Consider the following 56,043-nt stretch of genomic DNA (forward strand, 5'->3'; position numbering starts at 1 on the left):
TCCCGAGGGGGCGGTGACTGAAGCGATATCGCCGAGCGCCCACACTCCCGGCCAGTGCGTCTCAAGCGTCGCGGGGTTGGCCGGAATCCACCCGCGGTGATCGCCGACCGCCAGCGCGGGTTCGTGTGGTGGGACGAATACCAGAAGATCGAATGGCTCGGTGACGCCGTCTGCGAAGAGAATCCGCCGTTCGTGCGGGTGTATGGCGGTAGGTGTCCGACTACCGTGAAACCCGATGCCCGCGGCTTCCAGCATGGTGATCATCTGCGCTCCCACGACCGGGCCGGCGGAGACCAAGGGATGGGGCTCGGGTGTGTAAAGGTCGATAGCAACGTGATCCCGAATACCGGCCTCCGAGAACAGGTCTGCGGCAAGCAAGGCGCCCTCGACGGGGGCCACCGGACATCGGTACGGGGTGCTCGTCACGAGGAAGATCACCCGGCCGTCGGTGAACGAGTCCAGCGCGTGGTGCGCCTGCCTTGCCGCGTCGGGCGCGTAGAAATGCACGGCGTTGCCCGACTCGTACGCTTCCGGCAGTCCAGGGAGAAGTCCGAGGTTGTTGCGTGCTCCGGCCGCGATCACCAGGGCGTGGTACTCGAGATCCTCGCCGGTATCCAGCATGACGACTCGACGTTCGGGATCCACCGCTGCGACCGCGGCGCGGATACGGTCGATGCCGTCCAGGGCCACGGCCGATGGCGTCACGGCGACCTCCTCTGGCCTCCGCCAACCGCGCATGACCCAGGGCAGGGACAGTCCCTGGGTATGGGAGCGGGCTTCGTCGACAAGGAGTACCTGATGGCCCAGGGCTTGCACATTGAGGGCATTCAGTTCTTCGATGACGCTCAGGCCGCCGATTCCGGCACCGATCACCACGATTGTCTTAGGCATGGATGATGTCGTCTCCTCGTCGATGTGTCCGCGTGCGCATCGATGACCTGGTAGGCCTATCGATGAGCGGGCGGCGGGTCGGGTAGGCCGAAGGCACATTTCATGCGAACCTCCGACGAGCCGCCCAACGCATTGATACCATATTCCAAGGATGATTGGAAGATACTTATGACCAGCCCACTTCGCCGTTCTCTGCATGACCAGGTAGCCAATGTGGGTAAGGGCTTGGCGAACGGAAAACGCCTGGAGATTCTGGAGCTACTGACCCAGGCGGAACGTTCCGTGGAGGCGATCGCGGGTTTGACCGGGTTGGGGATCACCTCCGTGTCGAGCCATCTGCAAATCCTCAAGCACGCTGGGCTGGTGGTCGCCCGGCGTGAAGGCGTGAAGGTCTTTTATCGGATCAGTGGTCCCGAGGTGGCCGCGCTGCTGGTGGCGACTCAGGCCGTCGCCCATCAGCACATCGCCGCGGCTACCGATGCGGCGCGCTCGCTGCTTGGTGATGACGTCGAGGCGATCAGCCCGGACGAGCTGATCGAACGCACGCAGAAGGCGGAGGTGATCCTGCTCGATGTGCGGCCTCGGGAGGAGTTCGAGGCAGGGCATTTGGACGGCGCCATCAACATTCCGTTGGGGGAGCTCAGCGAGAGTCTCCGGGACCTCCCGCCTGATGCGAACATCGTCGCGTACTGCCGCGGGAGGTACTGCGCCCTGGCTCCGGAGGCGGCGCGCATGTTGGCCATGCGTGAACGCAGTGCCGCCTACCTCACCGAAGGCATGCTCGAATGGAATGCCAGGCAACGCGGTCTGGATTCGTGACGGATGGGGGCCTCTGCATGGACCGTGCGGGGTGAGAAGCTCTACCGCTTGGTGATCTTCAGTCCCTCGGTGAGAATGGCGACATCCGGGGCCAGCGCCGCGGACTGCGCCTCTGTGGTGGTCACCGTGAGTTGCACGAGATAGTGCAGCGGGCCGTCGGGCACGATCACGTCCCGGTTCCACGCGTGCACGCGCACGTTCTGATTGTCGTAGGTACCTTCGATGGCCGCTGACGGATACCCCTGGAAGTCATCCAGGGATGAGTCGATCTTCTGAAAATTCGGGGTGTTCTGTGCGTCGGTGAAGCCGTGTTCGGTGATTACCTTGCGGGCGTCGAGAGTGCCGTCCAGCTTGATGAGATAGACCACCGCGCTCGGCGTTCTTCCCTGATCCACGCCGCCGGGCTTATCGGTGATCAGATACGCGGGATCGAGTGAGCCCAGATCTTCCCAGCCGTCAGGCAACGGCATCTCCACACGAAGACCCGCGGGGGCCTCGCGCGACAGCGGAGTGACCGTGACGCCTTGGCCCTGCAGGTATTCGTTCATCGATATCGGCGCGGCACTGGTGGGCGCCGTCGAGCTGTTCGATGAAATAGCTTGCGGTTCGGGTTGCTTCGATTCGCATCCGGCCGCCGCGAGTGCCATGAGGCATCCGGCGACTAGCGTGGCGCTACGCATTCCCGTCGAAAAGACCCGTCACCGAACCGTTTTCGAAGACTTCGCGGATGGTGCTGGCGAGCAGCGGCGCGATGGACAACACCGTCAGCTGCGGGAAGCGCTTCTCCTCGCCGATGGGCAGCGTGTTGGTCACCAGCACTTCGCGGGCACCGCAATTGGCCAGACGCTCGGCGGCGGGGTCGGACAGCACGCCGTGCGTGGCGGCGATCACCACATCCTTGGCGCCGGCCTCGTGCAGCAGGCCGACCGCCCCGGCGATGGTGCCGCCGGTATCGATCATGTCGTCGGTGATGACGCAGGTCTTGCCGGTCACGTCGCCAACCACGCGATTCGCCTTGACCTGGTTGGGCACTCGCGGGTCACGGGTTTTGTGGATGAAGGCCAGCGGCACGCCGCCCAGTGAGTCGGCCCACTTCTCGGCGACGCGCACGCGGCCGGAGTCGGGGGAGACGACAACAACATCTTCGCCGTTACTCACGTAGTGCTCGGCGATGTATCCGCACAGCAGCGACTGGGCGCGCATGTGGTCCACCGGGCCGTCGAAGAAACCCTGAATCTGATCGGTATGCAGATCGACCGTGACGATGCGGTCGGCGCCGGCCGTCTTATATAGGTCGGCCACCAGGCGGGCCGAGATCGGCTCGCGACCGCGGTGCTTCTTGTCTTGGCGCGCATATGGGTAGAACGGCAGGATCGCGGTGATTCGCTTGGCGCTGCCGCGCTTGAGCGCATCGATCATGATCAGCTGTTCCATCAGCCAGGTGTTCAGCGGTGCAGGATGCGATTGCAGGACGAACGCGTCGCAGCCGCGTACCGACTCCTCGAACCGCACGAAGATCTCGCCGTTGGCAAAATCTCGGGCGGTCTGGGCGGTCACTTCGACGTCGAGCTCCTTGGCGACCTGCTCGGCCAGCTCAGGGTGCGCGCGACCCGCGAATAGCATCAGATTCTTGCGGTTGTCCGTCCAGTCGGTGCTCACGGCGCAGCTAGTCCTCTTGGTAGGTCTGGTGTTGGGCTACTAACGGGTACCGCCCCGTCGGGGTAATGGTACGGACCTTTCTCGCGCGACTGGGAGCGGGTTGCCGGAATTTGAACACCAGATGTCTTTAACTCCCCGCCGAGTGTGAGCGCTAGCGCGCACACTCGACAGAAAACGCACCCTGAGACTCACACTCGGCGACTCAGGAATTCTTCTGTTGCGCTTCCTCCGCGGCCTTCGCCGCATCGCTACCCGGGCGTTTCTCCGCGACCCAGCCCTCAATATTGCGCTGGACACCGGCCGACACCGCCAGCGCGCCCGGCGGCACGTCCTCGCGGATGACGGTCCCGGCACCGGTGTACGCACCGTCGCCGACGGTCACCGGGGCCACAAACATGGTGTCCGAGCCGGTCTTCACGTGTGAGCCAATCACGGTGCGCCGCTTGGTTTCTCCGTCATAGTTGACGAACACGCTCGAGGCCCCGATGTTGCTGTGCTCGCCGATGTCGGCATCGCCCACGTATGTCAGGTGGGGCACCTTCGTGCCTCGGCCAATCGTGGAGTTCTTGACTTCGACAAACGCGCCGAGTTTGGCGCTCTCGCCGGTCACCGTGCCCGGTCGCAGGTAGGTATATGGCCCGATGACTGATCGCGCACCGATAGTGGCGCCCTGGCCGTGGGTGCGGATCACCGTCGCCGAGTCGCCCACGGCGACGTCGATCAGGGTGCTGTCCGGGCCAATGTGGCAGTGCTGGCCGATCACGGTCTGCGAGTGCAGCTGAGTGCCCGGCGCGATGGTGGCGTCCTGGCCGATCCGGACATCGACGTCAATCCAGGTGCTGGACGGGTCCACGATGGTGACCCCGGCACGCTGATGCCGGCGGATGATCCTCCGGTTGAGTTCGGCGCCCAGCTCGGAGAGCTGCACCCGATCGTTGACGCCGGCCACCAATGCGCTGTCGTTGACATGGTTGGCGTGCACCACTTTTCCGCTCTGGCGGATGATCGAGACGGCATCGGTCAGGTACAGCTCGTGTTGCGCGTTGTCCGAGCGCAGCTGCGACAACGCCGCATGCAGCGGCTCGATGTCGAAGGCGTACACCCCGGCGTTGACTTCGCCGATGGCTCGTTGGCTGTCGGTGGCGTCGGTCTGCTCGACGATCGCGATGACCTCGCGGTCCTGGGTGCGCAGGATGCGTCCGTAGCCGGTGGGGTCGGGCAGCGTGGTGGTCAGCAGGGTGGCGGCGGCGGGTTCGGCGGCGTGACGGGAGACCAGCTCGGAGAGGGTGTTTCCGTCGAGGAGGGGGATGTCGCCGGACGTGACGACGACGGTGCCCCGGAAGTCCGCCGGCAAGACCTGTAGGCCGCACGCCACGGCATGCCCGGTGCCGAGCTGCTGTTCCTGCACGGCGACGTGGATTGTGCGGTGGAGTGTTTCGGCAAGGATGTCGACCGCGGTGGCGATGCGTTCGCGGTCGTGCCCCAGCACGATCACCAGATGCGCGGGATTGACGCTGGCGGCCGCATGCACCGAGTGCGCCAGCATGGAGCGGCCCCCGAGGGTATGCAGCACCTTGGGGATGTCCGAACACATGCGGGTGCCGGCGCCCGCGGCCAGCACGATGACAGCGGTGCCAGCGGGGTCGCGGGGCATTTCCACTCCTTTAGGTGCTCCGTCGCCAGGACTCGAACCTGAACTATCTGAACCAAAATCAGAGGTGCTGCCGATTACACCACGACGGACTGTTACAGAATGAAGACTGTAGTCGACCACCTAGCTCGGCCACGCGGCCTGCTGAGGTCCGAGAAAGTGATGGGCACATGGCGGTACCTAACAAATCGGATGGTCCCATCCGGACCCCGCGCGTCCGGATGGCCGGATCGGAACGACGCCGCCAGCTGATCGACGTCGCGCGGTCGTTGTTCGCCGAACGCGGATACGAGGCCACCTCCATCGAGGAGATCGCCCAGCGTGCCGGGGTGTCCAAGCCCGTGGTGTACGAGCACTTTGGCGGCAAGGAGGGTCTCTACGCGGTGGTTGTCGACCGCGAGATGTCGGTGCTGCTCGACGGCATCACTTCGTCGTTGACGAGTTATCGCTCTCGGGTGCGGCTCGAGCAGGTGGCGCTGGCCCTGCTCAGTTACATCGAGGACCGCACCGATGGCTTCCGGATTTTGATTCGCGACTCGCCGCCCGGAGTCAGCTCGGGCACGTATTCAAGCCTGCTCAATGATGCGGTCAGTCAGGTATCGAGCATCCTGGCGGGCGACTTTCAGCGCCGTGGCCTTGATGCGGAGATGGCGCCTTTGTACGCGCAGGCGTTGGTGGGACAGGTGTCGATGACGGCGCAGTGGTGGCTGGATGCCCGGGAGCCCAAGAAAGAGGTGGTGGCGGCACATATCGTGAATCTCTGCTGGCATGGCCTGAAGCACTTGGAAGCCGATCCGCAGCTGCAGGAGGAGTAAGTCGGAACATCTGCGGACGCCAAGCCGTTGGACTGAGTGAAGCGAGGTGATCGACGATGACGGGATGGCGTCTGACTTTTGGTCTGGCGGGTGCGCTTGCGTTCGCAGTGATCACCGCACCGGCTGCGCTTGCGGAATGCACCGGTCCGCTGACCGCGCGGGTGTGCGTCAAGCCGGGCAATGCCGAGCTGCATTCGACACCGAACCGGGAGTCCATCCCCGATGTGCCGCAGGCTTCGCCGTGGCTGGTCGTCGGTGGCACGGGGTCGGGCGTCTGGATCCCCTAGTCCACATGAAGCATCGCGCGACGTGCACAGATCACCTAGAATTTATCTATCCGGGGTTGACCAAAAGGTGAGGGGTTTGTCATGACGTCAGTAGTAGTGCGATGGGTGGTGGCGGGAGCTGCCGCGGTCGCGTTGGGCGCGTTGCCCATGACGCTGGCTCCGGTGGCCGCGGCCGATCCGGAGTGCGCCGACCCGGCTATGTGCCAGGCCCAGCCGCCCAACCCCGAGAATTGCAACGGGGGGCCGGACGACACGGTGTGTACCCGCGACGGGGACGCGGAGCTGCGTTCGGCGCCGAACCCGGCAGACATTCCGCCGGTGCCGCAGGCCGAGGTTCCGCCCTGGATGGTCTTCGGTAATCCTGGAATGGGCCGCTAGCGGCAGACGGCGGGGCGACACCGCCTTGATGATTGCTTTGGGTTCCTAATGAGTCTAATGTTGATTATTAGGAAACCTAAGCATTAAAGGGGTGTTGTTCCATGCCTGGCCTTCGATATGCCATGGCCATGGCGGCGACGGGTCTGCTGATCGCAGCTCCCGTCGGTGCCGACCGATACGGATCTGAGAGCGTCGCGGCCGTTCCACAGCGACAATGCACGCAGCCGCGAACGGGCTCGGAGGTATGCGTCAGCCCGGGGGACGCGGAGCTTCGATCGTGGCCGGATCCGGCCGATCTACCCACGCCCCCCGACGTGCCCGAGCGCCCCGGCAACCTCTGAGCCGACGGTTTCGAAAAAGCTGTGATCTTGCTGTACAACACCTGCAAAAAGCCTAAAGTTAAACCCTGGGGTTGATCTATAGGCGAGGTGCTTGGCATGGCGTCAGTAGTAATGCGAGGGGTGGTAGCCGGCGTGGCGGTTGCCGCGTTGGTCGTCACGTTGGCCCCGATTGCGGGGGCAGAGCAGCCGTGTGCGGACCCGGCAATGTGCCAGGCGCCCGCACCTCCGGCGGTGCACGAGGATGCAGAGCTGCACTCCGCGCCGAATCCGAACGATCTTCCGCAGGCTCCGCACGCCGGTGTTCCGCCGTGGCAGCTGATCAACGCTCCGGGTGAGGCGCGCTACCACCCCTGAGCGCTGTCGTGCGCGGTTGGCTGTGAGTCTGCTGGGAAAATGCTGGTCGGATGGCTAAGGCGAGGCGGAGCGTTCTATCGTTTTCTCATGAAATTCGTGCTGATTCGGCGTGCGGCGCTGCTGGTGGCTGCGGCCGTCACCATCGGTGTGCCGCTGGCTGTTGGGGTGTCGAATGCCGAGCCACCGTGCACTCCGGGAGCGGCGCATTGCGCCTTGCCGACGGCGGTTGTTCCGCCGGCCGGTGCCCACGAAAAGTGCAGTGCGCCCACTGCGGGCGAAGAGGTCTGCCGTGAGCCCGGTGATGCCGAGCTGCACTCGACACCCACGGCCCATATCCCGGCACCGCCGTTGACGGTTGCCCCGACGAAGAGCGGTGCCGCGCTCTAGACGGACGCTCCTTCGGTGGAGTCGTGCGGTTGTCGCTTGCGCCCGCCGCTCGTTGGCCCTAACGCGCTCCGCAGTCCCGCGAGAGCAGATCGGCGATCGTTTCGCGGCGCACCAGCTCGCTCACCCGACCGTCGCGTACCGCGAGCACCGGGGGGCGTCCGACCAGGTTGTACGACGAGGCCATGCTGTGGTTGTACGCACCGGTGCAGGCCACCGCCAACACATCTCCGGGGTGTATGTCGGAGGGCAGGCTGACGTCGCGGGCAATCTCGTCGCCGGATTCGCAGTGCCGACCGGCAACTGTAACCAGCTGAGGCGGGGCAGAGGGATGCCGGTTCGCCAGCGCAACACTGTATTTCGCGTCGTATAGGGACACTCGGGGGTTATCACTCATGCCGCCGTCGACGGCAACGAAGGTGCGTCCGCCGGGTTGGGTCTTCACCGAGACCACCCGGTACAGCGTCACACCTGCGCGTGCGGCGAGGGCGCGTCCGGGTTCGACGACAACGCGGGGACGGGGGAAGCGCTCGGCCGCACATGCGGCGTCGAGGGCGTCGTCGATGAAGTCGCGCAGCTCGGCAAGATCGAGTTCGGGGTCGCCCGAGCGGTAGGGCACGCCGTGGCCGCCACCTATGTTGAGCTCACCCAGGATCACGCCGTGCTTGGCACGGATATCGGCCATCGCGGCGATCATGCGGCGGATGGTCTCGCCGTACAGAGCGCAATCGGTGACCTGTGAGCCGATGTGGCAGTGCAGGCCGACCAGGTTCAGCAGCGGTTGGTCCAGCACACGGCGCACGGCCTCGGTGGCATGCCCGCCGTGCAGCGGGAACCCGAACTTCTGGTCGGTGACCCCGGTCGTTACCGCGGCATGTCCGTGGATGTCGATATCGGGGGTCACCCGCACGAGGACGCGTTGACGCTTCTTCAGGCGGGTCGCCAGGAACATGATCTCGGTGTTGGAGTCCACCACGATCCGGCCGACGCCCACCGCGGCCGCGTCGCTGAGCTCGTCAGGGGTTTTCGCGTTGCCGTGCATGATGATTCGTTCCGGGTCGAAACCGCCTGCGAGCGCGGTGGCCAGCTCGCCCGAGGAGCAGACGTCCAGCGACAGACCCTCCTGCGCGACCCACCGCGCGACATCGGCGGTCAGCAGTGCCTTGCTGGCATAGGCGATCTCGACGTCGCGCAGGGTGCTGCGATAGCGGCGGGCGCGGTAGCGGAAGTCCTCCTCGTCGAGCACATAGGCGGGGGTGCGGAACTGGTCGGCGATTTCCGAGAGCGCTATCTCTCCGACGCACATCCGGCCCTGCTCGTCCAGGTGTGTGGTGACCGGCCAGACGGCCGGGTCGACGCGCGGTCGCGCCACGTTATGTAAGGACGGCAGGATGTCCAGAAGTGTCATGTCTCCACCGTGCGCTTGTGGCGACCGCATACGGAGTTTCTTGACGTGGCCTTGACGCCCAGGGGCCAAATCTTGGCGATTCCTTGCCTGCCCTATTGCGTACGCATGCCGACCTGCGATTCACACGCGAAGCTTCGTATGCGAACCGCAGTTCGGCATGCGCGGAGTGGTCGATAGAATGGAGCCATCATGACTGCGACACCCCCGCCTCTCGTCGGGGTGATCCGGACAGCCTTGCGGGATCCCGCATTCGATGTTCTGGCTCCAGCCCTCGCCGCCAAGACCGGCCTCGATCTGACCGCACCGTCGTGTGCCCGTGCATTCGTCGCGACGGGCATGGCCGACGCCAGCGCGGCACCCGTCCTGATTGTGACGGCCACCACCCGGGAAGCACAAGACCTCACCGGCGAACTGCGCGACGTGTACGGCGACGCGGTGACGCTGTTGCCGTCCTGGGAGACCCTTCCGCACGAACGGTTATCCCCGGGGGTCGACACCGTGGGCGCGCGGTTGCAGGTGTTGCACCGGTTGGCCCATCCGGAGGATTCCCGCATGGGGCCACCGCTGCGGGTTGTGGTGACCACCGTTCGCTCGCTGCTGCAGCCGATGGCCCCGGAGCTGTTCGAGGTGGAGCCGGTCGAGCTCACGGTCGGCGCGGAAACGGATTTCGACGGGCTCATTGCCCAGTTGGTGGAGCTTGCGTACACGCGGGTGGACATGGTGGCGGGCCGCGGTGAGTTCGCGGTGCGTGGCGGCATCTTGGATGTCTTCAGTCCCACCGCCGACCATCCGGTACGCGTCGAGTTCTGGGGCGACGAGGTCAGCGAGATGCGGTACTTCGCGGTCGCCGATCAGCGTTCGATACCCGAACTCGAGGTGACCTCCGTCCTCGCGATGCCGTGCCGCGAGTTGCTGCTCACCCAACAGGTCCGGGCCCGGGCCGCCGAATTGGCTGCTGCGGCAGGCGTTTCCGGGAGCGCCGACGGCGAGCATCGCCTCGGCGCCGGCGTGGGGGAGATGCTGGCCAAGCTGGCCGACGGTATCTGCGTTGACGGAATGGAATCGTTGCTACCGGTACTGCATTCGGGCGCGCTGACCATGCTGGTGGACCACCTGCCCGATGCCGCGCCCCTGCTGGTGTGCGACCCGGAGAAGGTGCGGACGCGGTCGGCCGACCTGGAACGTACCGGGCGCGAATTCCTGGAGGCATCGTGGTCGGTCGCCGCGATCGGTGCCGATGCCCCAATTGATGTTGCTGCACTGGCAGATTCGGGCTTCCGGGAGCTTGACGACGTCAAGCAAGCGGCCGGCGAAGCGGGGCACCCATGGTGGACGCTGAGCCCGCTGACTATGGGGGACGACCAGTCGGTTGCGCTTGCGGTACGTCCGTCGCCGTCCTCGCGTGGTCACAAGGAGGGCGCCGCCGAGATATTCGCGATGCTGCGTGCGCACGTGTTAACAGGTGGCCGGGCCGTGGTGGTGGCCGCCGGTGCGGGCACCACGCATCGGATCATCGAGCAGCTTGCCGAGACGGAAACGCCCGCAACGCTCCTGGAGCCCGGGGCAGAACCTGCCGAAGGCGTCGTCGGTGTGCTGCGCGGGCATCTGACCGACGGCGTGATCCTGCCGGGCGCCAATATCGTCATCGTCACCGAGACGGATCTGACCGGCAGCCGAGTGGCGGCCACCGACGGCAAGCGATTGCCTGCCAAGCGCCGCAACCAGGTTGACCCGCTCGCCCTCGCCGCTGGTGATCTTGTAGTGCACGATCAGCATGGCATCGGACGATTCGTGGAGATGGTGGAGCGCACCATCGGCGGAGCCCGCCGGGAGTACCTGGTGCTGGAGTACGCGTCGGGTAAACGCGGCGCAGCCGCCGGCGGGCAGAGCGACCGTCTGTATGTGCCGATGGACTCGCTGGACCAGTTGTCCCGGTACGTGGGCGGCGAGTCGCCCGGTCTGAGTCGGCTGGGCGGCAGCGACTGGGCGAACACAAAGACCAAGGCGCGCAAGGCTGTTCGTGAGATCGCCGGTGAGCTGGTGGCGTTGTACGCGGCGCGTCAGGCCGCCCCCGGGCATGCCTTTGCGCCGGACACCCCGTGGCAACGGGAGATGGAAGACGCGTTCGGATTCGTCGAGACCGTCGACCAGCTGACCGCCATCACCGAGGTGAAATCCGATATGGAGAAGCCGGTTCCGATGGACCGGGTGGTGTGTGGCGATGTGGGTTACGGCAAAACCGAGATCGCGGTGCGCGCGGCGTTCAAGGCCGTCCAGGACGGCAAGCAGGTCGCGGTGCTGGTCCCCACGACGCTTTTGGCCGACCAGCATCTGCAGACCTTCACCGATCGCACGGCGGGGTTCCCGATCAAGGTGGCGGGCTTGTCTCGCTTCACCGATCCGGCCACTTCCAAGCTGGTGATCGAGGGAATGGCCGATGGCTCAGTCGATATCGTCATCGGCACGCACCGTCTGCTGCAGACCGCGGTCCGGTGGAAGGACCTCGGTCTGGTCATCGTCGACGAGGAGCAGCGCTTCGGTGTCGAGCACAAGGAACACATCAAGGCGCTGCGTACCCACGTGGACGTGCTCACCATGAGTGCCACGCCGATCCCGCGCACCCTGGAGATGAGTCTGGCCGGCATCCGGGAGATGTCGACCATCCTGACCCCACCCGAGGAGCGCTACCCGGTGCTCACCTACGTGGGGCCCCATGATGACAAGCAGGTGGCAGCGGCCCTACGTCGCGAGCTGTTGCGTGATGGGCAGGCCTTCTATGTGCACAACCGGGTGAGCAGTATCGACAACGCCGCGGCCCGGCTGCGCGATATGGTTCCGGAAGCCAGAGTTGTTGTGGCGCACGGTCAAATGCCCGAGGAGATGCTGGAGCGCACCGTCCAGGGATTCTGGAACCGGGAGTACGACATCCTGGTGTGCACCACGATCATTGAGACCGGTCTGGACATCTCGAACGCCAACACGCTGATCGTGGAGCGCGCCGATATCTTCGGTCTGTCGCAGCTGCACCAGCTGCGTGGACGCGTCGGGCGCAGCCGGGAACGCGGATACGCCTACTTCCTGTATTCCCCCGAGGTGCCGCTCACCGAGACGGCGTACGACAGGTTGTCGACGATCGCGCAGAACAACGATCTGGGCGCCGGTATGGCGGTGGCCATGAAGGACCTGGAAATCCGCGGTGCGGGCAACGTACTAGGCGTCGAGCAGTCGGGTCACGTCGCCGGGGTGGGTTTCGATCTGTACGTTCGGCTGGTCGGCGAGGCGGTCGAGGCCTACCGGGCCGCCGCCGACGGCAAGACGGTGCAGACCGCCGAGGAGCCCAACGAGGTACGCATTGACCTGCCGGTCGACGCGCATCTGCCCACGGATTACATCGGCAGCGACCGCTTGCGGCTTGAGGCGTACCGCCGGCTGGCCGCGGCGACGGATGCCGAGCAGATCGGCGCGGTGGTGGAGGAGCTCACCGACCGTTACGGGCCGCTGCCGCTGCCGGTACAGCGACTGGTCTCTGTCGCCTCGTTGCGTTTGCTGTGCCGCGAGTTCAGCATCACCGACCTTTCCGTGGTCGGCACCAACATTCGGATACAGCCGCTACCACTTCTGGACTCGGCGCAGTTGCGGCTGAAACGTTTACACCCGGCCGCGCAGTATCGTGCGACGACTTCCGTTGTGCAGGTTCCCATCCCGCGTTCTGGCGACGGCGGCGTGGGCTCGGACCGAATCCGTGACCTGGAACTGGTGCACATGATTGTCGATCTGCTGGTGGCATTGTCGGGTCGCCCGGCGGGCAGTACTGGTACAACACCAGTGGAGGTGAGCAAATGACGGTCATACTCGTGGACTCGCGGCATCCATCGATGGTTCCGGTTGAGGCAGTCGGTTTGCTCGCCGGCGATCTTCAGTACACTGAGGAGCTTCCGGTTCGTCTCGCGTGGACGCTGTCCACCGCGCGCCCGGTCTACATCGGGGAGGACGCCCCCGCGCTGCTGTCCTCGGACCGCTCGCACCCGGAAGTGAAGGCGCGGATCGAGGCCGGGGCCAAGGTCATCGAGCCGCCCGCGCGGCAGGGCGAGAAGCTCATCGACGCTGTCGCCGTGATGGACCGGCTTCGCACCAAGGGCCCATGGGAGAGCGCCCAGACTCACGACTCGCTGCGGCGGTACCTCCTTGAGGAAACCTACGAGCTGTTCGACGCCGTTCGCACCGGCAACGCCGATGAGCTCCGCGAGGAGCTTGGAGATGTGCTGTTGCAGGTGCTGTTCCACGCCCGCATCGCCGAGGATGCCCCGGAGCATCCGTTCAATATCGACGACGTCGCCGATGCTCTGCTGACCAAGTTGGGCAACCGGATCCCGGTACTGCTCGGTGCCGGTGGGGATACCGCCTCGATCTCGTTGGAAGAGCAACTGGCGCAGTGGGAAGAGCGCAAGGCGCAGGAGAAGGACCGTGACTCCTGCCTGGACGGCGTCTCCAGCAGCCAGCCGGCGTTGGCGCTGACCCAAAAGGTGCTCGGCAGGGTGACGGCCGCGGGTCTGCCCGCAGAGCTGATCCCTGCGCAGCTGCTGTCGGTGACCATTGATCCTGATGGAGACGCCGAGAACCATTTGCGCGCAGATGTTTTGGAGTTCATGGATACCGTGCGACGTGCGGAGAGGGACATTCTGTCTGGTCGGCGCGGTGCGGATGTCGCGTCGGAGCTGGATGTCAGCGATCTGCGCGCGGTCGGTGCCGAAGAATGGCGCGCGCGCTGGCGGCAGGTGCCGGAAGAACGGGACGTCGAGGGGACCGCGGCTGAGGAGTCGATGCAGGTCACTGCAGCGGAATAGCTACGCCCGCGCCGACCGGGACTTTCGCCCGACACGAGAGAACTATTGCTTCGGTGGTATTTGCACAGCGTATTAGGCGTGCCATACCTTATCCGAGTGGTCTTATCAGATGCGGTCCCCAATCTGCTCATCGGCCTGAGGGAGGGGCTTGAGGCAGGCCTTGTCGTGAGCATTCTGCTCGCCGCCGTCCATCGATCTCCGCTGGTAGCTGAGGGGCGACGGGCCACTGCTCCCGTCTGGCTGGGTGTCCTCGGTGCCCTCACTGTGTCGGCGAGCTTCGCCGCGGTGCTCAATTCCACGACGAGCTCGTTGGGCACCATTGGCCAGGACCTGGTAGGTGGTTTGCTCAGCGTCTTTGCCGTCGGACTGGTTACCGTGATGATCTTCTGGATGTCGCGCACTGCCGCGAACCTCTCCGGTGAACTGTCCGGGAAAGTCGAGCATGCCCTCATCCTCGGGGCAGGGGCGCTGACGCTGACGGCATTTATGGCGGTTGCCCGTGAGGGCCTGGAGACCACACTGTTCTTTTGGACCGCGGCCAAGGCCGCGGGCGAGACCACCGGTCCGGTGATCGGCGGCGCTATCGGCTTGGCGATCGCGGTGGCGTTGTGCTGGTTGCTTTATCGCCGTGCGGTCCGCCTCAACCTTAAGGTGTTCTTCACGCGAACCGCCGTGATACTGATCGTGATAGCGGCGGGCATTCTGGCCTACGGGGTCGGGGACTTGCAGACCGCGGGCTGGCTACCCGGACATTCCTGGTATGCGTTTGACCTGAGTCGACAGATTTCTGCGGACTCCTGGTGGGCCACCATCATCACCGGCATCACGCAACTCACCCCACGGATGACCGTGCTGCAGGTACTCGCTTGGACTGGATACCTGGCGTTGGTGATCCCGGCGTTCCTGCGCGTGTCTCGTCAGAGCGCGCCATCGGCCGCACCCGAGGTCGAGGAGGAGCCTTCGGCATTCGCGCGCCTGATTGGCCAGCGTCCACTCGCGGTAGCCGCGGTCATCGTGGTGGTGCCCGCGCTCGTGGCCGCTGCCATCATCGCGATACTCCCGTCCGCCAACCCCGACGCGAGCACTCGGGTCACGGTCACGGCCAGCGGGTGCGCGGACGACTGGAAGTCCGCGCGCAGCGGGGTGCAGACCTTCTCTGTCGTGAACAAGTCGGGTAAGACCGGTGAGATCAACCTCGTCGACGCCAACAACGGCGTGGTGGCCGAAATCGAAACCTTGGGACCGTCCACCAGCGCCAATCTGATGGCGACGCTGTCCAACGGGACATACAAGTTTGTGTGCCTGATGGCTGGGGAAGCCGCCACATACTCTGCGTCTCAACAGGTCAGCGGGAACGTCATCCCTGGTGCTCCGCAACCGGTCGTCAGGGTCACCGAGGACGATCTCAAGCCGCCGATGGAGGCTTATCAGCGCTACGCGGACGGTCTCCTGAGTGTGTTGAGCACGCAGGCTCGGGCCGCGCGTGCCGATCTGGGGTCCGGCAACATCGATGCGGCCAAAAACGATTGGGTGTCAGCGGTTTTGACCTGGAACCGGATCGGCGCGTCTTACGGCAGCTTCAAGGAATACGGCGACGCTATCGCCGGGTTGCCGCACGGGTTGCCCGAGGGGGTCAACGATCCTGACTTCAAGGGTTTGCGGCGCCTGGAGTACGGGCTGTGGCGCGGTCAGCCTGCCGCCGTGCTGACACCCGTGGCGGATGAGCTGGTGGCAACCATCGACAAGCTGCGCGCGAACTTGTCGGATGTGATGACCGAACCCGCGGACCAAACCAAACGTCCGCACGAAATCCTCGAGGACACCCTGCGATTCCAGCTCATGGGCTACACGAATCAGGGTGCGGGAACCGAGTATGCGGAGGCGGCAGCGGCCGTGGAAGCAACTCGGGCGGTGCTCGGCCAGTTCGCCCCGCTGGTCAACTCGCGTGCGCCAAAACTGTTGGCAGAAAGCAACTCCAAGCTCGACGTTCTCGATGCTGCGCTCAGGGGCACGCAGCAGGGTGGACATTGGCGACCGCTCGCGCAGGTACCGCTGTCCGGACGTCAGGCGGTAGACGCCGCGCTGGGTCAGGTCCTCGAGACGCTCGCCGAGGTGCCGCTGCTCATCGAACTTCCGCCGAGCCGTTGACCAAGGAGTCACACAACATGGATGTCAACCGCAGGAATTTCCTTCGTGGTGCCGCCGTCGGTGCCGCGGGTACGGCCATAACGGGTGCGGCGCTCGTCAAGGGCGCTGAGGTCGATGCGAACGCGGGAACGGTCGCTGTGCCCCCGAGTCAATACCCGTTCCACGGAGCTCGGCAATCGGGAATCCTCACCCCGATCCCGGCTGAGAAGCAGAACTTCGCCTGTCATGTGGCTTTCGATGTGACCTCGCAGAACAAGGACGCGCTGGCCGGGGCCTTGAAGCAACTCACCGAGCGTGCCCACTTTTTGTCGACCGGCGGCACCCCGCCAGATCTGGGTATCGGTCGCCCCCCGGCGGATAGCGCGGTGGTTGGTCCAGTGGTCGAGGCCGACGGTCTGACGGTCACGGTCGCTGTGGGGTCGAGTCTGTTCGATACGAGGTTTGGGTTGGCCGATCGCAGGCCGGCCAAGCTCAAGCCGATGACGGTGTTCCCCAACGACTTTCCTGAGGCGGCATGGTCGCACGGCGACCTATTGGTCCAGCTGTGCGCGCATAACCCGGACACAGTGCATCACGCGCTGCGTGATATCACTCGCGCTGTCCGCGGTGACATGCAAATGCGTTGGCGGATAGACGGATACAACTCGCCTCCGCGCCCGTCCGGAACGGGCCGCAACCTGCTGGGGTTCAAGGACGGTACCGCCAACCCGGTATCCAACGACGCCGAGAGCTTGGTCTGGGTAGGCGACGGCGAGCCGGCGTGGACTGCGGGCGGCACCTACATGGTGGTGCGTCTGATCCGGATGCTCGTCGAATTCTGGGATCGCGTCTCCATCAACGAGCAGGAACGGATGTTCGGACGTCGCCGCGACAGCGGGGCACCGCTGGACGGAAACAACGAATTCGACACCCCCGACTACGCAGTTGACGACAAAGGTCAGACGATTCCGCTTGATGCGCATATCCGATTGGCCAATCCGCGTACGCACGACACCGACAATCAGCGGCTGGTGCGTCGTTCCTACAACTACGACCTCGGGGTGGACGCGAACGGGAACATGCAGTCGGGGCATGTGTTCGTCTGTTTCCAACAGGATCTCGAGCGTCAGTTTGAGGCTGTACAGAACCGTCTGAATGATGAACCGCTCGTCGATTACGTGCAGCCATTCGGGGGTGGGTACTTCTTCGCATTACCCGGCGTGGCCGATAAGAATGACTGGTATGGAAAGGCGCTGCTGAGCTAGCTCGTGCCCTCCGTGTTCAGCAGGACAAAGCTTCGGCTGCGTCGTTGTTCTGGCTGGCTCATGCAACGATGGAGTGGAATCAATCGCACCGTCTAGGAGTTCTGTCGTGTCGTCCCTCGCTGTGCGCTCCTTGTCGGCGCGCTTAGTGCGGATTGTGCTCATCGTCTCCATCTCGGTGTTTCTGCTGGCAGGGGGCTGTTCTTGGCAGTTGGGAGGGCGCATGCCGCTGCCGCAGGGGGTGCCGCCTCCCTCCGGAGATCCGGTGCCCGATATCGCGACACTGCCCGCGCACATCCAGGGCCGTCCCGCCGATCAGCTGCGCGAGTGGTCCACTCCCCGTGCGGAGAAGACGGGAATTCCGGTCATTGCGTTGGAGGCGTACGCCTATGCCGCCAAGGTTGCTGAGCAGGAGAATCCGCGCTGCAAGATCGCGTGGACGACGCTGGCCGGGATCGGCACGATCGAGAGCCACAACGGCACCTACCACGGTGCCGAACTGCAACCGAACGGCGACGCGTTGCCGCCCATACGTGGTGTGCGTCTTGACGGGTCAAACGGAAACCTGCGGCTGCCGGACACCGACCAGGGCACGTTAGACGGCGACGCGAACCAGGATCGGGCGATGGGGCCCATGCAGTTCATCCCGGAGACCTGGCGCATCTACGGTGTCCGAGCGGCCGGTGACGGCAACCCCAGCCCCGACAACATCGATGATGCGGCGCTGTCGGCGGCGGGTTATTTATGCGCCCGGGGTGGCGACCTGAGCACGACGGATGGCTGGATCAAGGCACTGTGGGCGTACAACATGTCCGATGTGTACGCCGAGCAGGTGCGGGACTGGGCCACGGCCTACGCCAAGGGCGGCTCCCTGTAGCACTAGTCTGTAGTTGAACTTCTAAGACACTCGACTTCTACAAAAACCCGCAGCACCCATAAGGAGAGACAGTGCCGATTCTTGAGCAGGTAGGCGCCCGCGAGATCCTCGATTCACGCGGCAACCCGACCGTCGAGGTCGAGGTCGTTCTGACCGACGGCACGTTCGCCCGGGCGGCGGTGCCCTCGGGTGCGTCCACCGGTGAGCATGAGGCCGTGGAGCTGCGTGACGGTGACGCACGGTACGGCGGCAAGGGCGTCACCAAGGCCGTGAACGCAGTACTCGACGAGATCGCCCCGGCCATCATCGGTGAGAGCGCCGATGATCAGCGCCTCATCGACCAGGCGCTGCTCGATCTGGACGGAACTCCGGACAAATCACGCCTGGGTGCCAACGCCATCCTGGGTGTCTCCCTGGCAGTCGCGAAGGCCGCCGCAGATTCGGCCGGGCTGGCGCTGTTCCGCTACCTGGGTGGCCCGAACGCGCACATCCTGCCGGTGCCGATGATGAACATCCTCAACGGCGGCGCCCACGCCGACACCGGGGTGGACGTGCAGGAGTTCATGGTCGCGCCGATCGGCGCGCCGAGCTTCAAGGAGTCGCTGCGCTGGGGCACCGAGGTCTACCACTCGCTCAAGTCGGTGCTCAAGAAGCAGGGCCTGTCGACCGGTCTGGGTGACGAGGGTGGATTCGCGCCCGACGTCGCCGGAACCCGCGCGGCGCTGGATCTGATCAGCATCGCCATCGAGGCGACGGGCCTCAAGCTGGGTTCGGATGTGGCGCTGGCCCTGGATGTGGCCGCCACCGAATTCTACAGCGACGCAGATGGTTACAGCTTTGAGAAGGAAAAGCGCACCGCCGAGCAGATGGGTGCGTTCTACGCCGAGCTGCTCGACGCCTACCCGCTGGTGTCCATCGAGGATCCGCTGTCGGAGGACGACTGGGACGGATGGGTTGCGCTGACCACGGCGATCGGTGACCGTGTGCAGCTGGTCGGCGACGACCTGTTCGTTACCAACCCCGAACGCCTGGAGGAAGGTATCGAGCGGGGTGCCGCGAATGCCTTGCTGGTCAAGGTGAATCAGATTGGCACCCTCACCGAGACCCTGGACGCGGTGACGCTGGCGCACAGCAGTGGTTACAAGACCATGATGAGCCACCGCAGCGGCGAGACCGAGGACACCACCATCGCCGACCTCGCGGTCGCTGTCGGCAGTGGCCAGATCAAGACCGGTGCCCCGGCCCGTAGCGAGCGAGTGGCCAAGTACAACCAGCTGCTGCGTATCGAGGAAACCCTGGGTGACGCTGCCCGCTTCGCGGGTGACCTTGCGTTCCCGCGTTTTTCGATCGAGACGTCTGACTAACGGACTGTGCTGAGGCCGAGCTATGGCTGAATCTAAGCGCCGCCCCGCGTCCGGTAGGTCGCGGGGTCCGGCCCCGGCCGCGCGCAAGCGCACCCCCGTCAAGCGCCCGGCGCAAAAGGTGGTGCGGGGCCCCGTGCGCACCCGCACCGCGACCCAGGTGAAAGCATCCAGCGCGGTCTCCGAGTCGATCGAACGCAGCGCCGAGCATCAGTCCGAGCTGCGCCTGGGGTCCACCGCGCGGCGGGCCGCCATCCTGGCCGCCGTGGTGTGCGCGTTGACGCTGACCGTGGCGGGCCCGGTTCGCACGTACTTTTCGCAGCAGGCTGAAAAGAATCAGCTCGCCTCGGCCGAATCGCAACTGCGGGAACAGATTGCCACACTCGAAGATAAGAAGCGCCGACTTGCCGATCCCGCCTATATCGCCGCTCAGGCGCGTGAGCGGTTGGGGTTCGTGATGCCGGGAGACGTGCCGTTTCAGGTGCAACTGCCCAATACGCCCGTCGATGCCAGGCCGGTGGGTCAGGGGCCGGTGGACAACGGCAATCCCTGGTACACCAACCTCTGGCACAACATCGCAGACTCGCCGACCGCGCTGCCCGTGGATGGCGCAGCGAACCCGCTGGCCCCGTCAGCGGGCCCCCGCTCGTGATCTCCGACGACGATATCGCGGCGGTCACAAGGCAATTGGGCCGCGCACCGCGTGGAATGCTGGAAGTCTCTTACCGTTGTCCCAACGGTGAGCCCGCCGTGGTGAAGACCGCTCCGCGGTTGCCCGACGGGACGCCGTTCCCCACGCTGTACTACCTGACACACCCCGCACTGACGGCAGCGGCGAGCCGGCTGGAGTCCGGTGGGCTGATGCGCGATATGACCGAACGCCTTGCCTCCGATGAAGATCTGGCTGCCGCATATCGGCGCGCACACGAAAGCTACCTCGCCGAGCGCGATGCCATCGAGTCTCTCGGAACTATGGTCACCGCGGGCGGAATGCCCGACAGGGTGAAGTGCCTCCACGTGCTGATCGGGCATTCGCTTGCGGCGGGTCCGGGTGTTAATCCCTTGGGGGATGAGGCTGTTCGGGAGCTCGCGGGCACGATGCCTGGGGTGCTTCCCGAGGTTTGGGTGTGACACGCGTTGGCGCCGTGGATTGCGGCACCAATTCGATCCGTCTGTTGATCTCGGATATCGACGACGCCGGACGGCTGACCGATGTGCACCGCGAGATGCGGATCGTGCGTCTGGGTCAGGGTGTAGACGCCACGGGAGAGTTCGCGCCGGAGGCCATCGCTCGCACCCGGGTGGCACTGCAGGCGTATGTCGAATTGATGAAATCCCTTGGAGTGCAGCGGGTCCGCATGGTAGCGACCTCGGCGGCGCGCGACGTCTCCAACCGGGAAGCATTTTTCACGATGACGGCCGAGCTGCTCGGCGTCGTTGTTCCTGGATCGATCGCGGAGGTCATCACGGGCACCGAGGAGGCCGCGCTGTCGTTCGGCGGCGCGGTGGGCGAGTTGGATCCGGCGGCAGGGCCTTTCGTGGTTGTCGACCTTGGTGGCGGGTCCACCGAGACGGTGATCGGCGATGCCGACGGTGTCAAGGCCAGCTTCTCGGCTGACATCGGCTGTGTGCGGCTGACCGAGCGATGCCTGCACTCGGACCCGCCTACCGCCGACGAGATCGAGGCGGCGCGCGCGGTGGTTCGCGCACAGCTGGCACGGACCTTCGACGTGGTTCCGGTCGCGGATGCGCGAACCTGGGTGGGCGTCGCGGGGACCTTCACGACGCTGGCGGCGCTGGCTCATCGGCTGGATGTGTACGACCCCGCCGTGATTCATCTGTCGCGGGTGCCGCTGGGGCGGTTGTCGGAGGTGACGTCCGCGTTGATCGCGATGCCGCGCTCGGAGCGGGCCGCGCTGGGGCCGATGCACGAGGGGCGCGTCGACGTCATCGGGGGCGGATCCATCGTGGTGGAGGAATTGGCGCGTGAGTTATCTGGCCGCGCTGGAATCGCCGAGCTGGTGGTTAGTGAGCACGACATCCTTGACGGCATCGCGATGTCCTTGCGCAGGTAACCGGGTGTTAACCCACGCTTGTGTGACCTGGGTAACAGTTGACAATCTACCCCTTCCTCCGGTTGACAAGATCGTCAAATCAACTGACAGTTGAGATATCAACACGAGCGGATAACGGGTAGTTGAAACCCGGTGAACGGTCAGTTGAGGAGGCGCAGCGCCGCGCACGGCCCGGATCAGCAGATGTTTGATTAGGTGCGGAAGGTTTGGATCCCTCATGTCCGGATTGATGTCCACGGCCCTCGACAAGGGCGGCGTACGCGAAATTGGGGTCTCTGAGACAGGTTTCGTGCGACGGCCCGACCCGGATGGTGCTGCGGTCGCGTACCGGACGTATGGACGGGCCCGCCCTGGTGTCGCTGATGTGGTGCTGGTGCACGGCAGCTTGCAGAACTCGGCCGTATGGTCCAAGCACGGCTACATCGCGCAGCTGTCCCAGCAGTACCGGGTGACCACCATCGACGTGCGTGGGCACGGTGCGAGCGAGAAACCCGACCACCCCGGCGGATACGCCATCGCCTCCTCGGCGCGAGATATCTGCGCCGTGTTGGATCACTTGGGCATCCACCGGACGCACTACATCGGGTACTCGCTCGGCGGGCGAATCGGTCTCACTCTTGCGGCCACAGCTCCGGAGCGACTTACCTCGTTGGTGGTCGCGGGCTCCTCGCACCGTCCGCAGCGCGGGGCGGTCGATGTGCTGATCTTTCCGAATGCTGTTCGTGTGGTTGAGGAATCCGGGCTCGAGGCCTTCGTCGACGGTTGGGAGGCGCATCGGGGCCAGCGGATGGGTTCGGGTTTCCGGGACACCATCGAGGCGCTGGGGCAAGGTGGGCTGGCAGCGCTGCTGCGACAGTGGGATGACGAGCCGGGTGTCGCAGAAGAGGCCCTGCTCCAGATCGAGACGCCCACACTGTTTTTCGCCGGTTCCGAGGATCCGATGCGGCTGGCTGAATCCCGGGAGGCCGCCGTGCGGATGCCGCGGGCCTACTTCGCCTTGCTGGATGGCTGCAACCACAGCCGGACGGTGACGATGCGCGAGCGCATTCTGGATCGTGCCGAGGCGTTCTTCCGGTTGTCCGAGTTCTCGGATATCGAGAAGCTCCGAGTGGCCGGATGACTGAGCGTCCGGGGCTGCGCCCACGGACGGCGACGCTGGCGCGGATCGGCGTGCTGGGCGGAATCTCGGGCGGTCTGCTGGGCGGAGGTACCGGTGTCATCACTGTGCCCGCGCTGGCCCGGGCAACCACGTTGCGCCGTGCGGTCATTCACGGCACCTCGACACTGCCGAACGTGTCTGCCGCGGTGGTGGGCAGCACCGTGTATGCATTGCACGGCGCCAAGGTGGACGTGGTGGCCGGCGCCGGGCTGATGGCCGGCGGAGTGATCGGCGCGGTGGTGGGAGCGAAGCTGGTGTCGCGGATCCCCGAGTGGATCCTTAAGGCGCTGTTCGTGTTCGTGCTGCTTGCGACGGCGCTCAAGCTGCTGCTTAGCGCCGCGGGTATCGACCCGTCAGCGGGGGAGGCATTGCTGCCGGAGGGTGTGTTGTCCAGTGTCCCCGCGGTGATCGGGATCGGATCGGTGGTCGGGTTCGTGGTGGGCGCGTGGTCTGCCGCGCTCGGTCTGGGCGGTGGGCTGCTCACCGTGCCGGCGATGCTGGTGTTGTTCGGCTCCGATTTGCACGTGGCGGAGGGCACCTCGCTGATGGTGATGCTGCCCAACGCCCTCGTCGCGTCGACCACGCATCTGAGGCAGGGCACCGCCGATGCCCCGATAGGCCTGCGTTTGGCTGCATTCGCCGTGCCGGGCACCGTAATTGGGGCGTTGTTGGCGCTCGCGCTGGACGCTCGCTGGCTGGCGCTGGTGTTCGGTTCCTATCTGGTGTTCATCGCCATCCGCGAGATCACGCGCGCCATCAGGAATTCTGACCGTAGGACGAAGAAACCAAGTCCGGGGCCGGTGCCTCAGGTGTGTGTTGGCGGTTGATCTGCTGAAGTTCGTGTGAGACGTCCAGGAGCCACCTCAGCTCCTCCTTGCGGTTGGCACCCGGAACCTCGCCGATGATCTTGGCGCCCGAAGATTTTTCGCTCTGTGGCATGGTGCGCTGTTGTTCTATGGCCGAATGGATTTGGCGGGCGGCGGACGTAGAGGTGCTCTCGGCGAGGTAGGGGCGAATGGCGCTCAGGCCATCACGAATCTCGACGATTCTGCGATAGAGCCGGTAGTTGTGATCGCCGATCGCGGCGCTGGGTGGTGCCAGCGCGATCTGGGTGTTGCCCTCATACAGTGCCGTCCACAGCGGTTCGAGCTGGCGGTGCCAAAGGTACGTTTGGGCGCGGTGGTGAATCGACGAGACCAGCTGTGAGAAGGATGGTCCGGCAAGGCCTACCACGATGAGGATCTGGCCGATCGTGGCGGCGAGTGGGGCCAAGCGCTGCCAGGAGAAGCTGTCGTTGGTAATCATGCCGTAGATCGCCGAGTGCGCTCGCATGATGCAGAACGCCAGGCACATGGTTGCCCCGGCCGCGGTCAGCAGCATGCTGCGCCGCAGCCACGCGACGTCGTGGTAACGGGCGTACTGCAGGCATTTGATGATGATCAGGATGGCGCCCAGGCCGTAGGTGATCAGATAAATCAGCATGTAGGCGACCCAGGCGGGCTTGGCGCCGTGCGAGGAGTAGAAATCTTGTGGCAGTTCAGAGGTGGGCGCCACAAACCAGCACAGAATCAGAGCGCCGCCGATGGCGACGGCCATCCCGATCCACAGTCGGACTCGCTGGATCGCGCGCGGACCGGATTCACCCCAGAAGGTGATGACGGTGAGAACGCATGCGGTCCATGCCATGCCGCCGGAAAGGTTCAAGACGAGCCGGCCCATGTTGTGCACGCCCACCAGGTTGTCGAACTTCTCATACAAGGGCGGGGTTGCCAAGGTGACGGCAATCCCCTTGAAGAGGAACGACAACAGCAGCGCCACCGAGGCGGGTGGGCGGACTCGGGACCGCAGCATCGCGACGGAAACAACCACCACGGCGCCAAAGCTGAAGACGGCCGCGACCGAATACGCCGCGGCGGAGTCTTCGAAAATTGACGTCACGGTGCCGCCAATGGACCTTCCAAGGTCAGCGATGCCAAGATGCGTCGCAGGTTGGCGTTCGTGACGGCGATGGGACGGTGGCTGTCGGGACTGACGCGCTGCCCCATCATGGAGGCGAGCATCTCGGCCTCGACCTCCTGGTCATCCAGATAGGTTTCACGACAGAGAACTTCGGCCAACTCACGCTTGCTTGAACTGGTGTGCCCGCACATCACATGGCTCAGCTCGTGCAGGATGATGTGCTCGCGATGCATGGTGGTGGTGTCGCTGTCGTACACGACATAGTCAGTCGCATCGGTGCGAACCAGAAGGCCGTGTACGCCGCTGCCCGAGAGGGAGTAGGGGACCAGCTGGATATCGCGCTTGCTGAGCTCACTGGCACGAGCGCGGACGTCCTCGACGGTGGTCAGCGACTCGAGCCCCAGATCCGAGAGCTTGCGGGCGCACTGCTGGTGGATCGCCTGAAGTTCGCGAGTGGACCGTAGATCGGTTGTGACACAACGCATCTTCGGCATGATTACTGTCCGTTGCTGACCGAGTTGTCTACGGTCGGCAGGCCCTGGAGTGCCCGCACGTGATCGAGCACGGCAGCCACGGTTTCCAGACTCTGCTTGTTCAGGCCGATCGCGCGCAATGCGATCAGCTCAACCTCGTCCCGGGTGGTCTCGTCCAGCGCGCCGAGTCGCTCATCGAGCGAATAGGTGCGCTCAGGATCGGTGAGCACCGAGAGTGGCACGCGGAAGAAGTCGGCCAAGGCGCCCAGTAGGTCGATCGCGGGGCGGGCCCGCTTGCCGGTGCGCAGCGCCGAGAGGTAGGCCCCGCCGACCTTGATGTCGGGATTGGCCTTCTTGATGCCGTTGGCTACCTCGTCGTTGGTCCACATCCGGCCGTCGGGGCGCCGATGCGACTGGAAGAGCGCATTGATGCGATCAGCGAGGTTCGCGTCGGCGGATTTGGCGTCCTGGGTGGGCGCCAGCGGCGGGCTCGAAGTGGCCATCTACCAAGTGAAACACCGATGGTGTGCGCCCTCAACGCGAGGGGGCAGACTGTGACTGTGATTCAACGCACAGTTGAGGCGTGCGGCGGGGCGAAATGGCTGCCGGTTCTGGCTGCGGATCAGCCGTAGATGCCCGCGAGGTACTCCGCGCGGCAGGCTCCGCGCGCGAGCTTGCCGCTGGTAGTGCGCGGAATCGCGCCCGCGGCAACCAGCCGAACGTCGGCCACCGACAACGTGTGCTGGCGGGAGATGGCGGCCCGGATCGCGTCCACGACCGGCGACTGCTCGGCGCGCCCCGATCCGGGGGCCCGTTCGGCGACAACCACCAGCCGCTCGCTGGTGTCGGCAATGGCGGCCTCGGCGAGCTGATTCGCCGCGACGGAGAATGCCGAGACATACCCGGAGCGGACGGCGGGCGAGGCCTCCGAGGCGGTCGCCTCGATGTCCTGGGGGTAGTGGTTGCGTCCGTCGATGATGACGAGGTCCTTGATGCGGCCGGTGACGTACAGATTGTCGTTCAGGTACACCCCGAGGTCTCCGGTGCGCAGCCACCGGCTGTCATCGTCGGTCCCGGTAGCGTGGCTGCGCTGTTCAAGCCGTGAGCGCAGCTTGTTGTGGAAGGTCTTCTCCGTCTCGCTGGGGCGGCCCCAGTAGCCGCGGCCGACGTTGGCGCCGTGCAGCCAGATTTCACCGATTTCTCCCTCGGGGAGCTCGGCTCCGGTTTGAGGGTCGACGATTACCAGCCACTGGCTGGGGATCACCTGGCCGCACGAGACATGCGGGACCGCCATTGGGGCGTCGGGGGCGACGGGGACGGCGCGGTCCTCCTCGAGCCGGACACGGTCCAGGAAGATCACGCTGGGGCGCTCGTCGATGGCGATGGTGGCGACGGAGAGCGTGGCCTCGGCCATGCCGTAGGACGGCTTGATGGCGGTGGCCGGGAATCCGTAGGGGGCGAAGGCCTCATTGAACTTCTCGATCGCCGAGATGGTCACCGGCTCGGACCCGTTCAGCAGACCCGCGACATTGCTCAGATCCCACGTCTCGCCTGCCGGTGGCAGGCCGCGCTGCGCGGCGAGTTCGAATGCGAAGTTCGGCGCGGCCGCGAACACCCTCCCGTATTCGGACTCGACGGCGAGTTGTTTGACCCACCGACGGGGGCGTCGTACGAAGGCCAGCGGCGACATCAGGGTGATGTGACCGCCGCACAGCGCGGGGAACAGGATCATGATCAGACCCATGTCGTGATACAGCGGCAGCCAGCTCACGCTGCGGGTAGTGGTATCGAGGCCACCGGCCAGGATCATCTGAAGCACGTTCGTACAGGCCGCGCGGTGGGTGATCTCCACGCCGGCCGGGGTGCGCGTCGACCCGGAGGTGTACTGCAGGTACGCAATGTCGTCGGTGTCGAGCTCGACGGGAGCAAAGGTGCCACTCACCGAATCCGGGACAGCGTCGATGGCGATGACGCGGGGGCGCCGCTCGCGAGGAAGCTTGCGCAGGAAGGCGTTTACCGATTCGGCCGCGCCGTCGGTGGTAAGGATGACGGAGGGGGCGGCGTCCGCGAGGACGGCGTCGAGCCGGTCGGCGTGGCCGGGCAGCTCGGGAGCGAAGAGGGGGACTGCGATGTTTCCGGCTTGGATGGCGGCGAAAAATCCGATGACGTATTCAATGCCCTGGGGGGCCAGGATCGCGACACGATCGCCCGGCTGGGTGACCTGTTGCAGGCGTGCGCCGATCGCACGCATCCTGGTGTCGAGCTCGACCCAGTTCAGTTCGGTGGCCACGCCGTCGTCGTCACGCGTGAAGTCCAGGTAGCGGTAGGAGACGGTGGCGCCGAACTCGGCGACGTTGCGTTCGAAGTTTGTTAGGAGCGTCGAGCCGGGTGGGAGGTCGATGTTTCCGTCTGCGTCGAGGTAATCCTCAATTCCGCTCTCCCGAACGGCAACTCCATCTGGCATACCCGACTCCCGACTCACGACGTAATACAATACCTGCGCTAACTAAGTAATCTCTTGAATCGCAGGTCGCTCGTCATTTCGGGGTCGAGTGGCAACTGCCTACATCGACGATCGCGAAATCTGGTGACGAACCACCCCTAGAACTCATCGAATTCTAGTGGTGTTCAACAGGTATCACTATCCACCCCATTATTTCAATGTGATCCACGGGTGAGTCGCGCAGTCGTGTGACGTTGGTCGTACAGGCTTGGTGCACGGATACGAAGTTGGCGGCAGGCGAAGCGCCGGGTAGAACTAGGGCTGATCTGCTTGGCCCCCATAGCCCAATTGGCAGAGGCAGCGGACTTAAAATCCGCCAAGTGTCGGTTCGAGTCCGACTGGGGGCACCGAGTTAGGGCAGGTAGATGCATTGCCGGCCCATCGGGTGACTCCTCTGGACCGGATTTACCGGCGTGCGTAGAGAGGCAAGTTTCCCTAGCTAACACACGAAGATTCATGACCGGATCGTGTCAGTACCTGGGAATATGCTGCGTGCTGTGAGCGCTGTATCCGACTTCTAACCCAGCCTGGCTTTTGGTGGGGCGTGCCGTTGGGCGCCGTAGTGGCCGGCACGATCGGTCCCTACATAACTGCTCGATCTGTCCGCGCGAGCGACAAGCGGAAGGCCGACCAAGAACGTGAGATGTTGACGTTGAAGGCCGCGCAAGACGAGAAGACCCAGGCCCGCAAGGAAGAGCGCGAGGACAAGCTGCGCGAACACGAAAGTCTTTACACGGCCGCGATGGATTTCGTAGAGGTCTCGACCGGCATCCTCATAACCGCCATCGACATGAAGGGTGTCTTCAACCTCATGCGCGACTTGGTAAATGGGCGCGCCGGTGTTGATGACCCGATGGCTGAAGCGAAGTTCGACCACTCCGAGAAGGTGATGGATGCCCAGATGCGGATCGCAGTGCCAATGAACAAGCTAAAACTGGTTGCCCCCAATGCCATTCTCGACGCTGCGACACGTACGTCGCTGGCCATTGTGACGACCGTGCGGCAGACAACAGAGCCATTCGCGGGACGTGTGGCGCACCAAGCCGCGGCGAAGGAACTCGATAGCTTCTACAACGTATTTCGCGAAGAAGTTGGGCGTGAACCCTATTCCGGCGAGCAGGCGCAAGAACAGGCGCTCTCCTTTATGGCGAGTCTGAAGCATCAGGTGGATGACTACATCGAAGAGGCCAAGGCAGATATGAAAGCTGCCGGATTCAAAACGACTCCGTGGGACAAGCCCAGCGACAATGATGAGTCGCCCGAGTCCGACGACGAGGCTCGCCGCTTCGGTTTAGTCGAGCCGGGGGCGGTTCCAATCACGACGGTCAAGGCTGGCGAACTCACAGAGGAGCACGTTGGCAAGTTGGTGGTGTGCAACGACCCGCAAACGGGGTTCAACCACGGCGCGAAAATTGTGGGCGTCACCCGAGTCGAGAACGGACCGAAGCCCGGCATCGTCCTGAGGTTGGCGCACCCGCCAAGGCCGGGCGGCAGGCCTGCCCAAGAGACTCAATCGCTAGTCCGATTCGACCAAGAGGTGCAGTTGGTTGAAATGCCTAGCCAGTGAGCGGCTTAGGCACATCGGGTTGGACGCCCAAGGCTTAGTTGTTGATCAACCCAGCGGTGTAGTCCTGGTAGCGCGGCCTCTATGTGGGTGAACGTGTTTTGAAGTCAGCGGCGGTGTAGGGGTTTCGCAGTTCGGTTGTGGCGCTCGCGGCGGGGCCGAAGGCGAGTTGTACGCAACCTGCGAGTGGAAGCAGACCGACCTCGTGTTCGGTGTTGGCATGATCGTGGTTCGCCGGTCGCTCGACTACTACGACGCCCACCTGAAGCCCAAGGAGCGCTGATATGGCGCATATTCGGAGCTACGACACTCAGCGGAAGCGCAAAGGCAAGACCGTTCGCGTGAATCGGGTTGTCTGGCGCGAGCCCGTCACCGATGAGTTCGGCGTACCCATTCCGGGCGAGACACGCGCCCGCCAGGAGAACTACACGACGCGCGAGGATGCCGAGGTGCGCCGCGACGAGCTCAACGCCGCGAAGCGCACAAGCGGCACTACCGCCTTGGCGAAGGCCAAAGAGGCCGGTGAACAACCGTTCGGTTTCTACGCGCGGTTGTGTCTTGCCGCGCAGCAGTTCGGGTAGCAGGCGGCAAGCTCAAGCAGTCCACCCTCGATGAGTACGAGCGGTTGTTGCGGTGCTATTTGCTGGACGCATTCGGCCCGCGAGCGGTTGCGTCGATCACGTCAACCGACTGCGAAGAGTTCCGGGCACGGCTAGTCACCCAGGCCTCGCGGCAAGGCGACAAGAAACCGCTCACGCCCGGTAGCCGTAAGCACGCATGGGACATGCTGTGCCGAGTGCTTGCCTACACGATGAAGCAGCATGGGGCGATCCCAGCCAATCCCGCCGACGCAACGTACAGCCCAAGCGCACGGGGCAGAGGCGACCATGAGAAGTTTGAGCACCGCCCGCTCACCGCCGGGCAAGTCGGGCAGCTCAGCGCTGCTATCGCGGGTGAAGTGGCGGACCTACCCGCCTACCCGGTGTACGCCCTCATGGTGCAGTTCTTGCCCTACAGCGGTTTACATGCTGCCGAGAACAGCGGCCTTGAGATTGGCGACCTCGTGTTCTCGCCGGGGCCGAAGTGTTCGGTGAACGTGCGCCGAACCAAGGAGCGTGACGATGGGCAATGGGTAGCGCGCACGCTCAAGTCCAAGAAGTCTCGGCGCACTGTTCCGCTGCAGGACTGGCTTGCGGAGCGTCTAGCCGCGTACCTCGCAGAGCACCGCATCGCGACGACCCGACTGCGCCGCTGTGGCCGTCACGGAAGAACGGAGGAGGCTATCGCGCAGCCGGGGAGAGCGGTACGCGGTGCCGCTGGATTGGTCCCAGCCGCTCGCGATGGGCGCGTTCTACGACACCATTTTCCGCCCAGCCTTGGAAGCGATCGGCTTGCCGGCCACAGACCTGCCACGGCAGATGAGCCAGCGGTTCGCGGGGTACGGCTGCACGATCTGCGGCACACGTTCGCGGCGATGCAGCTTTCGGCGGGCGTCCATTTCATGCTGGTATCAAAGTGGCTGGGGCACAGCACATTCACACTCACACTCGATACCTACGGCGACTACATCCTCGAAGAGGACGGCGGCGCACTAAACACCCTGCCGGAGCCACCGGTCCCGGCCCATGTCGCGGAGGGCACGAGCAACGTCGTGCCGCTACTCGGGCGACAGTTCAACTAATCGGTGGCGCTCTCAGGAATTAGGCCGAGCGACGGTTCCGCTTGCTCAACCAGGTTGGTCGCCACTTCCAAGGCCTTTGTGGCGCTAGCTAGCGTCTGTTGGACACCGCTGTGAGCAGCCCCATTTCTCGGCTCTTGCAGGTCGTTCCTAAAGTTTGTTGGGACTACACCTGCGCCAAGCTCTTTCATGAGCTTTGATCGACCCTCAAGGGTTCTGCTTCGGCCGATTAGCGCATCACGGAGCACGCTGTCGGTTGTTGCCAAATCCTGGTCGAGTATATCGGTCATTGCCAGTTCGGCGGCGGTCCCGGCGTCTATCACCGCCCGCCGGAAATCGCCCCTGGCGATGAGCGCACGCGCGTCTCGGATAAACATCCACATGTCGGGCGGGGGCTGCCCGTCAGCGGCGAGCCTCATGCAGGCTTCTAGGGTGGTGACGTCAACCGGTGCCCCAGCTGTCTGGTTGTAGGCCTGCCCTGATCGTGCCACCCCTGCGTTGCGCCGACTCACGAAATCGCTTGCATCCCATATCCAGATCGGTTCGGCGCGTATGCCTCCGCTCTTTCTCCTGGTCGATATGTTGTGGGAAGTGATGATTTCAAGCCAGGAGCTAAACAACTCCCACCAGTCGTCGATCTCTTCCATCGCGGACCAGGCTGTGGAGCTGAAAGACGCACCCGCCGGAAACTCAACAAGGAACTCGATGCGCCATCTGTCGACCCGAGCCGTAATCGGAAGTTGACTGCCATCGGGCGCATTTTCCCACGCCGTGATCACTCCCCACTTGAAGTCCCCCTCCTGCTCTTTCAGGTCTGCGGGACTCGTTGCGTTCGCCTGCCATTCGGGAGCAACGAGTTGAAGGTCGTAGTCGAAGCGCGGCAGCGTCACGACCAGATCTAATGACTTCGTCTTTGTGTTGAAAGATTGGCCGACGCAGTCTGCGACGACGGGAACACCAGCGCCGCAGGCGACGTGTCCTTCAACTAGACGTATATCGGCGTTGCCGGATGGCGTAACCGTCAACGGTGGCCATCGAAGCGAATAACGGCTTCAGGGAGGAACGTCATCGTGATCACCTTTTTCGGGTTCCACATGCTTTGTCCTCTCACCTCGATAACCTCTCGATTGAGTTCGTCGTCCTGAACGCGACGGTATGTCCCGAGCAGGTACTTCTCCGTAGACCCATGGGGGTCATTGAATTCGACCTGAAGCCACTTCCACATCTCGTCACCGCGAACCAAACGGAACTCGCTTCCCGGCAGCGGCTCATCGGGCTGTACAAGCCTGTCGATCGACTCCCACGGGTGAGCAGGCTTCTCGAAGAGTCCAGCCCCGCCTCGAACAAGTTCTCCATTGATCACGATCATCCCCGCCGGTGGTGGGTCGTCGCGGATATCGGTAATCCTGCCGTGCATTGCCGCCTGCTTCGACGGGTCGTCTGGGTCTGGTACCAGAATCTCGTCGCCTGGCCTCAAAGACCGAGCTGCGGTGCGGCGAATCGGCCAGAACTGGACCGGCTCGCCGTCCGGAGTCTCGCCGAACACTTCAATGCCCTCCCGATTGTTCGAACCTTGTCCAAATGCTCTCATCCCGGTGAGACATGAACATCCGATTTCGCCCGGCCCACGCCCTAGCTAACCCGCTCGTCCCGGCGTTTTTCCGGCGACCGAGGGCGATATGGGGCCGTACCGAAGGCGTACCGTTACCGTACCGGCAACGGCCTAATGCATTCTCTTGCAGCGGTTTTGCTACCTTCTGTGAACCCGTTTCACCTGGTCGCGCTACGCGGCCAGTACGTTCTCAAAATCCGCCAAGTGTCGGCTCGAGTCCGACTGGGCGCACACCGTATCGCCTGATCGGGGTGCTTAGGAGACAGTTGGGCAGTGTCGGCGGCCCCGAAACATTGGTTGTGAGAGAGGGCTGCCCCAGCTTGCGAACGCGCACACATGTACGAGTTCGGGGCAAGGCATGCACGCGCAGCACTGACCGGCGAGCGACTCGACCTGATGGGATGTCCGGCTAAATCGGCTCAGATGAACGCTATTGCGCCAGCGTTCCGCAGACGATCGCGGAAACCCTCGACGATGCTTGCGCGACGCTGTGTTTCCCGCGTTCGGCGGAGGCTCGCCGCCGATTCAGCCGCGGTCCTAGCTCACATACGAAGAGGCATAAAACCTGTACAGCGGGCCCGTCGCGGTCATACATTGAGCCGTGGAGCCAAGACGGCTCACGAGCCGACCCACGAAGCTGACGCCAGCAGCGAAGGCACCCTCGTTGCGGGTTCTGGTCGTCGGCGCCGGTGTCGGCGGAATCTCCATCGCTCGGGGGCTATTGCGGGACGGCCACGACGTCACCGTCTACGAGCGGCGTCCGGATATCCAGGCCGGTGGCGGTGCGGTGACCATCTGGTCGAACGGCGCCACGGTGCTGAGGCAGCTGGGCGTGGATATGGACGGGGCCGGCCAGCAGCTGTCGACCGTGCGGGTCATGACCTCGACAGGGCACCCGCTGGCCGCATTGGACGTGGCCACGATCGCAGACCGGCTGGGCGAGCCGGTTCGGATGGTCCCGCGCCAAGACCTGCTTGATCGGCTACTGAAAGGCTTTCCGGCGGAACGTATCCGGTGCAATGCCCGGGTCGTCGACGTGGCCGACAGGTGCGGCGGGGCGCGGGTCGAGTTCGCGGACGGCAGCGCGGCCGAAGGTGACCTGGTGATCGGCGCCGACGGTCGGCATTCGATGGTTCGCGATGCCGTCGGCGCAGACCACGCGGAGCCGACCGGCTGGTGCAGCTGGCAGGGGCTGGCAACCCTTCCGAATGGCGCCGATGAGCACGTCGCCTTCGTCGTTATCGGTGAGCGCGGAAATCTCGGGCTTTGGCCGGCCGGAGGCTCCGATGTGCAGTGGTGGTTCGACCTGCCCTGGTCGTCCGGCTTTGTCAGGCCGGAACACCCGATCGACATGATCCGGTCCACGTTCACCGGGTGGTCCGAGCCCGTCGATCGCGTGCTTGCGATGCTCACCGACGACGATCTGGCCCATTCGCCCTATCCCCATTTCCGACATCCCATTCCCGGGCCGGGCCACGGCGCGTTGACCCTGCTCGGCGATGCGGCCCACACCATGCCGCCGACCTTCGCGCAGGGGACCAACCAGGCACTGCTCGACACGATGGTGCTGTGCAAGGCGCTTTCGGAATTCCAGCGCGGTACCGATACTGACTTGCCCGACGCGCTGCGCTGGTATGAGAAGACCCGCCGACGCCGCGCTGCGGCCGTGTCCCGGGTTGCCTCGCTGCAGATTTCGCACGGTGAGGCCGTGCTGCGGACGGCGGCGATGGTCTCGGACCGGTTCATGACGTGGGCGCTAGCGACGTTCCTACAGTCGGTGAGTCACCGTCGGATGGCTGCCGACATCAACCGGGGCACTGCAGCCGATACGATCTGCCGGCCGTGATGACCCTGCCGGACAACGCCGTCCGTGTGCGCGGCGCGATCGACGCGCCCTCGCGCTGGCTCTTTATCGTCAAATGGTGCGTGCTGGCGGTTCCGCACTACCCGATATTGATCGTCCTGTACGTGGTGTATCCGGTACTGACCGTCATCGCCGGTATCGCAATCTTGTTCACCGGGCGATATCCGCGGACCATCTTCGATTTCAACGTCGGGGTGCTGCGCTGGTCCTGGCGGGTCATGAACTACCGGTTTCCGATGAACAGCACCGATCAGTACCCGCCCTTCACGCTCGCCGCGCGGCCCGACTATCCCGGCGAGCTCGAGGTCGACTATCCGGAACGACTCACCCAGTGGGTGGTGCTGGTGAAGCTGTTACTGGCACTGCCGCAGATCATCATCTGCTGGGCTATGGAGCCATTGCTGCAGGTGCTGGCCGTGATTTCCGCGGTGAGGTTGTTGGCCAGCGGCACGGTGTCGCCGGGCATGTTCGACCTCATCATGGGAATCGTGCGCTGGCGTTACCGGGTGGCCGTGTACGTCTCGTTGATGCGCGACGAATATCCACCGTTCCGAATGGACTTGGGCGGCGGCGACACATGAAGCATCGTAATCCATTGTTCCCGTATGTATATCGGCTCGGCATGCCGATTTTCGACCGACTGTTTTATCGCCGGTACCGGCGGGAGGCGATGAGCCTTGCCGTCGGCAGGCTGCTGATCGTGGGCGTTGGCCCGGGAACCGACCTCATGTTTCTTCCGCCCGCGGTGACATCGGTCGCGGCGATCGAGCCGGAGGCGGCGATGCGCCGGATGGCCGGCACCCTTGCGCGCCGCCGCGGCGTTGACGTCGACATCCTCGATGGGGTCGGGGAGTCGATACCGTTCCCGGACAACAGTTTCGACTCGGTGCATGTCGGGCTGGTGTTGTGCTCGGTCGACGATGTGGCGGCGACCCTCGGTGAGATCCGTCGGGTGCTCGCACCGGGAGGCAGGTTGGTGGTTCTTGAGCATGTCCGCGGGGACGGTGTGATGGGGTGGTTCCAGGATCTGATCGCCACGCCGTGGTCATGGTTGGCGTCCGGGTGCGAACCGAACCGCCGGACCGTCGAAGCGATTGCCGCAGCCGGATTCGATACCGGGGGATTGCGCAGCGTTCGACGAACTCTGGTGCCGCCGCCGTGCACACCTCACCTGCAAGGCGTCGCAACCGTCGCCGAATAGTGTTATTCGACGCTGACGGCCTCGATGATGTTGAGTCGCGCCGCGCGCCGTGCGGGCGGGATGGAGCCGAGCAGACTGATCGCCAGCGCGCCCGCGGTGAAGACCAGCGCCATGGGGCTTGGACGGAAGGTGACGTTGAAGTTCATGATGTTGCCGCTGACAAGGCTGAACAGCCACTGATCGACCACACCGACCAGCAGCCCCACGCTGCCGCCCACGATGCCGATGGCCGCGGCCTCGGCAAGAACCATGCCCAAGGTGTACCGGCGGCTGGATCCCATCGCCCGCAGTACACCGATTTCCCGCCGCCGTTCGAGTACCGAGAGCGTCAACGTGTTCAGCAGCGCAACCGCGGCGACGAACACCACGATGATCCATACGGCGTTGGCGATCAGCATGCTTTGGTGCAGTGGGGCTTCCAGGCCGGCCAACGCGGTGCGGCCGTCGTACACGTAGTTAGGTGCGGGCACCGCACCGCGGACGCCGGCCAGCAGCCGCCCCGGATCTGCGCCGTCGACGGCGTTGATTTGAAGTGTCGTCGTGCCCGGGCGGTCAAACCATGCCCGCAGGTGATCCAGGCTCATCCCGACGGTGCCGATGACCGTCGAGAAGTAGGGCACCAGGGCCAACACGGGCGTGCGCTGTGGGCCGTGGGGCGTTTGCAACTCCAGTTCGTCGCCCACTTGGACGCTGAGAGTCTTGCCCAGGTTCTGTGAGAGCACCACGCCCCGGCCGTCCAGCACTTCGTGACGTACGTGTTCGTCGAGCGCACGGAAAAGCGGATCGTGGGTGCCGGGGGAGAAGCCATTGAGCATCACGCGCGTGCCGCCGATGACGGCGAATCCGGACGCGCCTTCGACGACGTTCGCGACCCCCGGAACCGCTGCCACCTTCTCGGTAAGACCTTGCGGCAGCAGGTCAGTGGGGTAGCGATCGGGCAAGTTTGCGCTCACCCAGACGTCGACATCGGCGACCGGCGCGAAGATGTCACGCGCAGATCGGATCATGTCGTTGTTCGTCCCGGTGATTACCACGGTGGTGACCACGGCGATGAGCACGGTCATCACGGTGGCCCACACCCGCCGCGGCGCACGTCGGACCGTCGCCGCCGCGAGCGCCCCGGGTGAACCGAACATTCGAGCCACTGTGGCAGTCGCGTTCACGATGGGTCCGGTGAGCGCGAAGCCCAGCGCAATCTCGGCAGTGAACAGCGCCGCGATCGCGACAAAGGCGAGCGACCCCGGTTGGTAGAACACGGTCAGCATCGACGCGGCCAGCACCGCCACGGCCACGACCCCGCTGGCGATACGCAGCCAACGCGGCACATTGTCGGCCACGGAAACTCCAACGGGTGCAAGCGCTTCGATCGGCGATACCTTGTACACCTGCCGCGCAGCCATTGCCGATGCGGCCACACTGGTGAGTACCGTCGCAGCGACGGCAGCCGGGATCGCGTAGTCGGGCAGCCAGTACTCGATACGGGCTTCGAGCCCTTGAGTCACCGTCGGCGGCAAACGGCCAATCGCCAGGCGGCCCAGTACTATTCCGAGGGCTGACCCGATGGCGCCGCCGATCACACCGAGGATCGCGGCCTCGGCGAGCATATCGCGAACGATCGTGACGCGGCGACCGCCGATTGCGCGCAGCATCGAGATGACCGGGCGGCGTTGGGCTATCGCCATGGTCATCGTGGTGTAGATAAGGAACGCCCCGACCACCAACGCGACCGCCGCACCCATCAGGGCCATGTAGTTCATGAGCTTGACGCCGTCGCCGGCACGCGCGGCCCGCAGACTCGGGTCAGCGACGATCGCCCGGCTGTTCACCGCGGCGGTGACCTTGTCGCGAACCGCGGCGAGATCCGCCCCCGGTTTTGTGGTGATCAGAATCGAATCGAGCTGCCCTTGCCGTCCAGTGACATTCTGCGCCAACGGTAGCGGGGCAAGCACATAGTGCCCACCGTTGAGATCCGCGAGTTGCTTGCCCGTGAGCACTTCGTCGACGGTGACCGCACCCGAGCCGAGCCGGAACTTCTCGCCTTTCGTGTGGCCGACGGCCGGCCCGACCTGAACACCGCCGGCCGCCCGTGATGGCGCGTCAACCTTCACCCCGACAGCATCTTTCAGGGCGCCTTCCAACGCGGAACTGCGATCGTCGGCGCCGAACAGCAAAACTGGTTCCGAATCTGTGGGTGCGGACATCCGTATCATCGGTGCTGCAGTCGCCACGCCAGGGATCTTGGCGACATCGGCCAGTACCGCTTCAGGGAATCCCGCGTCGGTGATACCCGATACCTCGAGCGCGGCGACGCCGGCGACTCCGTCCGCCAACCGGTTGACCGATCCGGTGATCGACCCGAAGATGCCGAATATTGCCACGAGATACATTGCAGAAACAGCCATTACGGCGATCGAGGCGATGGTGCGTCGACGATGTACGGTCAGCTCGCGCAGACTGAACACACGTAGCCTGCTCGCTGCGGCGGCGATGGTGTGTCCGGGGCGTTTCACCCTGGAGCCACCGACATCTCGTCGGAACCGAGCCGACCGTCTTGCAGCGTGATGACCCGGTCGGTCGCTGCGGCGGCCTCCGCGTTGTGGGTCACCATCACTACCATGCGGCCGGCACCTTCCTCGTGGGCGACTTCGTTGAGGAGGGTCAGGATGGCGGTGCCCGTGGTGGAATCCAGGTTCCCGGTGGGTTCGTCGGCAAGGATCAGTGGTGGGTCCATCATCATGGCTCGCGCCACCGCGACTCGTTGCATCTCGCCGCCGGATAGTTCGGCCGGCCGGTGTTCGGTCCGCTTACCGAGGCCGACCCGCTCCAGTAGTCGAACCGCATCCGGTTTGACCTTGCCCAGCCGGATGCCGTCGAGCAGTTTGGGGACCGCCACGTTCTCCCACGCGGACAGCGTCGGCAGCAGGTTGAAGAACTGAAAAACGAACCCGACCCGATGATGGCGGAACTCGGACTGTTGCTCATCGCGGAGGCTGCCGATCTCCTCACCGTCGAAGGTGATCGATCCCGAGTCGGGGGAGTCCAACGCCCCAAGCAGATGCAGCAAGGTGCTTTTCCCTGCCCCCGATGGCCCGACGATCGACACGAACTGGCCGCCGGCCAGGCGGAGGCTAACCTCGTTGAGCGCACGCACCGTCTGCCCACCAACCCTGTACTCGCGCACTATGTTGCGGAGTTCGATGGTCAGTTCGCGCTGGGGCGTATCGGCAGTGTCCAGTTGTCTCATGGTGGCCTCCGCGAGACCGGGTTGCCCGGCGCGCGGCAGCGCTGTCGGGTATCCGGAGCTTACTCCCGTCGTCCTCTCAGAATATGGGCTTATGTGGGGGTTTTTGGCCAAACACGCGCCCGCTCGCAACGTCGACCGCCGAGCACCAGTTCATGCAAGATTGGTGCCATGCCACAGGAGCTCACCGCAGAACAAGCCGCTGCATTGTTGGAACCAGTCGATACGCTCGGTATCCCTCTGGGCCCCGGTCAGCCCCCGGCCTTGCTGCGCGCTCTCGGCGTGCGCCAGGATTGGACGGATCTGCGGGTGTATGGCGCGCTGCTTGCGGTTGGCACCGAACTATTCTCCCGACCTGGTGTGCACTATCTATCCGGCTTCTTCGGTCCGATCGAGCGTGCGCTGCGAGACATGGGCGCCGATATCGAGTTCGCGGCTGCGGACTTTCGTCGGTTTGGGCCGTTGCTTGAGCGCCAGTCGCCACGGGTGATGACGACCGTCGCGACGCCGCCGGATGCCGACGGCTGGTGCTCTCTCTCGCTACATGCGGGCGGGACGATCGGTGAATTACGCCGTGCGGGCGAAGATCCCGAGCGACTGCTCATCGTCGAAGTCTCGGACGGTTATCCGCGCACATCCGGTTTCGGGGAGCAGCATCGCCACGCGCTGCACGTCGACGAGATCGATATCTTGGTGTCTTCGACGGACGCACCGCTCGCGTTGCCCGGGGGCGATGCGGGGCCGTCGGATGTCGATCGGGCCATCGCGCAGCACGCCGTCGCATTCATCGGATCGGGGGCGACGTTGCAAACCGGAATCGGCGCCATTCCCAACCAGATTGCGACGTTGTTGGCCGAGGGGGACGGCGGCGGCTATGGGCTGCACAGCGAGATGTTCACCGACGGCTGCATGCAGCTGCACCGCGCCGGCAAGATCACCAACACCGGCAAGGGGCAGTACGACGGCGTGAGCGTGACGACCTTCGCGTTCGGGTCACCGGAGCTCTACAAGTGGCTGGACGGCAACACCGAAGTTGCGTTCCTGCCGGTCGAGATTGTCAACGCGCCGGAGGTGATCGCCGCCAACAACGACATGATCTCGATCAACGGTGCGCTCGCGGTCGACATCCAGGGGCAGGTGGTCGCCGACACCATCAACGGGGCACAGTTCAGTGGAATCGGCGGTGCCGAGGACTTCGTGGCGGGGGCCGGGCTGGAGCTGTCGGACCGTTCGCTGATCTGCCTGCCCTCGACGTTCGAAAAGGATGGCGTGCTGCAGTCGCGCATCGTGCCGTGGTTCGGTCCGGGTGCCGTGATCACCACTCCGCGGCACCAGGTCGATGTGGTTATCACCGAGTACGGCGCCGCCGAGTTGGAAGGCAGGACGGTCCGCGAGCGCGGCGAGGCACTGGCGGCCATCGCGCACCCGCAGTTCCGAGAGGCCCTCTTGGCGGCTGCCGAACGCGCGTCGAACGGCCGTTCACCGGTCAGCTGACGTCAGCCCTGCTCCACGGTGTTGTTGCTACCCGACTTGCTGACATCGGGTTCTCCGGACTGGAACGTGACCTTGTTGTCGAAGCCCGAGACGCCGATCTTCCCCGCGGTGCCCACGGTCACCACGTTCTCAACGCCGGATACCGTGAGGGTGTCGCAATTGCCTTCGATTTCAACGGTATTGGAGACCCCACTGACGTTGATCGAGCACTCGTCACACGTCACCATGACGTGCTTGTGCGTGCCGGAGACGCTGTACGTCGACCCGGGCGGCACGAATGTGGGGCCAGGAACCGAGGTGGATGACGGCGTCAGGCTTGTTCGCGTCGGAAGCCTCACGATCGTTGAACGCGTGGGGCGCGCCGTCGTCACGCTCGAGCTTGTCGAAACATCGTGGGGGATAGTCGGTTTGGCGGCGTAGAAGGCGATTCCCGCACCTCCTGCGGCGAGCGCCGCCGCGAAGACAGCGAACCGCCGGCCATTCTTGGGGACGGAAGGGCGCGGCATCTGCGTCGTGCCGTACACCGGCGGCGGATAGGGGCTCTGGCGGGGGACGCCCAGCTCCGACGTTCGGGTCCGCTCGCTCAGCGAGCGTTCCAGCTCCCGGATTCTGGCTTCGGGGTCACCATCCGGCTCCATCGACAGATGGTCGCACACTGGATCCCGCGCAAATAGTGTCTTCGGGCGCGACCGCTGCCCCAACTGTGGCCATCTGGAACTATTCGCGGGCAAGTGGTTATAGCCTCGAACTCATGACCTCGCCCGACGTTGTGGCGGCCGAACCACAACTGTTCGTGACCGACTTGGAGCGTGCCATCGGCTTCTTCGTCGACAAGCTTGGTTTCGAGGTGGCGTTCACCTACGGCGAGCCGCCCTTCTACGGCCAGGTGCGGCGCGGCGGCGCGAACTTGAATCTACGCAAGGTCGCCGGTCCCGTGTATGACAGCAATTTCCTTGCCACAGAACGTGATCCGCTGTCTGCGGTGGTCACGGTGTACAAGCTTGGGCCACTCCATGAGGAGTATCGGGTAGCGGGTGTGGACTTTCACCAGCCGATGCAGACCGAGGCGTGGGGGAGCGCCACCTTCATCGTGAAAGACCCCGACGGGAATCTCATCCTGTTCTCCGGCGCCGAAATCTGAAGCAACTCTCGCCTTCTAGGCCGTCGGCGGTGACAATGGGCGGCATGCAATTGCCAAACTCGTTCGACGGGCTCGCGACCGACAACGGTAAGTCCATCGTCTATGGCGAGCCGTATGCGACGGCAGACGGCACCATGGTCATCACCGTTGCCAAGGTGCGCAGCCGCGGTCGCGGCCCAGACGGTGAACCTTTGGAAACACTGGCCAGACCGTTGGGTGTGTTCGCCGTCAAAGACGGGAACGCCCAATGGTGTCCGGCGTTTAACGCTGACCGAGCCTCGACGTTGGGCATAGTCACCGGACTGCTGGCGGCAGTGTTGGGACTTGCGGCCGTCATCCGTCGGCCTCCGTGGCCAGATCTCACTCTGCCTGGTTGGTCGCCTGCGGAGAATCCGCATTGGGGCCGCGGCGGACGCTGACCGCTCAGCGCGCCCGCCGCCGCACCCAATCCGCTACTTCTGTGTGACGGTCTCCTTGAAGGTTCCGTCGCCCTGATTCAGCCAGGTGATGGAGCCCTTCTGGAATTCGCCGATCCAGCCGCCCTTGGCGACGTCGGGTCCGCCGGCCGTCTCGGCCTCGTCGGCGGTGGGGAAGCCGAGCTCACCACCCGCTGCGCCCTGGGCGGTGTACACCTTGAGGATTTCGCCCTGCACCAGGTGCGCACCGGTGGACGGTGAGCTGAAGATGGTGCCCTTGGCGAAGGCCTGCACCGTGCCGTCGCCCACCTTGTCGGGCTGTCCGGTCGGTAGGCCGAGCTTCGCCTCTCCGCCGGCCTTGGTGTACGCCTCGGCGACCGACGGCTCCAGCGTCACATCGCCGACACCGGGCACATTGACAGTGGACGGCGCGCCCGCGACGACGGACGACACCGCACTGCTGGCCGACGAGGCGGCACTCGATGCGGCGCTACCACCAGCACTGATAGCCGACGATGCGGCGCTTGTCGCACTCGACACCGACTCTTTAGCGGCGTTTCTGTCTTCTTGAGAACACGCGACGATGACCGCCGCTGATAAGGCCACGACGGAAACCGCGCCTGCTGCTCGTTTCATCAGATTGGTATCCATGATCTGAACGTAACAACCTAGACGCGGCCTCTAGGTGGGTTTTTCGATGTTCATCCAGTGGTCATCCATCGATTTCGGTGCAAAAGGGTGCGCTCACCGCACACAGACGCACCGAAATCGCAGAAACCTAGGAGGCGGGAATCAGCTCGCAGACGTAGTCACCGACGTCGATGTGCACGTCGGCCGCCTCCGGCACCACGGGAGTGGGCACGACATTGAGCTGAAACTGTTCGCGACCAAAGTCGTCGGAGGTTCCGGGCCACTGTTCCTGCAGGATGTCGCTGATCAGGCCCGCGACGGCGGGCTCGGTGACACGGTACGTCTCGGCCTGGCAGAACTTCGAGTACACCTCGGTGACCCGGATACGTGCCTTCTCGATGGGCAGCGTGCCCAGGTCATCGCCGGACTCGGGATCGCGCACGGCGGTCCCGGTCGCGCCGATCACAGAGAAGATCATCCCGACCTCGACGCCGGCGTCATCACCCTTGTTGACCAGCACCGAGTAGCGGTCGACGATATCGGCGACCTTCCCGATGATCGGGTCGATTGGTCCCTCCGTGGCGTCGGCCTCCACATCACCAGCCGATTGCTCTGCTGGCTTCGTCTCTTCAGGCATTGCCCACGCCGACGGTGTAGTTGTTCGGCCGCGAGGCGGTCTCGATCTTTTGCCGTTCGGGCTGCCCGGCGGTCTCCGCGGACGCGAAATCGGTCTTGGCCTTGGCCACCGCGGTGCTCGACACATTCCCCGACTCGCGCAGGGCCTGGAAGGCATGCCGCAAAGTCAGCCGGCTGATCGTCAGCGCAAGGTTCAGGGCGCTGGATGCGGACTGCTTGTTGCCCTCATTGAGGTCGTTGGACGCGGACGCGAGGTGCTTGTCCACGTCCATCATGCCCTGCAGCGTCACCATCGTCGCGTATGCCGACTGTCCGACATTGCGGTCAAGGTTGTTGCTCTGCTGAATGCGGTGATAGAGATCGGCAATCAAGATCCCCGCGACCAGGGCGAGCAGTGGAGTGACGATGCCCTGAACGAATCGTGCGAGTTCGGCGTCGCTAGCCGTGAAGCCGATAACCGCCGCGACGATGGTTGCGACAATTGCCGTCGCGACGATCGTCCAATGCACTAGCGAGGGCTTCGGTGGAAGCTTTTCTGAGTTTGCCAACGTCGTTACCGTCCGTTCGGTGAGTGGACACATTCCCTGCATCCGTGACCCCAAGAGCACTGACCGGAGCATGCTAGCACCGCGCTCAGGTTCATCCAAGGTGAGGTTACGGACAGTACTCGATATTTGCTGAGTGGCCCGATCGTGTCGGGTTTGCTGAATTCTGTTGAATCGCAAAGGATTTTCTGGTGCGGTCCTCAGCACTGCTGTTCGGCGGCGGCATTCGTCGCGACGATCACCGCAGCTTGCCGGTCTGCAGGCAGTTCATGCCAGGACTTGTGGAAGGTCCCGGGTCCGACACTCGCGGAGCCCTGAATAGACCCCAGGTATCCCTCCACGAGCTGTGCGGGGCCGTCCTGCTTCCCGGTCATCCAGTCGGCCGCTGCCCGACAGGCCTGGTAGTACTCCTCCTCCAGGGAGCTGGGCGCGGCATTTACGGACGTCGTGACGCCCGCCGGGGACAGTCCAGGGCCGGACGCCGGGGGTTGGGCGGCGGGCGTCTCAAGCGGGGTGGTGGTGCTGGCCGGGGGGTTCGGTGCCGTCTTGTCTGTGTTCTCGTCGGAGTTCGACGAACACGCCGCACCGATCAATGGGACGCAGAGGGCCATCAGAGTCGCGGCGATGCGAGTTGGAACGGTCACCACACCAAACTAGCAAGTGCCTACCAGCGGCAACATTTACTCACTCAGAGCTTTTGCTCGGAGGGGAAAACCGCTGGAAAACGCCGGTACGATGTGAGCTGTGATGGGACACAGAGGCTTTCAGGGGTGTTGTTGCGGCTAGCGCTGCTAGTCCTCGGCCACCACTGCCCCTTCCATCGATTGAGCTTTCATGACCTCTGCATCCGTCCTGGATCTGCGCCGGTTGGGCGCCGGATCCTCACCCACCCGACTGCGAGTACCGGACCTGCTGCGCATCACCGATGAGGGTGCCGACGACGCCCTGCGCGGACGTTTCGACCATCTACTGCCCAAGGGTGGCCTTCCGGTCGACGAGCGATGGGCCACCCGCATTCACGCCGACGACGAACTCGACGTCTGGCTGATCAGCTGGGTACCCGACAAGTCCACCGAGTTGCACGACCACAGCGGATCACTCGGCGCGCTCACCGTGCTCAGCGGCTCGCTACACGAATACCGCTGGGATGGAAGCCAACTGGTGCGTCGCGGGCTGGATGCGGGCGATCAGGCAGGGTTTCCGCTCGGGTGGGTGCACGATGTCATGCGCGCTCCCCTGAAGTCGCGCGGCGCACCGGTTCCTGCCGAAATCGGACCCACCCTGAGCGTGCACGCCTATTCGCCGCCGCTGACCGCGATGTCGTATTACGAAGTGACGCAGGCCAACACATTGCGGCGTAGCCGAACCATCCTCACCGACGAGCCCGAGGGGCCGGCGGCATGACGGTCCACGATCTGTTGGCCTCCGCGCGTGGGCGGCTGCGTCGCCTGCCCGCCGACGAGGTGCCCACTGCGCTGGGGCGCGGCGCGCGGCTGGTGGACATCCGGCCCGCGGCGCAACGGGCCATCGAGGGTGACGTGGTGAACGCGCTCGTCATAGAACGTAACGTCCTCGAGTGGCGCCTGGACCCCGAGAGTGATGCGCGCATCCCGGAGGCCGGCAATCACGATGTCGAATGGATCATCCTGTGCCAAGAGGGCTATACGTCCAGCCTGGCCGCGGCCTCCCTGCAGGACATCGGTCTCTATCGCGCCACCGACGTCATCGGCGGGTATCAGGCTCTCAAAGATAGGGGCATCTTCATCTAGCCCCGAGCTTTTCAGCCGAAGTCGCCCGCGTCACGCCGCAGATGCGTCAGCACGGACACCAGCGTGCGCGTGCGCGACGGTGACAGTCCGATCTGAGAGAAGACCTTGGCGTTGAGATCGCCGGATGCCACCGCGCCGAGTTGACGCCCGACATCGGTGATCTCCACCAGTGTGCCGCGACCGTCCGTCGGATTCGGCACGCGTCGCACCAGCCCAGCTTCCTCCAGCCGGTCCACGGTATTGGTCACCGACGTGGGATGAACCTGAAGGCGCGCACTGGCTTTCGCCATCGGCATGGATCCGGCGCTGCTGAAGGACAGCAGCATCAGCAGCTCGTACCGTGAGAACGTCAGGCCATGCGGGCGCAGTACGTCTTCGACCCGGGCCAACATGATCTGATGCGCCCGCATCACCGAGGTCACCGCGGCCATCCCGTCGGCGACCTCGCCCCAGCCGCTCTCAACCCAATTGCGATGGGCCTCGTCGACGGGATCGAACGGGAGATTCATGGCGCTACTTGTGTGTGAAGTTAGCCGGACGCTTTTCGGTAAACGCGGCCATGCCTTCGGACTGGTCGGCCGTCGCGAATGCCGAGTGGAAAATCCTGCGCTCGAACAACAATCCCTCGGCGAGGCTGGACTCGAAGGCGCGGTTGACGGCTTCCTTGGCCATCATCGAGGCCGAGAGCGACATCTCCGAGATGGTCTTGGCGACGGCCTTGGCCTCGTCGAGCAGGCTCTCGGTGGGCACCACGCGCGACACCAGCCCGCTGCGCTCGGCTTCGGCGGCGTCCATATTGCGGCCGGTGAGAATCATGTCCATGGCCTTCGCTTTGCCGATGGCCCGGGTGAGCCGCTGCGAGCCACCCATGCCGGGCAGCACCCCAAGCTTGATTTCGGGCTGACCGAACTTGGCGTTCTCGGCGGCGATCAGGAGATCGCACATCATGGCCAATTCGCATCCACCGCCGAGGGCGTATCCGCCCACCGCGGCGATCGTCGGGGTGCGCACGGCGGCCAACTTGGTCCAGGCGGCGAAGAAGTCGGAGCCGAACATGTCTCCGAACGACTGATCGGCCATCTCCTTGATATCCGCGCCCGCCGCGAATGCCTTCTCGCTACCAGTGATCACGATGGCGCCGATGCCGTGGTCGGCGTCGAATTCGGCTGCAGCGGCCGTAACCTCGTTCATTACCCGCGAATTCAGTGCGTTGAGCGCCTTGGGGCGGTTCAGCGTTATGAGACCGACGCGTTCGATGCGCTCGGTGAGGATGGTTTCGAAAGTCATGATGCTCCTTGGATTCGCGAGAAGATCGCCGAGAAGTCTAGGCCTGAGCCACCGGTGGAATTGAAGTCGTCGTAGATATGCGCCGCAGCAAGCCCCAACTGTGCATCAACTCCATTGGCGCGTACCGCATTCGCGGCCAGCCCCAGATCCTTGGACATCAACGCGACCGCGAATCCGGGGGTGTAGTCGCGGTTGGCCGGGCTGGTCGGGACCGGGCCGGGAACCGGACAGTTGGAGGTCAGTGCCCAACACTGGCCCGAGGCATTGGCGGCGACGTCGAATAGCGCCTGATGGGTCAGCCCGAGTTTCTCGCCGAGCACGAAGGCCTCACTGATAGCGATCATCGATACGCCGAGGATCATGTTGTTGCAGATCTTCGCCGCCTGCCCGACGCCGGGGCCGCCGCAGTGCACGACGCGTTTGCCCATCACCGCGAGAAGCGGTTCGGCATCTGCGAATACGGAGTCTTCGGCACCCACCATGAACGTCAGCGTGCCCGCGGTGGCTCCGGGAACTCCGCCGGATACCGGGGCGTCGGCGAATCGGTGTCCGGCGGTGGTCGCGGTCTCGTGAGCGGCGCGGGCATCGGCGACGTCGACGGTGGAGGAGTCGATGAACAACGTGCCGGGACGCGCTGCCGGCAACAGTTCCTGATAGGCGGCCAGTACGTGCTCACCCTTGGGCAGCATGGTGATCACCACGTCGGCCGTCGCGGCGGCCTCGGCGCCGGATTCCGCCAACGGCACCCCGGCCTCGGTGGCAGCGGCGCGTGCCTGCTCGGACAGGTCGAAGGCGGCCACGGCGTGCCCGGCCTTGGTGAGGTTGGCAGCCATCGGTAATCCCATGTGGCCCAAGCCGATAAACGCGACGTTCGTCATGACCACTCCAAATCGTCGCTGACCGGTTGGAAGAATGCGTCGATATCGGCCGTGGTGACCGCGGCGAGCGTCTTCGGATCCCACTGCGGGTTGCGGTCCTTGTCGACCAGCTGAGCCCTGATGCCCTCGACGAGATCATGTGACCGTACCGACTGGCTGGACACCCGATATTCCTGCGTGAGAACCGCCTCCAGCGACGGCAGTTCCCGAGCCCGCCGCACCGCCGTGAGCGTCACCGACAAGGCGATGGGTGAGCGGGTCAGGATCTGGTCGGCCGCTGCGCGCGCCCGCTCATCGCCATGCGCCTGCAGCGCCGCCACGATATCTGCGACGGTCTCCCCGGAGTAGCACTCGTCGATCCAACTACTTTGGGCTAGAAGGTCGCTCGCGGGAGCGGCAGTGGAATGCACGGCCAGCGCGGTGGCGATATCGCTGTCGACGATCGCCTTGGTGAACTTGTCGAGCCGATCATGCGGCACGTAGTGATCGGCGAATCCCAGCGCGATGGCGTCCGCACCGGAGAATGGGGCGCCGGTGAGCCCGGCGTGCAGCCCGAGCTGGCCGGGCGCGCGGGAGAGCAGGTAGGTCCCGCCCACATCCGGGATGAATCCGATGCCCACCTCCGGCATGCCGACCTTGGAGGTGTCCGTCACGACGCGGGTGTTGGCATGCCCGGCCACTCCCACCCCGCCGCCCATCACGATGCCATCCATCAGCGCCACATACGGTTTCGAGAACCGGCCAACTTGAGCGTTGAGTTGGTACTCCTCGCGGAAGAACCGGCGGGCCACCACGCCGTCGATCTTGGCGCTGTTGTGGATCTCCACCACGTCGCCACCTGCACAGAGGCCGCGTTCTCCGGCCCCGGACAGCACCACGGCGCGCACCGCGTCGTCGGCCTCCCACTCCGTCAAGGCCCTCGACATCGCGTTAATCATGTCGTTGGTCAACGAGTTGATGGCCTTGGGCCGGTTGAGCGTCAGCAGCCCGACGCCGTTCTCGACTCGGGTCTCGATTTGGTCCGTCACGCCGACAGCCCCTGTTCTATGAGCTTGCGGGACACGATGACTCGCATGATCTCGTTGGTTCCTTCCAGGATTTGGTGCACCCGTAGGTCACGCACGATCTTCTCGATGCCGTACTCGGCCAGGTAGCCGTAGCCGCCGTGCAACTGCAACGCCTCATTGGCCACCGTGAAACCTACGTCAGTGGCAATGCGTTTGGCCATGGCGCACAGCTCTGCCGCGCGAGGATCGGTCTCCTGTACGGCGGAGGCCGCTCGCCACACCATGGTGCGGGCCGCCTCCAGCTCGGTGGCCATATCCGCAAGCCGGAACTGCAACGCCTGGAACTTGATCAGCTCGTCGCCGAATGCCTTCCGGGTGCGCAGGTATTCGATGGCCTTCTCGAGCGCTGAGCGTGCACCACCAAGTGAGCATGATGCGATGTTCAGTCGGCCGCCGTTGAGGCCGCGCATCGCGATGGTGAATCCGATGCCTTCCTCGCCGATCCGGTTCGCCACCGGCACCCGCAGATCCTCGAAGACGACCTGCGCGGTGGGCTGAGCATGCCAGCCCATCTTGCGTTCGGGGGGTCCGAAGGACAGCCCGGGCGTGTCCTTGGGCACCACAATCGTGGAGATGCCCCGTGGACCGGGCCCGCCGGTGCGCGCCATCACCACGTATAGGTCCGCGGCTCCGGCGCCGGAGATGAACTGCTTGACGCCGTTGAGCACGTACTCCTCGCCGTCGCGCACCGCCGTGGTCCGTAAGGCCGATGCGTCGCTTCCGCATTCGGGCTCGGTGAGGCAGTAGGCCCCGAGCGTCTCCATGGTGCACATCGAGGGCAGCCATCGTTGACGCTGCTCGTCGTTGCCGAATTCGTCGATCATCCAGGCGGCCATGTTGTGGATGGAGATGAACGCCGAGATGGCGGAGCATCCGGTGGCCATTGCCTCGAAGATCAAGGAGGCGTCCAGCCGGGTGAGTCCGGAGCCGCCGACGTCGGGATTGATGTAGATGCCGCCCATGCCGAGCGCCGCAGCCTTCGGGAACACCTCGACCGGAAAGTACTTGTCGCGGTCCCAGTCCAGGGCGTGTGGCGCGATGTGAATATCGGCAAATTCCCGTGCTGTATTCCAGATTTCGCGCTGCTCTTCGGTCAGATTGAACATGGACAGTCAGCTCAGTCCATGGTCGGAATGACGAAGGAAGCGCCTTCTTTGATGCCAGAAGGCCAGCGCTGCGTCACCGTCTTGGTCTTGGTGTAGAACCGGATGGAATCGGGACCGTGCTGATTGAGGTCGCCGAATCCGGAACTCTTCCAGCCGCCAAAGGTGTGGTACGCCACCGGAACCGGAATGGGCACGTTCACGCCGACCATTCCGGTATTGACCTTGGCGCAGAAGTCGCGGGCGGTGTCGCCATCACGAGTGAAGATCGCGACGCCGTTGCCGAACTCGTGCTCCGACGGCAGCCGCACGGCCTCGTCGTAGTCCTTGGCGCGCACCACCGACACGACCGGGCCGAAGATCTCTTCCTTGTAGATACGCATGTCGGATGTCACGTGATCGAAAAGCGATGCACCGATGAAGAATCCGTCCTCGTGGCCATCGACCTTGAGGTCACGGCCATCCAGCACCAGTTCGGCGCCCTCGGCGACCCCGATGTCGATGTAGTCACGCACTCGCTTGAGGGCGTCCGCGCCGACTAGCGGGCCGAAGTCGGAGGTCGATTCCAGCGACGGGCCGACCACGAGCTCGCGGGCACGCTTGGCGAGACCGTCGACGAGCCGTTCGGCGGTCGCCTCACCGACGGGCACCGCCACCGAGATCGCCATACAGCGCTCGCCGGCCGAGCCGTACCCGGCCCCGATCAACGCGTCGATGGCCAGGTCGATATCGGCGTCCGGCATGATGATCATGTGGTTTTTGGCGCCACCAAAGCATTGGGCGCGTTTGCCATTGGCGGTTGCCGTCTCGTAGATGTACTGGGCGATCGGGGTGGATCCGACGAATCCGACCGCGGCGATACGCGGGTCGTGCAGCAGTGCGTCCACGGCGGTCTTGTCGCCGTTGACGACGTTGAAGATGCCGGGTGGTAGGCCCGCCTCGAGAAACAGCTCGGCAAGGCGCAGCGGCACCGACGGGTCACGCTCAGAAGGCTTGAGGACAAAGGCATTTCCGCACGCGAGCGCCGGGCCTGCCTTCCAGAGCGGAATCATGGCGGGGAAGTTGAACGGGGTGATGCCCGCGACCACGCCGAGGGGCTGGCGCAGCGAGTACACGTCGATACCGGTGCCGGCGCCGCTGGTGAACTCGCCCTTGATCAGGTGGGGGATCCCGGCGGCGAATTCGCAGACCTCAAGGCCGCGTTCGATATCGCCCTTGGCGTCGGGGAGGGTCTTGCCGTGCTCCTGGGACAGCATCGCGGCGAGATCATCGATCTCGGCGCGGACGAGGTCGATGAACTTCGCCAGCACCCGCCCGCGTTGTTGAGGGTTGCGGGCTGCCCATCCCGGCTGAGCTTCCGCCGCATTGGAGATAACCGATTGGACCTCGGAAACGTTCGCGAGCGGGACCTGCCGCACGGGCTTGCCCAACGTCGGGTCGTAGACGTCGGCGTAGCGGCCGGAGGTACCGGGAACACGCTGACCGGCGACGAAATGTGTCAATTGCGGTAACGAACTCATGGTGTAGCCCCTTGGGAAAGAGTTGGTCGGTGTGTCCAAATCTAGTTGGACATCCACGTAATGTCTAGTAGGACTTCCTGCTAAATCTCCGACTGTTCACAGGGATCTCACAGGGATTTGCCACTACGGCCGTTGCCTGGCGGTAAGGTGGCCTGACGATGTGGCCGGACAGTCTCGGGGACCTGGGCGAAAGCGCGGAACTCTTGCACTTGCCTGCTCGTTGAATCACCAGTTGACTCGTATAAGGACGTCATCCACGGACGCCGCATGTAGCGGTACCGCACTTCCAGGAGAGGATCACGACGGTGCGAACCACCAGCAATCCCATTCTAAAGTCGCTGCCCCAGCGTGAGGGTGGCGGTTACGCGCAGTTCGGTGCAGGTGCGGCCGGCGCCGGCGCCATGATGGGCCAGCAGATGAGGCAGGACCCGTACACCGCCTACCCGGAGGCGCAGGCCGGTGTCTCGCGGCCGTTGACGATCGACGATGTGGTGACCAAGACGGGTATCACCCTCGGCGTCATCATCGCGGTCGCCATCGCATCTTACTTCCTCGTTAATGCCAACAATGCGCTGGCGCTGCCGTTCCTGCTGGTCGGCGGGCTCGGCGGCCTGGTCATGGTGATGATCGCGAGCTTCGGGCGCAAGCAGGACAGCCCGGCGATCGTGCTGAGTTACGCGGCGCTCGAGGGTCTGTTCGTCGGTGCGATTTCCTTCGCTATTGCAGTCCCGGTGGCCGGGGCCAACGCCGGCGCTTTGATCGGTCAGGCGGTGCTCGGCACCGTCGGCGTGTTCATCGGCATGCTGTTCGTGTACCGCTCGGGTGCCATCCGCGTCACGCCCAAGTTCCAGCGGATGCTGTTCGCGGGATTGGTCGGCGTCGTGGTGCTGGCGCTGGGCAACGTCGTGCTCGGATTCTTCGGCGTCAACATGGGCCTGCGTGATGGTGGCCCGATCGCGATCATCTTCTCGCTGGTCTGCATCGGCCTGGCGGCATTCAGCTTCCTGGTCGACTTCGATGCGGCCGACCAGATGGTGCGAGCCGGTGCGCCGGAGAAGGCAGCCTGGGGCATTGCCCTCGGCCTGGCCGTCACCCTGGTCTGGCTCTACGTCGAGATCCTGCGACTGCTGAGCTACTTCCAGAACGACTAGTTGTAGACATCAGAAAAGGGGCGCCCCGCGAAGGGGCGCCCCTTTTTTCAACCCGAAACGCGGACCCGGCGTGCGGCCTCGGCGGCATTACGACGCGCGGTGTCCACGTTTTCGTCGCGTGCCAGGGCCACACCCATGCGGCGTGTGACAAAACTTTCCGGCTTGCCGAACAAGCGCAGATCGGTGCGCGGCACGCGCAGGGCCTCATCAACACCGTCGAACACCACGCCCTGCGCGTCGACCCCGCCGTAGATCACGGCACTGGCGCCGGGGGACTTCAACGCCGTGTCTACGGGAAGCCCGAGGATGGCGCGGGCGTGCAGCTCGAATTCGTTCTGCCATTGCGTGACCATGGTGACCATGCCCGTGTCGTGCGGGCGCGGACTCACTTCGCTGAAGTACACCTGATCGCCCTTGACGAACAGTTCGACACCGAAAATGCCCTGTCCTCCCAGGTTTTCGGTGACGGCTCGGGCGATGTGCTGTGCGCTGCGCAAGGCGGTGTCCGACATCGGATGCGGCTGCCAGCTCTCGACATAGTCGCCGCTGGCCTGTAGGTGCCCGATCGGCGCACAGAAACTCGTCTCAATCTTCCCGTCTGTACCCAGCGCCCGGACCGTCAAAAGCGTGATCTCGTAGTCGAAGTCGACGAATCCCTCGACGATCACGCGGTTGTTACTCACCCGGCTGCCTACCATGGCGTAGTCCCAGGCGTGCTGGACATCGGCGGGCCCATCGAGCTTGCTCTGCCCCTTGCCGGAGCTGCTCATCAGCGGCTTCACCACGCACGGGTAGCCAACAGTGTCGTCAATCGCGGCCTGGAGCTCTTCGCGCGAATCGCAGAATTTGTAAGGGCTGGTGGGCAATTCGAGTGTCTCCGCCGCCAGGCGTCGGATGCCCTCGCGGTCCATCGTGAGCCTCGCCGCGCGGGCTGTCGGAATCACGCGCACTACGCCCTCGGCCTCCAACGTCTCTAACGTGGCGGTGGCGATCGCCTCGATCTCGGGCACTACAAGATCGGGCTTCTCGGCTTCGATAAGCGCGCGCAACTGTTCGGGGTCGGTCATCGAGATGACGCGCGCATGGTGGGCGACTTGGTGTCCGGGGGCGTCTGGGTAGCGGTCGACGGCGATGGTTTCGATGCCCAGCCGCTGCAGGGCGATCAGCACCTCGCGACCGAGCTCGCCCGCACCGAGCAGCATGACTCGGGTAGCGCGCGGTGACAGGGGAGTTCCGATAGTAGTCATTGCGACGGAATTCTAGTGTCGCCGAGGCCGAGGCCGAGGTTATGGCGGGAATGTGCGAGACGAACTCGCCACAACCTCGGTCTCGGCGCTGACAAGCGAACTAGGCGAGGCGCTCCAACACCATCGCCATGCCCTGGCCGCCGCCGACGCACATCGTCTCGACACCGAAGGTCTTGTCGTAGGTGGTCAGGTTGTTCAGCAGGGTGGCGGTGATGCGGGCGCCGGTCATGCCGAACGGGTGGCCCAGGGCGATCGCACCGCCGGAGACGTTGAGCTTGTCCTCGTCGATGCTCAGCGCGCGAGCCGAACCCAGCACCTGCACCGCGAACGCCTCGTTGATCTCGAACAGGTCGATATCGCCAATGGTCTTGCCCGCGTTCGCCAATGCGCGCTTGACGGCCTCGATCGGGCCCAGGCCCATGATCTCCGGAGACAGCCCGGAGACGCCGGTCGAGACGATGCGCGCCAGCGGGGTCAGGCCCAGCTCCTTGGCTCGCACGTCGCTCATGATGACCAACGCGGCGGCGCCGTCGTTGAGGGGGCAGGCGTTACCGGCGGTGATGGTGCCGTTGGGACGGAACACCGGCTTCAGCTGGCTGATCGCCTCGTAGGTGGTGCCGGCGCGCGGGCCGTCATCCTTGGACACGACGGTACCGTCGGCCAGGGTCACCGGGGTGATCTCACGCTCGAAAAAGCCGTCGGCGATGGCCTTTTCGGCACGGTTCTGGCTGCGCACGCCCCAGTGATCCTGGTCTTCGCGGCTGATGCCGGTGTGCAGCGCGACGTTCTCGCCGGTCTGCCCCATGGCGATGTACACATCGGGGATCAGGTCGTCATTGCGCGGGTCGTGCCATTCGGTGGCGCCCTGCGCGGCCTCGGCACCGCGCGCCTGGGCTGCGTCGTACAGCGGGTTCTTGGAGTCCGGGTAGCCGTCGGGAGTGCCCTTGGCGAAACGCGAAACCGTCTCCACGCCAGCGGAAATGAAGGCGTGACCTTCTCCGGCCTTGATGGCGTGGAATGCCATGCGGGTGGTCTGCAGCGACGACGAGCAGTAGCGGTTGACGGTGGTGCCGGGCAGGAAATCGTAGCCAAGCTGCACCGCGACGGTGCGACCGATGTTGAAGCCGGCTTCTCCGCCGGGCTGACCGCAGCCCATCATCAGGTCGTCAATGTCTTTGGGATCCAGCGCGGGCACCTTGTCGAGGGCGGCCTGCACCATCTGGGCGGCCAGATCATCCGGCCGCATGCTTACCAGCGAGCCCTTGCCGGCGCGCCCGATCGGGGAGCGGGCAAGGGAAACGATCACGGCTTCGGGCATGAAAACTCCTGATATAGGGGATTTAGTACTGGTTCTACTCCCCAGGAATCTAATGCAGCGGCGCGACGGCCCTATTGTCGGGCTGGGCAGCGGGCTCGCCAACCGCGAAGGCCATCTCCGTTGCGTTGCGCCGCCAGATCTGCCCCAAGACCCGTAGCCGCGCGCCTATGGTCTGGGACTCCGCCGCTGCGGACACCCATGGCAAATCTGGGATGGGCCCACCCGTCCACTCGCCCAGGGCATGCGCGACTGCTGGGAGCAGTAGCCGCGCTGCCAGGGCATATCCGGCGGCGGACGGGTGGTAGTGGTCGTCGGCGAACATCTGCTCGGGCGCCTGCAGAAACTCCGGTGACAACAGGTCGGCAAGCGGGACGGGCACACCACCAGAGGCTCGCACCGCCGCCGCCTGGAAATGGGCCAGACGCAGTCCGCGGGAGCGCACCACCGCGCGCAACGGCTGGGGGATAGCGGTGATCACGCCGAAATCGGGGCAAGTGCCCACCACCACAGCCGATCCGGCCGCGCGCAGTCGTCGCACCGCATCGCCCAGGCGCTGCGCGGAGGCGCGCACCGCGTTGAGCGAGGTCACGTCGTTTGCGCCGATCATGATCACCGCGGCGTCCGGTGGCGGGCCAATGATCGACATGGCGTCGATCTGTGCGGCCAGCCCCTTGGACGTCGCACCCGATATTGCCTTGGTAGACAAGCGGATTGGCTTACCCGACTCCTCGGCCAACCCACGCGCCAGCAGCACCCCGGGTACCTCATCGGGTACGTGGCAGCCATAACCGGTGGCGGTGGAGTCCCCAAAAATCGCCAGGTGCAGGTCAAACTCCACCCCGCGGCTGTACTTGGTCACCGGACCTCCGCCGCGTACGTACACGCCGTCGGCGACCGGGGGAGCGTCATGAGTCTTCGGGACCACCCGGCGAACCTGCCTGGCCTGCGCATTTAGGAAGCTGTATGCGCCCCATCCGGCGGTTCCCATCGCCGCGCCTGCGGCCCCGGTACTCAGGGCCGCCCAGATCGTGCGCCGCCGTTCGGCGAGGATGCT

Annotated in this window: 57 protein-coding genes and 2 tRNA genes (2 of these 59 only partly in view); 31 read left to right on the plus strand and 28 right to left on the minus strand. The window is 64.6% G+C overall.

Annotation, left to right across the window (positions count from 1 at the left end; all coding sequences use genetic code 11):
• Positions 1-891 carry the 5' portion of an NAD(P)/FAD-dependent oxidoreductase gene (locus FZI91_RS09200; RefSeq protein ID WP_155938730.1) on the minus strand. It extends 279 nt beyond the left edge of the window, so 891 of the gene's 1,170 nt are visible here — the first part of the coding sequence; the start codon lies at positions 889-891; its stop codon lies beyond the left edge, outside the window.
• A 168-nt stretch (positions 892-1,059) separates the two neighbouring features.
• On the opposite strand from FZI91_RS09200, the gene FZI91_RS09205 reads away from it, so the two are divergent.
• On the plus strand, positions 1,060-1,710 hold the full coding sequence (locus FZI91_RS09205; protein ID WP_155938731.1) for a metalloregulator ArsR/SmtB family transcription factor: 651 nt from the start codon (positions 1,060-1,062) through the stop codon (positions 1,708-1,710).
• Positions 1,711-1,751: 41 nt separating this feature from the next.
• Here FZI91_RS09205 and FZI91_RS09210 read toward each other — a convergent pair whose 3' ends face one another.
• The 4 genes from FZI91_RS09210 to FZI91_RS09225 form a co-directional block, all read right to left on the minus strand.
• Positions 1,752-2,390 carry an LpqN/LpqT family lipoprotein gene (locus FZI91_RS09210; RefSeq protein WP_155938732.1) on the minus strand — a complete coding sequence of 213 codons (639 nt, stop codon included), beginning with the start codon at positions 2,388-2,390 and terminating at the stop codon, positions 1,752-1,754.
• The gene (locus tag FZI91_RS09215; RefSeq protein WP_162525453.1) at positions 2,383-3,369 is read right to left on the minus strand and encodes a ribose-phosphate diphosphokinase; all 987 of its coding nucleotides are present in this window, start codon (positions 3,367-3,369) and stop codon (positions 2,383-2,385) included. Before FZI91_RS09215 ends, FZI91_RS09210 begins: the two co-directional genes overlap by 8 nt.
• A 202-nt stretch (positions 3,370-3,571) precedes the next feature.
• On the minus strand, positions 3,572-5,023 hold the full coding sequence (gene glmU / locus FZI91_RS09220; RefSeq protein WP_155938733.1) for a bifunctional UDP-N-acetylglucosamine diphosphorylase/glucosamine-1-phosphate N-acetyltransferase GlmU: 1,452 nt from the start codon (positions 5,021-5,023) through the stop codon (positions 3,572-3,574).
• A 17-nt stretch (positions 5,024-5,040) separates the two neighbouring features.
• Positions 5,041-5,112, minus strand: a tRNA-Gln gene (locus tag FZI91_RS09225).
• Between the two features lie 129 nt (positions 5,113-5,241).
• Between FZI91_RS09225 and FZI91_RS09230 the strand changes: the two genes are divergently transcribed.
• From FZI91_RS09230 to FZI91_RS09255, 6 genes are all read left to right on the plus strand, one after another.
• Positions 5,242-5,835, plus strand: coding sequence for a TetR/AcrR family transcriptional regulator (locus tag FZI91_RS09230; protein WP_162525487.1), 594 nt, complete (start codon positions 5,242-5,244; stop codon positions 5,833-5,835).
• A 56-nt stretch (positions 5,836-5,891) separates the two neighbouring features.
• Positions 5,892-6,122: a hypothetical protein gene (locus tag FZI91_RS09235; protein ID WP_155938735.1), complete on the plus strand. Its 231-nt coding sequence runs from the start codon at positions 5,892-5,894 to the stop codon at positions 6,120-6,122.
• Positions 6,123-6,203: 81 nt separating this feature from the next.
• Entirely contained in the window at positions 6,204-6,500 is a 297-nt protein-coding gene (locus FZI91_RS09240; RefSeq protein WP_155938736.1) for a hypothetical protein, read from the plus strand.
• A 101-nt stretch (positions 6,501-6,601) separates the two neighbouring features.
• On the plus strand, positions 6,602-6,841 hold the full coding sequence (locus tag FZI91_RS09245; protein ID WP_155938737.1) for a hypothetical protein: 240 nt from the start codon (positions 6,602-6,604) through the stop codon (positions 6,839-6,841).
• A 96-nt stretch (positions 6,842-6,937) separates the two neighbouring features.
• The gene (locus tag FZI91_RS09250; RefSeq protein ID WP_155938738.1) at positions 6,938-7,195 is read left to right on the plus strand and encodes a hypothetical protein; all 258 of its coding nucleotides are present in this window, start codon (positions 6,938-6,940) and stop codon (positions 7,193-7,195) included.
• Positions 7,196-7,282: 87 nt separating this feature from the next.
• Positions 7,283-7,582 (plus strand): hypothetical protein, encoded by a 300-nt coding sequence (locus FZI91_RS09255; protein ID WP_155938739.1) that lies wholly within the window; start codon positions 7,283-7,285, stop codon positions 7,580-7,582.
• Positions 7,583-7,640: 58 nt separating this feature from the next.
• Here the strand turns inward: FZI91_RS09255 and lysA are convergent, their stop codons facing one another.
• Positions 7,641-8,987 (minus strand): diaminopimelate decarboxylase, encoded by a 1,347-nt coding sequence (gene lysA / locus FZI91_RS09260; RefSeq protein ID WP_155938740.1) that lies wholly within the window; start codon positions 8,985-8,987, stop codon positions 7,641-7,643.
• Between the two features lie 189 nt (positions 8,988-9,176).
• Here lysA and mfd point away from each other — a divergent pair, with 189 nt between their 5' ends.
• The 11 genes from mfd (at position 9,177) to FZI91_RS09315 (ending at position 23,519) form a co-directional block, all read left to right on the plus strand.
• Entirely contained in the window at positions 9,177-12,830 is a 3,654-nt protein-coding gene (gene mfd, locus FZI91_RS09265) for a transcription-repair coupling factor (RefSeq protein ID WP_155938741.1), read from the plus strand.
• On the plus strand, positions 12,827-13,831 hold the full coding sequence (locus FZI91_RS09270; protein ID WP_155938742.1) for a nucleoside triphosphate pyrophosphohydrolase: 1,005 nt from the start codon (positions 12,827-12,829) through the stop codon (positions 13,829-13,831). The genes mfd and FZI91_RS09270 overlap by 4 nt, the downstream gene beginning before the upstream one ends.
• 96 nt (positions 13,832-13,927) lie before the next feature.
• Positions 13,928-15,979 carry an iron uptake transporter permease EfeU gene (efeU, locus tag FZI91_RS09275; RefSeq protein WP_162525454.1) on the plus strand — a complete coding sequence of 684 codons (2,052 nt, stop codon included), beginning with the start codon at positions 13,928-13,930 and terminating at the stop codon, positions 15,977-15,979.
• 17 nt (positions 15,980-15,996) lie between these two features.
• A complete protein-coding gene (gene efeB, locus FZI91_RS09280) occupies positions 15,997-17,223 on the plus strand; it encodes an iron uptake transporter deferrochelatase/peroxidase subunit (RefSeq protein WP_162525455.1) in 1,227 nt (408 codons plus the stop codon).
• A 154-nt stretch (positions 17,224-17,377) separates the two neighbouring features.
• Positions 17,378-18,097: a lytic murein transglycosylase gene (locus FZI91_RS09285; protein ID WP_162525488.1), complete on the plus strand. Its 720-nt coding sequence runs from the start codon at positions 17,378-17,380 to the stop codon at positions 18,095-18,097.
• A 71-nt stretch (positions 18,098-18,168) separates the two neighbouring features.
• Positions 18,169-19,461 carry a phosphopyruvate hydratase gene (eno, locus tag FZI91_RS09290; protein WP_162525456.1) on the plus strand — a complete coding sequence of 431 codons (1,293 nt, stop codon included), beginning with the start codon at positions 18,169-18,171 and terminating at the stop codon, positions 19,459-19,461.
• Positions 19,462-19,483: 22 nt separating this feature from the next.
• Positions 19,484-20,110, plus strand: coding sequence for a septum formation initiator family protein (locus FZI91_RS09295; RefSeq protein WP_155938745.1), 627 nt, complete (start codon positions 19,484-19,486; stop codon positions 20,108-20,110).
• Complete coding sequence (locus tag FZI91_RS09300; RefSeq protein ID WP_162525457.1) at positions 20,107-20,589, plus strand: DUF501 domain-containing protein; 483 nt, start codon at positions 20,107-20,109, stop codon at positions 20,587-20,589. The genes FZI91_RS09295 and FZI91_RS09300 overlap by 4 nt, the downstream gene beginning before the upstream one ends.
• Entirely contained in the window at positions 20,586-21,533 is a 948-nt protein-coding gene (locus tag FZI91_RS09305; RefSeq protein WP_162525458.1) for a Ppx/GppA phosphatase family protein, read from the plus strand. The genes FZI91_RS09300 and FZI91_RS09305 overlap by 4 nt, the downstream gene beginning before the upstream one ends.
• A 229-nt stretch (positions 21,534-21,762) precedes the next feature.
• Positions 21,763-22,653, plus strand: coding sequence for an alpha/beta fold hydrolase (locus tag FZI91_RS09310; protein ID WP_155939046.1), 891 nt, complete (start codon positions 21,763-21,765; stop codon positions 22,651-22,653).
• Complete coding sequence (locus FZI91_RS09315) at positions 22,650-23,519, plus strand: sulfite exporter TauE/SafE family protein (protein WP_155938747.1); 870 nt, start codon at positions 22,650-22,652, stop codon at positions 23,517-23,519. The genes FZI91_RS09310 and FZI91_RS09315 overlap by 4 nt, the downstream gene beginning before the upstream one ends.
• Here FZI91_RS09315 and FZI91_RS09320 read toward each other — a convergent pair.
• The 4 genes from FZI91_RS09320 to FZI91_RS09335 form a co-directional block, all read right to left on the minus strand.
• Positions 23,449-24,630 carry an MAB_1171c family putative transporter gene (locus FZI91_RS09320; RefSeq protein WP_162525459.1) on the minus strand — a complete coding sequence of 394 codons (1,182 nt, stop codon included), beginning with the start codon at positions 24,628-24,630 and terminating at the stop codon, positions 23,449-23,451. The two genes, FZI91_RS09315 and FZI91_RS09320, sit on opposite strands and share 71 nt — an antisense overlap.
• The gene (locus tag FZI91_RS09325; RefSeq protein WP_155938748.1) at positions 24,627-25,145 is read right to left on the minus strand and encodes an ImmA/IrrE family metallo-endopeptidase; all 519 of its coding nucleotides are present in this window, start codon (positions 25,143-25,145) and stop codon (positions 24,627-24,629) included. The genes FZI91_RS09320 and FZI91_RS09325 overlap by 4 nt, the downstream gene beginning before the upstream one ends.
• A 2-nt stretch (positions 25,146-25,147) precedes the next feature.
• The gene (locus FZI91_RS09330) at positions 25,148-25,627 is read right to left on the minus strand and encodes an XRE family transcriptional regulator (RefSeq protein WP_155938749.1); all 480 of its coding nucleotides are present in this window, start codon (positions 25,625-25,627) and stop codon (positions 25,148-25,150) included.
• A 119-nt stretch (positions 25,628-25,746) separates the two neighbouring features.
• Positions 25,747-27,588 (minus strand): fatty acyl-AMP ligase, encoded by a 1,842-nt coding sequence (locus FZI91_RS09335; protein WP_155938750.1) that lies wholly within the window; start codon positions 27,586-27,588, stop codon positions 25,747-25,749.
• Between the two features lie 312 nt (positions 27,589-27,900).
• Here FZI91_RS09335 and FZI91_RS09340 point away from each other — a divergent pair.
• From FZI91_RS09340 to FZI91_RS09355, 4 genes are all read left to right on the plus strand, one after another.
• Positions 27,901-27,974: transfer RNA gene (locus FZI91_RS09340), tRNA-Leu, on the plus strand.
• A gap of 296 nt (positions 27,975-28,270) precedes the next feature.
• Positions 28,271-29,194 carry a hypothetical protein gene (locus FZI91_RS09345; RefSeq protein ID WP_162525460.1) on the plus strand — a complete coding sequence of 308 codons (924 nt, stop codon included), beginning with the start codon at positions 28,271-28,273 and terminating at the stop codon, positions 29,192-29,194.
• A 281-nt stretch (positions 29,195-29,475) separates the two neighbouring features.
• Positions 29,476-29,772: a hypothetical protein gene (locus tag FZI91_RS09350; RefSeq protein WP_155938752.1), complete on the plus strand. Its 297-nt coding sequence runs from the start codon at positions 29,476-29,478 to the stop codon at positions 29,770-29,772.
• Complete coding sequence (locus tag FZI91_RS09355; RefSeq protein ID WP_155938753.1) at positions 29,745-30,872, plus strand: site-specific integrase; 1,128 nt, start codon at positions 29,745-29,747, stop codon at positions 30,870-30,872. Before FZI91_RS09350 ends, FZI91_RS09355 begins: the two co-directional genes overlap by 28 nt.
• Here FZI91_RS09355 and FZI91_RS09360 read toward each other — a convergent pair.
• Together FZI91_RS09360 and FZI91_RS09365 are read right to left on the minus strand one after the other, a co-directional pair.
• Positions 30,869-31,759, minus strand: a complete 891-nt coding sequence (locus tag FZI91_RS09360) for a hypothetical protein (protein ID WP_155938754.1) — start codon at positions 31,757-31,759, stop codon at positions 30,869-30,871. The genes FZI91_RS09355 and FZI91_RS09360 overlap by 4 nt on opposite strands.
• A gap of 131 nt (positions 31,760-31,890) precedes the next feature.
• Positions 31,891-32,460, minus strand: a complete 570-nt coding sequence (locus tag FZI91_RS09365; RefSeq protein WP_155938755.1) for a hypothetical protein — start codon at positions 32,458-32,460, stop codon at positions 31,891-31,893.
• 685 nt (positions 32,461-33,145) lie between these two features.
• Here FZI91_RS09365 and FZI91_RS09370 point away from each other — a divergent pair.
• Genes FZI91_RS09370 through FZI91_RS09380 form a run of 3 tightly spaced genes read left to right on the plus strand, consistent with a single transcriptional unit; the run spans position 33,146 to position 35,546 of the window.
• Entirely contained in the window at positions 33,146-34,327 is a 1,182-nt protein-coding gene (locus FZI91_RS09370; protein ID WP_155938756.1) for an NAD(P)/FAD-dependent oxidoreductase, read from the plus strand.
• A 26-nt stretch (positions 34,328-34,353) separates the two neighbouring features.
• Positions 34,354-34,926, plus strand: a complete 573-nt coding sequence (locus FZI91_RS09375; protein ID WP_162525489.1) for a DUF4389 domain-containing protein — start codon at positions 34,354-34,356, stop codon at positions 34,924-34,926.
• The gene (locus FZI91_RS09380; RefSeq protein WP_155938758.1) at positions 34,923-35,546 is read left to right on the plus strand and encodes a class I SAM-dependent methyltransferase; all 624 of its coding nucleotides are present in this window, start codon (positions 34,923-34,925) and stop codon (positions 35,544-35,546) included. The genes FZI91_RS09375 and FZI91_RS09380 overlap by 4 nt, the downstream gene beginning before the upstream one ends.
• Before the next feature lie 2 nt (positions 35,547-35,548).
• Here the strand turns inward: FZI91_RS09380 and FZI91_RS09385 are convergent, their stop codons facing one another.
• Both FZI91_RS09385 and FZI91_RS09390 read right to left on the minus strand, forming a co-directional pair.
• A complete protein-coding gene (locus tag FZI91_RS09385; protein ID WP_239001608.1) occupies positions 35,549-37,948 on the minus strand; it encodes an FtsX-like permease family protein in 2,400 nt (799 codons plus the stop codon).
• A 104-nt stretch (positions 37,949-38,052) separates the two neighbouring features.
• The gene (locus FZI91_RS09390; protein ID WP_155939048.1) at positions 38,053-38,751 is read right to left on the minus strand and encodes an ABC transporter ATP-binding protein; all 699 of its coding nucleotides are present in this window, start codon (positions 38,749-38,751) and stop codon (positions 38,053-38,055) included.
• 207 nt (positions 38,752-38,958) lie between these two features.
• On the opposite strand from FZI91_RS09390, the gene FZI91_RS09395 reads away from it, so the two are divergent.
• The gene (locus FZI91_RS09395; RefSeq protein ID WP_155938759.1) at positions 38,959-40,281 is read left to right on the plus strand and encodes an acetyl-CoA hydrolase/transferase family protein; all 1,323 of its coding nucleotides are present in this window, start codon (positions 38,959-38,961) and stop codon (positions 40,279-40,281) included.
• Positions 40,282-40,283: 2 nt separating this feature from the next.
• Here the strand turns inward: FZI91_RS09395 and FZI91_RS09400 are convergent, their stop codons facing one another.
• Entirely contained in the window at positions 40,284-40,919 is a 636-nt protein-coding gene (locus FZI91_RS09400) for a DUF3060 domain-containing protein (protein ID WP_155938760.1), read from the minus strand.
• Positions 40,920-41,032: 113 nt separating this feature from the next.
• Between FZI91_RS09400 and FZI91_RS09405 the strand changes: the two genes are divergently transcribed.
• Both FZI91_RS09405 and FZI91_RS09410 read left to right on the plus strand, forming a co-directional pair.
• Positions 41,033-41,422: a VOC family protein gene (locus FZI91_RS09405; protein ID WP_155938761.1), complete on the plus strand. Its 390-nt coding sequence runs from the start codon at positions 41,033-41,035 to the stop codon at positions 41,420-41,422.
• Positions 41,423-41,457: 35 nt separating this feature from the next.
• The gene (locus tag FZI91_RS09410; RefSeq protein WP_162525462.1) at positions 41,458-41,841 is read left to right on the plus strand and encodes a hypothetical protein; all 384 of its coding nucleotides are present in this window, start codon (positions 41,458-41,460) and stop codon (positions 41,839-41,841) included.
• 33 nt (positions 41,842-41,874) lie between these two features.
• On the opposite strand, the gene FZI91_RS24205 is transcribed toward FZI91_RS09410, so the two are convergent.
• From FZI91_RS24205 to FZI91_RS23675, 4 genes are all read right to left on the minus strand, one after another.
• Positions 41,875-42,489, minus strand: coding sequence for an LGFP repeat-containing protein (locus FZI91_RS24205; RefSeq protein ID WP_155938763.1), 615 nt, complete (start codon positions 42,487-42,489; stop codon positions 41,875-41,877).
• A 127-nt stretch (positions 42,490-42,616) separates the two neighbouring features.
• Complete coding sequence (locus FZI91_RS09420; protein WP_155938764.1) at positions 42,617-43,105, minus strand: hypothetical protein; 489 nt, start codon at positions 43,103-43,105, stop codon at positions 42,617-42,619.
• Complete coding sequence (locus FZI91_RS09425) at positions 43,098-43,685, minus strand: hypothetical protein (protein WP_162525491.1); 588 nt, start codon at positions 43,683-43,685, stop codon at positions 43,098-43,100. Before FZI91_RS09425 ends, FZI91_RS09420 begins: the two co-directional genes overlap by 8 nt.
• A 164-nt stretch (positions 43,686-43,849) precedes the next feature.
• Positions 43,850-44,293, minus strand: coding sequence for a lipoprotein LpqV (locus FZI91_RS23675; protein WP_309224041.1), 444 nt, complete (start codon positions 44,291-44,293; stop codon positions 43,850-43,852).
• Between the two features lie 190 nt (positions 44,294-44,483).
• Here FZI91_RS23675 and FZI91_RS09435 point away from each other — a divergent pair, with 190 nt between their 5' ends.
• Entirely contained in the window at positions 44,484-45,053 is a 570-nt protein-coding gene (locus tag FZI91_RS09435) for a cysteine dioxygenase family protein (protein WP_155938766.1), read from the plus strand.
• Entirely contained in the window at positions 45,050-45,418 is a 369-nt protein-coding gene (locus tag FZI91_RS09440) for a rhodanese-like domain-containing protein (RefSeq protein WP_155938767.1), read from the plus strand. The genes FZI91_RS09435 and FZI91_RS09440 overlap by 4 nt, the downstream gene beginning before the upstream one ends.
• Before the next feature lie 11 nt (positions 45,419-45,429).
• Here the strand turns inward: FZI91_RS09440 and FZI91_RS09445 are convergent, their stop codons facing one another.
• The 6 genes from FZI91_RS09445 to FZI91_RS09470 are packed head-to-tail and all read right to left on the minus strand — an operon-like array spanning position 45,430 to position 51,273.
• Entirely contained in the window at positions 45,430-45,927 is a 498-nt protein-coding gene (locus FZI91_RS09445) for a MarR family winged helix-turn-helix transcriptional regulator (protein WP_155938768.1), read from the minus strand.
• A gap of 4 nt (positions 45,928-45,931) precedes the next feature.
• On the minus strand, positions 45,932-46,705 hold the full coding sequence (locus FZI91_RS09450; protein WP_155938769.1) for an enoyl-CoA hydratase: 774 nt from the start codon (positions 46,703-46,705) through the stop codon (positions 45,932-45,934).
• On the minus strand, positions 46,702-47,583 hold the full coding sequence (gene mmsB / locus FZI91_RS09455; protein ID WP_155938770.1) for a 3-hydroxyisobutyrate dehydrogenase: 882 nt from the start codon (positions 47,581-47,583) through the stop codon (positions 46,702-46,704). Before mmsB ends, FZI91_RS09450 begins: the two co-directional genes overlap by 4 nt.
• Positions 47,580-48,611, minus strand: a complete 1,032-nt coding sequence (locus FZI91_RS09460) for an enoyl-CoA hydratase/isomerase family protein (RefSeq protein ID WP_162525463.1) — start codon at positions 48,609-48,611, stop codon at positions 47,580-47,582. The genes mmsB and FZI91_RS09460 overlap by 4 nt, the downstream gene beginning before the upstream one ends.
• Positions 48,608-49,756, minus strand: a complete 1,149-nt coding sequence (locus FZI91_RS09465; protein ID WP_155938771.1) for an isobutyryl-CoA dehydrogenase — start codon at positions 49,754-49,756, stop codon at positions 48,608-48,610. The genes FZI91_RS09460 and FZI91_RS09465 overlap by 4 nt, the downstream gene beginning before the upstream one ends.
• Before the next feature lie 11 nt (positions 49,757-49,767).
• Positions 49,768-51,273: a CoA-acylating methylmalonate-semialdehyde dehydrogenase gene (locus FZI91_RS09470; RefSeq protein ID WP_155938772.1), complete on the minus strand. Its 1,506-nt coding sequence runs from the start codon at positions 51,271-51,273 to the stop codon at positions 49,768-49,770.
• A 305-nt stretch (positions 51,274-51,578) separates the two neighbouring features.
• Between FZI91_RS09470 and FZI91_RS09475 the strand changes: the two genes are divergently transcribed.
• Positions 51,579-52,424, plus strand: a complete 846-nt coding sequence (locus tag FZI91_RS09475) for a Bax inhibitor-1/YccA family protein (RefSeq protein ID WP_162525464.1) — start codon at positions 51,579-51,581, stop codon at positions 52,422-52,424.
• A gap of 47 nt (positions 52,425-52,471) precedes the next feature.
• On the opposite strand, the gene purT is transcribed toward FZI91_RS09475, so the two are convergent.
• The 3 genes from purT to FZI91_RS09490 form a co-directional block, all read right to left on the minus strand.
• Positions 52,472-53,671, minus strand: coding sequence for a formate-dependent phosphoribosylglycinamide formyltransferase (purT, locus tag FZI91_RS09480; RefSeq protein ID WP_155938773.1), 1,200 nt, complete (start codon positions 53,669-53,671; stop codon positions 52,472-52,474).
• Positions 53,672-53,771: 100 nt separating this feature from the next.
• Positions 53,772-54,989, minus strand: a complete 1,218-nt coding sequence (locus tag FZI91_RS09485; protein ID WP_155938774.1) for an acetyl-CoA C-acetyltransferase — start codon at positions 54,987-54,989, stop codon at positions 53,772-53,774.
• A 49-nt stretch (positions 54,990-55,038) separates the two neighbouring features.
• Positions 55,039-56,043, minus strand: the 3' portion of a protein-coding gene (locus FZI91_RS09490) for an SGNH/GDSL hydrolase family protein (protein WP_162525465.1). 3 nt of this gene lie beyond the right edge of the window; 1,005 of the gene's 1,008 nt are visible here — the last part of the coding sequence; the start codon falls outside the window, past its right edge; its stop codon occupies positions 55,039-55,041.

Origin of the sequence: Mycobacteroides sp. CBMA 271, assembly GCF_009729205.1 — a bacterium.
In the GTDB taxonomy this organism is placed as follows: domain Bacteria; phylum Actinomycetota; class Actinomycetes; order Mycobacteriales; family Mycobacteriaceae; genus Mycobacterium.

Excerpts from the sequence above, each read along its gene's own strand:
- lysA (WP_155938740.1), bottom strand. The coding sequence starts at position 8,987 with ATGACACTTCTGGACATCCTGCCGTCCTTACATAACGTGGCGCGACCG.
- FZI91_RS09315 (WP_155938747.1), top strand. The coding sequence starts at position 22,650 with ATGACTGAGCGTCCGGGGCTGCGCCCACGGACGGCGACGCTGGCGCGG.
- FZI91_RS09325 (WP_155938748.1), bottom strand. The coding sequence starts at position 25,145 with ATGCCGAAGATGCGTTGTGTCACAACCGATCTACGGTCCACTCGCGAA.
- FZI91_RS09350 (WP_155938752.1), top strand. The coding sequence starts at position 29,476 with ATGGCGCATATTCGGAGCTACGACACTCAGCGGAAGCGCAAAGGCAAG.
- efeB (WP_162525455.1), top strand. The coding sequence starts at position 15,997 with ATGGATGTCAACCGCAGGAATTTCCTTCGTGGTGCCGCCGTCGGTGCC.
- FZI91_RS09465 (WP_155938771.1), bottom strand. The coding sequence starts at position 49,756 with ATGTTCAATCTGACCGAAGAGCAGCGCGAAATCTGGAATACAGCACGG.
- FZI91_RS09380 (WP_155938758.1), top strand. The coding sequence starts at position 34,923 with ATGAAGCATCGTAATCCATTGTTCCCGTATGTATATCGGCTCGGCATG.
- FZI91_RS09385 (WP_239001608.1), bottom strand. The coding sequence starts at position 37,948 with ATGGCTGTTTCTGCAATGTATCTCGTGGCAATATTCGGCATCTTCGGG.
- FZI91_RS09335 (WP_155938750.1), bottom strand. The coding sequence starts at position 27,588 with ATGCCAGATGGAGTTGCCGTTCGGGAGAGCGGAATTGAGGATTACCTC.
- FZI91_RS09245 (WP_155938737.1), top strand. The coding sequence starts at position 6,602 with ATGCCTGGCCTTCGATATGCCATGGCCATGGCGGCGACGGGTCTGCTG.
- FZI91_RS09440 (WP_155938767.1), top strand. The coding sequence starts at position 45,050 with ATGACGGTCCACGATCTGTTGGCCTCCGCGCGTGGGCGGCTGCGTCGC.
- FZI91_RS09330 (WP_155938749.1), bottom strand. The coding sequence starts at position 25,627 with ATGGCCACTTCGAGCCCGCCGCTGGCGCCCACCCAGGACGCCAAATCC.
- FZI91_RS09205 (WP_155938731.1), top strand. The coding sequence starts at position 1,060 with ATGACCAGCCCACTTCGCCGTTCTCTGCATGACCAGGTAGCCAATGTG.
- FZI91_RS09240 (WP_155938736.1), top strand. The coding sequence starts at position 6,204 with ATGACGTCAGTAGTAGTGCGATGGGTGGTGGCGGGAGCTGCCGCGGTC.
- FZI91_RS09470 (WP_155938772.1), bottom strand. The coding sequence starts at position 51,273 with ATGAGTTCGTTACCGCAATTGACACATTTCGTCGCCGGTCAGCGTGTT.
- FZI91_RS09270 (WP_155938742.1), top strand. The coding sequence starts at position 12,827 with ATGACGGTCATACTCGTGGACTCGCGGCATCCATCGATGGTTCCGGTT.
- FZI91_RS24205 (WP_155938763.1), bottom strand. The coding sequence starts at position 42,489 with ATGGATACCAATCTGATGAAACGAGCAGCAGGCGCGGTTTCCGTCGTG.
- FZI91_RS09250 (WP_155938738.1), top strand. The coding sequence starts at position 6,938 with ATGGCGTCAGTAGTAATGCGAGGGGTGGTAGCCGGCGTGGCGGTTGCC.
- FZI91_RS09230 (WP_162525487.1), top strand. The coding sequence starts at position 5,242 with ATGGCCGGATCGGAACGACGCCGCCAGCTGATCGACGTCGCGCGGTCG.
- FZI91_RS09405 (WP_155938761.1), top strand. The coding sequence starts at position 41,033 with ATGACCTCGCCCGACGTTGTGGCGGCCGAACCACAACTGTTCGTGACC.
- glmU (WP_155938733.1), bottom strand. The coding sequence starts at position 5,023 with ATGCCCCGCGACCCCGCTGGCACCGCTGTCATCGTGCTGGCCGCGGGC.
- FZI91_RS09420 (WP_155938764.1), bottom strand. The coding sequence starts at position 43,105 with ATGCCTGAAGAGACGAAGCCAGCAGAGCAATCGGCTGGTGATGTGGAG.
- FZI91_RS09210 (WP_155938732.1), bottom strand. The coding sequence starts at position 2,390 with ATGCGTAGCGCCACGCTAGTCGCCGGATGCCTCATGGCACTCGCGGCG.
- FZI91_RS09450 (WP_155938769.1), bottom strand. The coding sequence starts at position 46,705 with ATGACTTTCGAAACCATCCTCACCGAGCGCATCGAACGCGTCGGTCTC.
- FZI91_RS09425 (WP_162525491.1), bottom strand. The coding sequence starts at position 43,685 with ATGTGTCCACTCACCGAACGGACGGTAACGACGTTGGCAAACTCAGAA.
- FZI91_RS09255 (WP_155938739.1), top strand. The coding sequence starts at position 7,283 with ATGAAATTCGTGCTGATTCGGCGTGCGGCGCTGCTGGTGGCTGCGGCC.
- FZI91_RS09295 (WP_155938745.1), top strand. The coding sequence starts at position 19,484 with ATGGCTGAATCTAAGCGCCGCCCCGCGTCCGGTAGGTCGCGGGGTCCG.
- FZI91_RS09435 (WP_155938766.1), top strand. The coding sequence starts at position 44,484 with ATGACCTCTGCATCCGTCCTGGATCTGCGCCGGTTGGGCGCCGGATCC.
- purT (WP_155938773.1), bottom strand. The coding sequence starts at position 53,671 with ATGACTACTATCGGAACTCCCCTGTCACCGCGCGCTACCCGAGTCATG.
- FZI91_RS09365 (WP_155938755.1), bottom strand. The coding sequence starts at position 32,460 with ATGAGAGCATTTGGACAAGGTTCGAACAATCGGGAGGGCATTGAAGTG.
- FZI91_RS09485 (WP_155938774.1), bottom strand. The coding sequence starts at position 54,989 with ATGCCCGAAGCCGTGATCGTTTCCCTTGCCCGCTCCCCGATCGGGCGC.
- FZI91_RS09400 (WP_155938760.1), bottom strand. The coding sequence starts at position 40,919 with ATGGAGCCGGATGGTGACCCCGAAGCCAGAATCCGGGAGCTGGAACGC.
- FZI91_RS09445 (WP_155938768.1), bottom strand. The coding sequence starts at position 45,927 with ATGAATCTCCCGTTCGATCCCGTCGACGAGGCCCATCGCAATTGGGTT.
- FZI91_RS09410 (WP_162525462.1), top strand. The coding sequence starts at position 41,458 with ATGGGCGGCATGCAATTGCCAAACTCGTTCGACGGGCTCGCGACCGAC.
- FZI91_RS09395 (WP_155938759.1), top strand. The coding sequence starts at position 38,959 with ATGCCACAGGAGCTCACCGCAGAACAAGCCGCTGCATTGTTGGAACCA.
- mfd (WP_155938741.1), top strand. The coding sequence starts at position 9,177 with ATGACTGCGACACCCCCGCCTCTCGTCGGGGTGATCCGGACAGCCTTG.
- mmsB (WP_155938770.1), bottom strand. The coding sequence starts at position 47,583 with ATGACGAACGTCGCGTTTATCGGCTTGGGCCACATGGGATTACCGATG.
- FZI91_RS09235 (WP_155938735.1), top strand. The coding sequence starts at position 5,892 with ATGACGGGATGGCGTCTGACTTTTGGTCTGGCGGGTGCGCTTGCGTTC.
- FZI91_RS09310 (WP_155939046.1), top strand. The coding sequence starts at position 21,763 with ATGTCCACGGCCCTCGACAAGGGCGGCGTACGCGAAATTGGGGTCTCT.
- FZI91_RS09345 (WP_162525460.1), top strand. The coding sequence starts at position 28,271 with ATGTTGACGTTGAAGGCCGCGCAAGACGAGAAGACCCAGGCCCGCAAG.